The 57,671-nt window shown below is 70.7% G+C and carries 40 protein-coding genes and 1 tRNA gene (1 of these 41 running past the window's edge); 26 read left to right on the plus strand and 15 right to left on the minus strand.

Translation table 11 applies throughout. From position 1 onward, the window contains the following. The 4 genes from D452_RS29275 to D452_RS0115950 form a co-directional block, all read right to left on the minus strand. A partial coding sequence (locus D452_RS29275) for a tetratricopeptide repeat protein (RefSeq protein WP_026129362.1) occupies window positions 1-3,350 on the minus strand: 3,350 nt, incomplete at its 3' end. Next, entirely contained in the window at window positions 3,343-4,710 is a 1,368-nt protein-coding gene (locus D452_RS0115940) for an esterase/lipase family protein (protein WP_026129363.1), read from the minus strand. The genes D452_RS0115940 and D452_RS29275, both read right to left, overlap by 8 nt. Before the next feature lie 656 nt (window positions 4,711-5,366). Next, window positions 5,367-5,442 (minus strand) — tRNA-Arg (locus tag D452_RS0115945). Between the two features lie 543 nt (window positions 5,443-5,985). Then, on the minus strand, window positions 5,986-6,495 hold the full coding sequence (locus D452_RS0115950) for a hypothetical protein (protein ID WP_017545153.1): 510 nt from the start codon (window positions 6,493-6,495) through the stop codon (window positions 5,986-5,988). 276 nt (window positions 6,496-6,771) lie between these two features. On the opposite strand from D452_RS0115950, the gene D452_RS0115955 reads away from it, so the two are divergent. The 3 genes from D452_RS0115955 to D452_RS0115965 all read left to right on the plus strand — a co-directional run bounded on the left by D452_RS0115955 (window position 6,772) and on the right by D452_RS0115965 (window position 11,551). Then, window positions 6,772-9,696 carry a penicillin acylase family protein gene (locus D452_RS0115955; RefSeq protein ID WP_040693983.1) on the plus strand — a complete coding sequence of 975 codons (2,925 nt, stop codon included), beginning with the start codon at window positions 6,772-6,774 and terminating at the stop codon, window positions 9,694-9,696. Between the two features lie 163 nt (window positions 9,697-9,859). Beyond that, window positions 9,860-10,342: an NfeD family protein gene (locus tag D452_RS0115960; protein ID WP_017545155.1), complete on the plus strand. Its 483-nt coding sequence runs from the start codon at window positions 9,860-9,862 to the stop codon at window positions 10,340-10,342. 129 nt (window positions 10,343-10,471) lie between these two features. Further along, window positions 10,472-11,551 carry an SPFH domain-containing protein gene (locus D452_RS0115965; RefSeq protein WP_026129364.1) on the plus strand — a complete coding sequence of 360 codons (1,080 nt, stop codon included), beginning with the start codon at window positions 10,472-10,474 and terminating at the stop codon, window positions 11,549-11,551. Between the two features lie 220 nt (window positions 11,552-11,771). Here D452_RS0115965 and D452_RS0115970 read toward each other — a convergent pair whose 3' ends face one another. Next, a complete protein-coding gene (locus D452_RS0115970) occupies window positions 11,772-12,737 on the minus strand; it encodes a quinone oxidoreductase family protein (RefSeq protein ID WP_017545157.1) in 966 nt (321 codons plus the stop codon). 74 nt (window positions 12,738-12,811) lie between these two features. Continuing rightward, complete coding sequence (locus tag D452_RS0115975; RefSeq protein ID WP_026129365.1) at window positions 12,812-15,262, minus strand: serine/threonine-protein kinase; 2,451 nt, start codon at window positions 15,260-15,262, stop codon at window positions 12,812-12,814. A gap of 531 nt (window positions 15,263-15,793) precedes the next feature. On the opposite strand from D452_RS0115975, the gene D452_RS0115980 reads away from it, so the two are divergent. Beyond that, the gene (locus tag D452_RS0115980; RefSeq protein ID WP_017545158.1) at window positions 15,794-16,081 is read left to right on the plus strand and encodes a DUF6504 family protein; all 288 of its coding nucleotides are present in this window, start codon (window positions 15,794-15,796) and stop codon (window positions 16,079-16,081) included. A gap of 76 nt (window positions 16,082-16,157) precedes the next feature. On the opposite strand, the gene D452_RS0115985 is transcribed toward D452_RS0115980, so the two are convergent. Further along, entirely contained in the window at window positions 16,158-16,775 is a 618-nt protein-coding gene (locus D452_RS0115985) for a GNAT family N-acetyltransferase (protein WP_017545159.1), read from the minus strand. Window positions 16,776-16,926: 151 nt separating this feature from the next. Beyond that, window positions 16,927-18,057 carry a peptidoglycan recognition protein family protein gene (locus D452_RS0115990; RefSeq protein ID WP_017545160.1) on the minus strand — a complete coding sequence of 377 codons (1,131 nt, stop codon included), beginning with the start codon at window positions 18,055-18,057 and terminating at the stop codon, window positions 16,927-16,929. Window positions 18,058-18,751: 694 nt separating this feature from the next. Here D452_RS0115990 and cobT point away from each other — a divergent pair. The 8 genes from cobT (at window position 18,752) to D452_RS0116030 (ending at window position 34,162) form a co-directional block, all read left to right on the plus strand. After that, window positions 18,752-21,256, plus strand: a complete 2,505-nt coding sequence (cobT, locus tag D452_RS0115995) for a nicotinate-nucleotide--dimethylbenzimidazole phosphoribosyltransferase (RefSeq protein WP_026129366.1) — start codon at window positions 18,752-18,754, stop codon at window positions 21,254-21,256. Window positions 21,257-21,782: 526 nt separating this feature from the next. Further along, the gene (gene cobA / locus D452_RS0116000; RefSeq protein ID WP_017545161.1) at window positions 21,783-23,063 is read left to right on the plus strand and encodes a uroporphyrinogen-III C-methyltransferase; all 1,281 of its coding nucleotides are present in this window, start codon (window positions 21,783-21,785) and stop codon (window positions 23,061-23,063) included. 72 nt (window positions 23,064-23,135) lie between these two features. Then, window positions 23,136-25,025: a dynamin family protein gene (locus D452_RS0116005; RefSeq protein WP_017545162.1), complete on the plus strand. Its 1,890-nt coding sequence runs from the start codon at window positions 23,136-23,138 to the stop codon at window positions 25,023-25,025. After that, the gene (locus tag D452_RS0116010; protein ID WP_017545163.1) at window positions 25,022-28,006 is read left to right on the plus strand and encodes a GTPase; all 2,985 of its coding nucleotides are present in this window, start codon (window positions 25,022-25,024) and stop codon (window positions 28,004-28,006) included. The genes D452_RS0116005 and D452_RS0116010 overlap by 4 nt, the downstream gene beginning before the upstream one ends. Before the next feature lie 613 nt (window positions 28,007-28,619). Then, complete coding sequence (locus D452_RS0116015) at window positions 28,620-29,975, plus strand: GGDEF domain-containing protein (RefSeq protein WP_017545164.1); 1,356 nt, start codon at window positions 28,620-28,622, stop codon at window positions 29,973-29,975. 95 nt (window positions 29,976-30,070) lie between these two features. Next, window positions 30,071-31,429, plus strand: a complete 1,359-nt coding sequence (locus tag D452_RS28410) for a DUF4192 domain-containing protein (RefSeq protein ID WP_017545165.1) — start codon at window positions 30,071-30,073, stop codon at window positions 31,427-31,429. A 380-nt stretch (window positions 31,430-31,809) separates the two neighbouring features. Further along, window positions 31,810-33,474 carry an energy-dependent translational throttle protein EttA gene (ettA, locus tag D452_RS0116025; protein ID WP_017545166.1) on the plus strand — a complete coding sequence of 555 codons (1,665 nt, stop codon included), beginning with the start codon at window positions 31,810-31,812 and terminating at the stop codon, window positions 33,472-33,474. 136 nt (window positions 33,475-33,610) lie between these two features. After that, a complete protein-coding gene (locus D452_RS0116030) occupies window positions 33,611-34,162 on the plus strand; it encodes a globin (protein ID WP_239646405.1) in 552 nt (183 codons plus the stop codon). Between the two features lie 9 nt (window positions 34,163-34,171). Here the strand turns inward: D452_RS0116030 and D452_RS0116035 are convergent, their stop codons facing one another. Together D452_RS0116035 and D452_RS0116040 are read right to left on the minus strand one after the other, a co-directional pair. Continuing rightward, a complete protein-coding gene (locus D452_RS0116035) occupies window positions 34,172-34,609 on the minus strand; it encodes an acyl-CoA thioesterase (protein ID WP_026129368.1) in 438 nt (145 codons plus the stop codon). Between the two features lie 159 nt (window positions 34,610-34,768). Further along, window positions 34,769-36,862: a prolyl oligopeptidase family serine peptidase gene (locus D452_RS0116040; protein ID WP_017545169.1), complete on the minus strand. Its 2,094-nt coding sequence runs from the start codon at window positions 36,860-36,862 to the stop codon at window positions 34,769-34,771. A 378-nt stretch (window positions 36,863-37,240) separates the two neighbouring features. Between D452_RS0116040 and D452_RS0116045 the strand changes: the two genes are divergently transcribed. Next, window positions 37,241-37,741 carry an HNH endonuclease gene (locus tag D452_RS0116045; protein ID WP_017545170.1) on the plus strand — a complete coding sequence of 167 codons (501 nt, stop codon included), beginning with the start codon at window positions 37,241-37,243 and terminating at the stop codon, window positions 37,739-37,741. 146 nt (window positions 37,742-37,887) lie between these two features. Continuing rightward, the gene (locus D452_RS0116050) at window positions 37,888-38,094 is read left to right on the plus strand and encodes an FmdB family zinc ribbon protein (protein WP_026129369.1); all 207 of its coding nucleotides are present in this window, start codon (window positions 37,888-37,890) and stop codon (window positions 38,092-38,094) included. Between the two features lie 7 nt (window positions 38,095-38,101). On the opposite strand, the gene ilvD is transcribed toward D452_RS0116050, so the two are convergent. Together ilvD and D452_RS0116060 are read right to left on the minus strand one after the other, a co-directional pair. Beyond that, window positions 38,102-39,964, minus strand: coding sequence for a dihydroxy-acid dehydratase (gene ilvD / locus D452_RS0116055; RefSeq protein ID WP_083927539.1), 1,863 nt, complete (start codon window positions 39,962-39,964; stop codon window positions 38,102-38,104). Between the two features lie 232 nt (window positions 39,965-40,196). Beyond that, entirely contained in the window at window positions 40,197-40,982 is a 786-nt protein-coding gene (locus tag D452_RS0116060; RefSeq protein WP_017545173.1) for a nuclease-related domain-containing protein, read from the minus strand. Window positions 40,983-41,192: 210 nt separating this feature from the next. Here D452_RS0116060 and D452_RS0116065 point away from each other — a divergent pair, with 210 nt between their 5' ends. Continuing rightward, window positions 41,193-42,632, plus strand: coding sequence for an amidase (locus D452_RS0116065; protein WP_026129370.1), 1,440 nt, complete (start codon window positions 41,193-41,195; stop codon window positions 42,630-42,632). Here D452_RS0116065 and D452_RS0116070 read toward each other — a convergent pair. After that, window positions 42,529-44,016 (minus strand): MFS transporter, encoded by a 1,488-nt coding sequence (locus D452_RS0116070; RefSeq protein ID WP_017545175.1) that lies wholly within the window; start codon window positions 44,014-44,016, stop codon window positions 42,529-42,531. The two genes, D452_RS0116065 and D452_RS0116070, sit on opposite strands and share 104 nt — an antisense overlap. Before the next feature lie 199 nt (window positions 44,017-44,215). Here D452_RS0116070 and malQ point away from each other — a divergent pair, with 199 nt between their 5' ends. Beyond that, entirely contained in the window at window positions 44,216-46,249 is a 2,034-nt protein-coding gene (gene malQ / locus D452_RS0116075; protein ID WP_017545176.1) for a 4-alpha-glucanotransferase, read from the plus strand. A gap of 97 nt (window positions 46,250-46,346) precedes the next feature. Here the strand turns inward: malQ and pepN are convergent, their stop codons facing one another. After that, on the minus strand, window positions 46,347-48,890 hold the full coding sequence (gene pepN / locus D452_RS0116080) for an aminopeptidase N (RefSeq protein WP_017545177.1): 2,544 nt from the start codon (window positions 48,888-48,890) through the stop codon (window positions 46,347-46,349). Window positions 48,891-49,149: 259 nt separating this feature from the next. Here pepN and D452_RS0116085 point away from each other — a divergent pair, with 259 nt between their 5' ends. The 10 genes from D452_RS0116085 (at window position 49,150) to D452_RS0116130 (ending at window position 57,456) form a co-directional block, all read left to right on the plus strand. Continuing rightward, window positions 49,150-49,785 carry a mycothiol-dependent nitroreductase Rv2466c family protein gene (locus D452_RS0116085; protein ID WP_017545178.1) on the plus strand — a complete coding sequence of 212 codons (636 nt, stop codon included), beginning with the start codon at window positions 49,150-49,152 and terminating at the stop codon, window positions 49,783-49,785. A gap of 20 nt (window positions 49,786-49,805) precedes the next feature. Continuing rightward, window positions 49,806-49,961: a hypothetical protein gene (locus D452_RS30905; RefSeq protein WP_017545179.1), complete on the plus strand. Its 156-nt coding sequence runs from the start codon at window positions 49,806-49,808 to the stop codon at window positions 49,959-49,961. Window positions 49,962-50,101: 140 nt separating this feature from the next. After that, window positions 50,102-51,523, plus strand: coding sequence for an aldehyde dehydrogenase family protein (locus D452_RS0116095; protein ID WP_017545180.1), 1,422 nt, complete (start codon window positions 50,102-50,104; stop codon window positions 51,521-51,523). Window positions 51,524-51,649: 126 nt separating this feature from the next. After that, window positions 51,650-51,796, plus strand: coding sequence for a hypothetical protein (locus tag D452_RS30910; RefSeq protein ID WP_017545181.1), 147 nt, complete (start codon window positions 51,650-51,652; stop codon window positions 51,794-51,796). 102 nt (window positions 51,797-51,898) lie between these two features. Continuing rightward, window positions 51,899-52,366 (plus strand): ribose-5-phosphate isomerase, encoded by a 468-nt coding sequence (locus D452_RS0116105; RefSeq protein WP_026129371.1) that lies wholly within the window; start codon window positions 51,899-51,901, stop codon window positions 52,364-52,366. Between the two features lie 621 nt (window positions 52,367-52,987). Then, window positions 52,988-54,091, plus strand: a complete 1,104-nt coding sequence (locus D452_RS0116110; RefSeq protein WP_017545183.1) for a PP2C family protein-serine/threonine phosphatase — start codon at window positions 52,988-52,990, stop codon at window positions 54,089-54,091. 272 nt (window positions 54,092-54,363) lie between these two features. After that, entirely contained in the window at window positions 54,364-55,704 is a 1,341-nt protein-coding gene (gene mgtE, locus D452_RS0116115) for a magnesium transporter (protein ID WP_017545184.1), read from the plus strand. 78 nt (window positions 55,705-55,782) lie between these two features. After that, window positions 55,783-55,995: an antitoxin gene (locus D452_RS0116120; RefSeq protein ID WP_017545185.1), complete on the plus strand. Its 213-nt coding sequence runs from the start codon at window positions 55,783-55,785 to the stop codon at window positions 55,993-55,995. A gap of 55 nt (window positions 55,996-56,050) precedes the next feature. Further along, a complete protein-coding gene (locus D452_RS0116125) occupies window positions 56,051-56,917 on the plus strand; it encodes a peptidoglycan DD-metalloendopeptidase family protein (RefSeq protein WP_017545186.1) in 867 nt (288 codons plus the stop codon). Between the two features lie 20 nt (window positions 56,918-56,937). Continuing rightward, entirely contained in the window at window positions 56,938-57,456 is a 519-nt protein-coding gene (locus D452_RS0116130) for a (2Fe-2S) ferredoxin domain-containing protein (RefSeq protein ID WP_017545187.1), read from the plus strand. Between the two features lie 46 nt (window positions 57,457-57,502). Here D452_RS0116130 and D452_RS0116135 read toward each other — a convergent pair whose 3' ends face one another. Next, a protein-coding gene (locus D452_RS0116135) for an ABC transporter ATP-binding protein (protein WP_017545188.1) crosses the window boundary here: on the minus strand, window positions 57,503-57,671 show its final stretch. The gene runs 1,694 nt beyond the window's last position; the window shows 169 of its 1,863 coding nt (coding positions 1,695-1,863); its start codon lies off the right edge, out of view; its stop codon occupies window positions 57,503-57,505.

Consider the following 57,671-nt stretch of genomic DNA (forward strand, 5'->3'; position numbering starts at 1 on the left):
GTGGCGGCTTCTCGGGCGTTGTTAAGCGCTTCCTCGTAATACCCTAGCTCCGCCATCTGGTTGCCGAGGTTGTTCAGCACTGTGGCTAGATTGGGCAGGTAGGCGGCAGGGATCTGCTCGACCAAACTTCGGAATAGTTGAGCAGCTTCTTGGGTGCTTTCGAGTGCTTCTTCGTGCTGTCCTATCTTTGCCCTTACTGTCGCGAGATCGTTGAGTGATCCGGCTAGGTTGGGGAGGTACGCTGCGGGGTTTTTGGTGGCTAGTGAGCGGCGGATGGCAACGGCTTCTTGTGCGGGTTCTAGTGCTTCTTGGTGTCGTCCTATCTCTGCCAGTCTGTTGCCGAGGTTGTTTAGTGATCCGGCTAGGTTGGGGAGGTAGGCTGCGGGGTTTTGTTCGACCAGGTATCGGTAAATTTGGGCGGCTTCTTGTGCGGGTTCTAGTGCTTCTTGGTGTCGTCCTGTCTCTGCCAGTCTGTTGCCGAAGTTGTCCAGCACAGTGGCTAGGTTGGGGAGGTAGGCTGCGGGGTTTTGTTCGACCAGGTATCGGTAAATTTGGGCGGCTTCTTGTGCGGGTTCTAGTGCTTCTTGGTGTCGTCCTATCTCTGCCAGTCTGTTGCCGAGGTTGGTCAACGCCATGGCTAGGTTGGGGAGGTACGCTGCGGGGTTTTTGGTGGCTAGTGAGCGGCGGATGGCAACGGCTTCTTGTGCGGGTTCTAGTGCTTCTTGGTGTCGTCCTATCTCTGCCAGTCTGTTGCCGAAGTTGTTTAGTGATCCGGCTAGGTCGGGGAAGTAGGTTGCGGGGTCTTGTTCGGCTAGGGTTCGGCTGATAGTTACGGCTTGTTGGGCGTTTATGAGTGCTTCCTCGTACCGTCCTAGTTCTGCTAGTTGGTTGCCGAGGTTGTCCAGTGATCCGGCTAGGTCGGGGAAGTAGGTTGCGGGGTCTTGTTCGGCTAGGGTTCGGCTGATAGTTACGGCTTGTTGGGCGTTTATGAGTGCTTCCTCGTACCGTCCTAGTTCTGCTAGTTGGTTGCCGAGGTTGTCCAGTGATCCGGCTAGGTCGGGGAAGTAGGTTGCGGGGTCTTGTTCGGCTAGGGTTCGGCGGATGTTGACAGATTCCTGGGAAGGCGCAAGGGCTTCTTCTCGCTGCCCTTCCTCCGACAGGCGGATAGCAAGGTTGTGAAGTGATCCGGCTAGGCCCGGCAAGAAAGTCTGTGGGTACCGTTCGGCGATCTCACGCAACGCGGATATACCCGCGTAGCCAGCTTCTTGTGCGTGTTCGACTAGATGCACCCACAGATACCGAGGGAGAACATTGGGAGAATCCTCTCCGACCGCATCCAGGATCTCCCGAGCAAGACCAGCCAACTTTACCGCGACGGCCTCTTCCGGCGAAGCATCGTCGGTGGTAGGAGCCAATCCACGTAGATACTGGATGAACTCCTGGTGGAAGAGCCGGTAGATCGGCCGTTCCCCATCGCCGTCCTCAACGATGTAGCGACGGAAGCGGGCCAGGCACCTTTCCACATCTGCGCGCTCATACGAGCGGTGGGGGTGCAGGGCCCCAGTGATCGCGCACCAGATGTCCACGGGCACGCCCCGCCCCCGTCCCCAGGCAAGGGCGCTCAGAAGCTCACGCGGTACCGGGCCACCAGACAGCACCGAGATGTCCGCCTCGAACGCCTCCGTGATCGTGGTCGGCAGGTCGGTCGCCCACTCGGCAGGTGAGCGGTGGGACAGCCAGTCGACCGTGATACGGGCGAACAGGAACCCGCCGTCGTTGTCGTCTGCGGGAACAACCAGGGCACTGGCTGTGGTGTGGGCCCGTTCCTCGGTTGCCGCGTCGACTCGGCTTAGCCGCCGGATGACGTACTTGCGGATGTCATCCCTGGTCGACCGCTGCTCGGCCAGGTCCACGTAAGTGAACGGGCGAGCCGACACCGCCTGTTGGGCAAGCAGGTCCCGCAGGGGCCGGTAGACGCGCTGCGGCTGACCGTCCTCGCCGGTGCTCTGCACGAGGATGCTCCTCGGACGTGAGGCGAGCAGCAGCCGTACTTCCTCGGACAGAGGCTGGATGAGCCTGCTCACCAGTTCCCATCCGAGGTCGTCGGAGACCGCCTCGTCCAGGCCGTCGAGGACGACGATGGGAGAAACCTCCTTCGGCGTCTTCTTGAGCTCGGCGAGGAGGTCGGTGGGGTTGCCGGGCTCTGGAAATCCGAATGCCTTGGCCAACTCCTTAGCGATTCCCGTGGCGTCCAGACCGCGCAGGTGCAGGGTGGTGTACACAATCCCTTCCCCAGGATCTGGGGACTCGTGATCCCATCCGGGGGTTTCCATGACCTGGGTGCGGGTCTGCGGGTTGGACAACGCCGCGATGTGTCCCACCACGGCGGATTTGCCGCTTCCGGCGGGGCCGGTGACCAGGCAGAGCCCCGGCCGGGGATCGGCCATCCACTCAGTGACCTGGGAGAGCACCGTGCGGCGGCCGGTGAAGAACCACTCGTCGGCGTCGATGCTCCCGCCTGAGCGGGCGGCCTCGGCCAGATGCGCGTCGATCAGGCGGGGACGCGCAGGCCCACTCCAGCGGGGGTTGAGGAACATGCGATCTGCTGTCCCCGCCGTGACGGGTATGGGTTTGTTGTCGGAAGAGCCAAGCCAGGCCCGGCCGACCGCGTCCAGCAGGTCATTACCGGTGAGGAACTTGTTGTTCGGGGACCAGACCACGCTGTAGCGGCCCTCTGCCTCCGTTTCTGGGCCGTGTTGGAGCAGGTGGTTGATCGTGTTGATCAGTGCACCCGCACCCTCGGCTCGCTCCCGGGGCCAGCAGCTGGCGATGTAGCCCAGCCACACATGGGGGGCCTCGGGGCTCTGGGAGGTCTCCTTCAGACGCTCCATCTCCTGGTGTATCTGGGCGCTGATCCCGTCGCCGGAATAGCACGTGTCGACGATGACCAGTCTTTGGTAAGGGACGGGGACAATGGTTTCAGTCGCGTCGGTGCGCGCGGTGAGGTACTCGGTGAGCGCGGCCAAAGGGATGTTGCGCGGTGTTCCTGTGGGGCCTGTGCCGGTGAGCACGAGCTGTGGCCCCCTGGCCGCATGCCCCGACCAGACAAGTACGGCAGGTCCGCGGTCGCGTTCACGGCGCCACCGGGCCGCCCACTGTTCACAGGCGTCCTGCACGGCGTCGGCGCTGGTGGGGTCGGCGACCACCACGTCCGTGTAGCCGGAGCCGGAGAACAGCTCGGCGAGTTTTTTCACTTGTGGGATCGCTGTGGGCAGGTCGTTGTACTCACCGGCCTCGTACTTGCCCACCCCGAAGGCCAATAGGGAGCCGGACGGCGTCTTGTCAGACATCGGTGTCCTTCGTGTCGGTGACCAGCAGCAGGTGGGTGACGGCTGACCTGCGGTCGGATCGCAGGTGGGTCCGCACCCGGTAGGCGCCCGGGGCGAGGTTGTTGTAGGTGGCGCCGTAGCGGCCACCTCCCAGGTTGCGGAGTGGGCGCGGGGCGGCATCGTCCTCGTTGGCGTCCACCGGAGTGACGGTCGCGGCCACTCGTAGATCGTCGTCCTCGGCGCACGCTTCCAGGGTGAACGGTTCACTGGGCGCCAGGACGTCGGGGGCGTCCACACCTAGGTTGTTGCGGCCCACGCCCCGGTAGTCCTTGTCCTTCGCTGTCAGGCACGTCCAGATCTGGTCGCGCACCGACTGGCGGTTCTGCAGGGATCCGTGCTTGTCCACATGCCCGATTTCGGCTGCCTGAGACCCGGCGGGCCGGGCCGCGAACCTGGCCACGGTCCCATCGCCGTGGGGAACATCGCCGTCGATCTCGACGGAAGCGGTCAGCTTCTCCCCGTCCAGACCTCCGGTGACCATGGTGGGCTGGCGCTGGCCGACGACGGCATGGTGGGTGTAAAGGGTGTTATCAGTGCGCAGCTCCTCGTGCAGCCGGACGGCGTCCCGTAGCAGGTTCCGGTTCACCCCGGGTAGGTCGGTGGTGTGCGCGGCCACGCGTGCGCCGTCTTGCAGGATGCACCTGTAGTCCGGGGCGAGCTGGTGCAGCGAGGGCAGCGAGCGTGCCACACCGGACAGGTCGAAGCCAAGGACTTTCTTGTCGTTGACCAGGTTGGTGAGTGCGTCGAAGGACCCCTGGAACGGGGTGCCCAGCGTGATGAGCGACCGGGTGGGGACCGGGTCGGGCAGGTTGTTGATGCTGTACCGGGCGATCAGCCCGCCCATCGAGTGGCACAGGAACACCACCCGCGCCTCCTGGTTGCGTGGATGGTGGGCGCGCCAGCGCTCCAGGGCCAGTTGGGCGGTGCGTTTGAGTTCTCGGGCATTGTAACGGACCGACAGCCGCCAGTCGTAGGGGAACGCGACCAGGTTTCCAGGCACCTCGCCCTTGGCGGGGGTGAGGGTGAACTCGCGCTGCAACCACGCGAACAGGTTCTGGTAGCCGTCCACCGCCGCTCCGATGCCGGGCAGGATGTGCAGGTCCTGTATCAGTCCGGTGGCGGTGACCCCGTCGCCGGGGTGGTCGTCGCCGATGTCGTCGGGCAGGGCCAGCTTTCGCACGGATCTGCCGAACGTCGTGATCCCCCGCAGGAGCGCCGTTCCGGACAGGCCCCAGACTTCCGTGTCGTCCTTGTCTGCCAGGAGGCTTCCGGTGATACCGGGGACCACGATCACCACGTCATCGACTTGTTCGCACTGCACGCGCTGTCCCTTCTGGGGCGAGAGAACCGTGCATCCTAGTTGGCTGCTGCACGGTTTCGCGCTCTGGTTCCGTGTTGAGCTTGTTCTGGTCGTAGGTGAAGCCGGTCGGTGATGGTTGTTCCTGCAGGGTGCTGTTTGCCCGTGTGCCATGCTTCTGGGGTAGAGCCTGACGATAGGTAGGAGACTTTGTCGTAGCTACCCGCCACAGCGTGACGGTGATGGCTCCTGCTCAGGAGGTGGCTTTCCACTCGCTGCGGGTGGTGGGGCGCCGTCGAACAACAGCCCGGCTCCCAACGTGGCCAGAACGCGATGGTTTCCGGTGGTACGCAGGTCCAGTCACGCCATCTGATTGTGGCGCGTGAAGGCTGGCGGGGTAAGGGGTTTTGGTAGAAACGGCCGGATACGGCCTATAGGACGGCGCAGTACCCCTGGGCCTAGGGCCCGCGTGTGGGGGCGGCTGTGGGGCGCTGGCGGGCGGACACGGGCTGCCCTGTCCCGGGGCCCACAAGGTCAAGGCCTGGCAAAGTGCTCCGCGAGGTGGACCCCCACCTGCACTCACCTTGTACTGGGGAGCACACCAGGAGCACACTGGCCCCGGAAACGCCGCGAGGACCTCTTTCGAGGTCCTCGTGTACCCCGTATGACCTGGGGTTTTGTGGTGCACCCAGCAGGATTCGAACCTGCGACCGTCGGATTAGAAGTCCGATGCTCTATCCACTGAGCTATGGGTGCTCGGTTCAATTGTGGCGCCTGGTCGCGCTGTGTGGCCGACCTGTGACCTGGGGATGCGGCGTGTGCCGCTGGTCCCTCGGTGAGACATCCTAGGGCATTCGGCGGATGTCGCCCAAGGGAGGGCAAAGTCTGACCAACTACGGTGATTCGTAGTTGCGTCTCGTTACCACGTGTGTTCCACCAAATCGGTCGCTATGGGCTTCGCGCACCACGTTACCGGTGATTAACCCCTGGTGCGCTGCTGTGCGACGGGTGTTTCGTGAACTCCAGGGTGCTCGCCGGCGTCGGGGGTCACTCTGAGGCTCAGAAGATCCACCACTGGCCTATCAGTGACGCCACCGTGAACAGCATGCTCCTGCCTTCCAGGGTCGACTCTAGGCTGCTCTACGTGTATGGGCGAATACATTGCGTGGCAAACGCGGGTTTGCAGGGGTTTGGTGGTGCCCAGGGGCGCTGTTGACCGGCGGAGGGGAGGGGGCTGCTCGAACGCCGGTCAGCGTGGAATCCAGGATCGGCCGCCTTGGCGGCCGATCCTGGGAGGGTTCAGGACGCGAGACTGCGCGCGTAGTTGACCTGCTGGTTGACGTGCTGCACGTAGGACCGGTTGCTCACCATGATCTGCGTGGCGTGGTAGTGACCGCCGCCCTGCACGGTGACCTGGACGTGTCCGGTGGTCTTGTCCTCCTTGACGAGGAGGATGAGCAGGCCCAGGAGGCAGGTCCACCAGAAGATCAGGATGGCGACGATGATCGCCCACACGGGGGTGGTCCGCTCCGTGCGGCTCATGTCGCTGATGGTCCAGACGGTCCCCTGGATGGGGAAGCGGCCGGACGGGGTGATCACGGTGTTCTGCGTGATCGCGATGTCCCCGATGGTGTCGAGGGTGGGTTCGTGCGGCATGCCGCCGTCGTGGGGCTGGTACCCGCCGGTGGGGGCTCCGTAGGGCTCCAGTTGGCCGCCGGTGTGCTGTTCGGGGGGCTGGCCCCAGCCGGGGGTTCCACCGCTGGGCTGCTGCCAGGGCTCGCCCTGAGGGGGGTCGGGGTACTGGTTCATGGGCCGATTGTGTCAAAGGAGTTCTCCGTGACCGGTGCCCGGCGGCGCAACGAATGAGGTTGTGGCCGGTTGTGGCCAGTGCCCACGGTGAGTGTCGGCGGCGGTGCAGGGTGCTCATGCGTGTTTTCGCAGGTGTGTCCCGGGTCACCGCAAACCAGGCTTTTGGGGGACCGGGGTCCACTTTCCGTGGGCAAATGTGAAAGACTTTCGCACTTTGTGTACCGGTGCGTAACATGCGGCTGATCCATCGCCCGAACCCCCTGGTGGTGACCGCACATGCCCCCGAACCTCCGACCCCCGAATCCGTCCCGACGGCTCCGTACGGGAGCCGCGGGAGCGGCCCTCGCGATCTCCGCCTCGTTGGTCGCCGCACTGCCCGCTACCCCCGCCCTGGCAGCGCCGGAGGACTACTGCGCTCCCGGGGCCTGCCTCGACATCCTGCCTCCGGGCCAGAACGGCAGCGCCACGCTGGTGGAGATCCTCGGCCACCAGGTCTTCGGCACCCGGCCCCAGCACTCGTCGAGCCAGCTCGACATGTACGACAACCTCGTCCACCACTACGACGGCCTCACGGACGAGGGTCTCGACGACTTCTTCGTCGACGCCAGCTTCGGCGTCGACGAGGGCGACGTCGACCGCCGGTACCAGCCGCGCGACGACGTCACCATCACCCGGGACCGCCAGCACGGCATCCCGCACGTCCAGGGCACCACCCGCGAGGGCACCATGTTCGGTGCCGGGTACGCCGCCGGTGAGGACCGCCTGTTCCTCATGGACGTCCTGCGCCGGGTCGGCCGGGGTGAACTCACCTCCTTCGCCGGGGGCGCCGAGGGCAACCGGGGCCTGGAACAGGACCTGTGGGGCACCGCGCCCTACACCGAGGAGGACAAGCAGACCCAGGTCGACCGGGTCGCCGACAGCGGCGAGCGGGGCGCCCGGGCGCTGGCCGACGTCGACGCCTATCTGGAGGGCGTCAACGCCTACATCGACGAGGCGGACAGCGGCCGCTACTTCCCTGGCGAGTACGTCCTCACGGGCCACAAGGACGCCATCACCAACAAGGGGGAGATCGAGCCCTTCACCCCCACCGACGTCGTGGGCATCGCCGCGATGGTCGGCGGGATCTTCGGCGGCGGCGGTGGAGGTGAGGTCCAGGCCGCGATCGTCCTGGCCAACTTCCAGGACCGCTACGGCGCCGAGGAGGGCCTGGAGCTCTGGCACGCCTGGCGCATGGAGAACGACCCCGAGGCCGTGGTCAGCGTCGACGGCGAGTTCCCCTACGCCCAGACTCCGGACGACCCGGTCGGCGAGGTCGTCCCGGACGCCGGTTCCGTCGAGCCCTACAGCATCGTGCACGACGAGTACGGGTCCGCCGCCGCCACGGCGCAGCGGGCGGGCTCGGAAAAGAGCGACGACGTGCCCGGTGCGGACGCCCCGACCGTCGAGGAGCTCCCCGAGGAGCAGCGGGCCGAGCTGGAGCAGATGGTCGAGGACGGCGACCTGTCCGCCGCCGAGGGCATCTTCGACGACGGTGTCCTGCCCGAGGGCTTCCTCGACCCGCGCGGCATGTCCAACGCCCTGCTCGTCTCCGGCCAGCACACCGAGAGCGGCAACCCCGTCGCGGTGATGGGCCCGCAGACGGGCTACTTCTCCCCGCAGCTGCTGATGCTCCAGGAACTCCAGGGGCCCGGCATCAGCGCCCGGGGCGCCTCCTTCGCGGGGGTCAGCTTCTACGTCCAGATGGGGCGCGGCGCCGACTACGCCTGGAGCGCCACCTCGGCGGGCCAGGACATCACCGACACCTTCGCGGTGGAGCTGTGCGAGACCGACGGGTCCGACCCGTCGACCTCCTCGCGGGCCTACGTGGACTCCTCCGGCGGCTGCACGGAGTTCGAGGAGCTCAGCGTCAGCAACGACTGGACGCCGACCGTCGCGGACGGCACTCCGGCCGGAGGCTACACCCTGACCTCACTGCGGTCCGAGTTCGGCCTCGTGCGGTCGTTCGCGACCGTGGACGGCTCACCGGTGGCCTTCACCGAACTGCGGTCCACCTACATGCGCGAGGTGGACTCCATCCTCGGCTTCCAGCGGTTCAACGACCCGGGGGAGGTCACCTCCGCGGAGACCTTCACCCAGGCGGCCGAGGACATCGGGTACGCGTTCAACTGGCACTACGTGGACGACACGGACATCGCCTTCATCAACTCCGGGTCCAACCCCGTCCGGCTGGCGGGCACCAACCCGACCCTGCCGATCGACGCCTACTCCGGCTCCGGATGGTCGGGCTGGGACCCGGCCACCAACGAGGCCGACTACCACCCGCAGTCCGACCACCCGCAGGAGATCAACCCGGAGTACATCGTCAACTGGAACAACAAGCCCGCGCAGGGGTACACCTCGGGCTGGTCCACGGGCTCGGTGCACCGCAACGACCTGCTGGACGCCAGGGTGTCCGGGCTGATTGGCGACGGGCACCGGTTCTCGCCCGCCTCGCTCACCGCCACCATGATGGAGGCCGGAGTCGCGGACCTGCGCGCCGAACAGGTCCTCCCGCTGCTCCTGGAGGTCATCGACACCCAGGCCGTGGACGACCCGGACCTGGCCGGAACGGTGGAGTCCCTGCGGGCCTGGACCGGGGCCGGTTCCCTGCGACGCGAACCCCAGCGCGACGCCGGGTACTACGACCACGCGGAGGCCATCCGCGTGCTGGACGCCTGGTGGCCGCTGCTGGTGCGGGCGCAGTTCGAGCCCGGTCTGGGCGAGGACCTGTACACGCAGCTGACCCGCGCCGCGCAGACCGACGAGTCCCCCTCGGGGGCGATCGGCGGAGGGGAGCCCGGCAGCGTCAACCAGAGCCAGGCGCACCGGGGTTCGGCCTTCCAGTACGGCTGGTGGTCCTACGTGGACAAGGACCTGCGTTCGGTCCTGGGCCAGGAGGTGGACGGCAGACTCGGCGACCAGGTCTACTGCGGCGAGGGTGACCTGGACTCCTGCCGCACGGTACTGCTGGACAGCCTCGCCGAGGCCGCCGCGACCCCGGCGGGCGACGTCTACCCCGGGGACGACCACTGCTCGGCAGGGGACCAGCTCTGCGCGGACACTGTGATCCACCAGTCGGTGGGCGGCATCAACATGTGGCCGATCGCCTGGCAGAACCGGCCCACCTACCAGCTGGTCTACCAGTTCTCCGGCGGGAGGTGACCGGCCCGGCCCCCGACGGTGACGGACGCGGCCCGCGGCCCCTCGGCGACGGGGGTGTCGCGGGCCGCGATTCGTGCATCTGTTGCCGGGATCTTGTGGTGCGCGGGGTATGTGTGGGTAGCTTAAGGACTACCCGAAACCACAGCGGGAGGGCCACAGGAAAATGCCTGTCTGGCTGATCTGGATCATTCTCGCGGCCGCCCTCGGGGTCGCCGAGTTCCTCACCCTGACCTTCGTGCTGGGACTCCTGGCGGCGGCCGCGCTGGTCGCCGGGATCCTCGGCGCCATCGGACTCCCGGTGGTCGTGCAGATCATCGGTTTCGCGGCCGCGTCCGCCGCCGGGCTGATCCTCGTCAAACCGATCATGGACCGCCAGCTCAAGCGCGGACCGGACGTCCGTTCCGGCACGGCCGCGCTGGTGGGCCGCTCCGGCGTCGTGCTCCAGAAGGTGGACGCCGACAGCGGAAGGGTCAAGCTCCAAGGAGAGGAGTGGTCGGCGCGCTGCCTCGACGAGGACCTGGTGATCCCGGTGGGGGCGCACGTCGACGTCATGGAGATCGACGGCGCGACCGCCGTCGTCTACCCGCGTGAGGCGCTCCCGGAACCACCCGAACTGCCCGAACGGAACCGTCCGGACCAGGACTGAGCGGCGCCGGAGCGGCACGGAGCCCCTCCGACGAACCCGCCACCGCGGCGGGCGCGTCCGGCGTCAGCTCCCCAACCGAACAACGGAACAGACCCAACACAGCCACATCCACGGACCGAGGTGCGGAACATGGAATCTGCGATACCGCTCATCATCCTCGCCGTCCTGCTGGTAGCCGTCGCCCTGTCGGCGATCCGGATCGTCCCGCAGGCACGCGCCTACAACATCGAGCGCTTCGGGCGCTACATCCGCACCCTGGACCCGGGACTGAACTTCATCATCCCGGGAGTGGACCGGGTCAACACCAAGTTCGACCTGCGTGAACAGGTCTTCAGCTCGCGCCCGCAACCGGTCATCACCGAGGACAACCTCGTCGTCAACATCGACACCGTCCTCTACTACCAGGTGACCCAGCCCCGGGCCGCCGCCTACGAGGTGGCCAACTACATCCAGGCCATAGACCAGCTCACCGTCACCACACTGCGTAACGTCATCGGTTCCATGGACCTGGAGAAGACGCTCACCTCCCGCGAGGAGATCAACACCCGGCTGCGCGGGGTCCTGGACGAGACCACCGGCAAGTGGGGCATCCGCATCAACAGGGTCGAGATCAAGGCGATCGACCCGCCGCCCACCATCAAGGAGGCGATGGAGAAGCAGATGCGGGCCGATCGCGACAAGCGCGCGGCCATCCTGCACGCCGAGGGTGAGCGGCAGTCCCGCATCCTCAAGGCGGAGGGCGCCCGCCAGCAGGCCATCCTGGAGGCCCAGGGTGACCAGCAGGCGGCCATCCTGCGGGCCGACGGTGAGGCCAAGGCGATCGAACGCGTCTTCCAGGCCGTGCACTCCAACAACGCCGACGCCAAGGTGCTCGCCTACAAGTACCTGGAGACGCTGCCGAGCCTGGCCGAGGGCGAGGGCAACACCTTCTGGGTGATCCCGGGCGAGCTGACCGAGGCGGTCAAGAACGTGAGCCACGCCTTCGCCGGGGACGCCGCCCGGAGCGTGCCCTCCACCACCAAGGACGGGGAGGGGGAATCGGGACCGGCGCAGATCACCGGCCCGGACCCGGCCCAGTCGTCCGACGCCGCGCAGGCCGCGCAGGAGGCGGCCCAGGCCGCGGAGCAGGCCGTCGCCGACGCGCGGGACGACGTCCGAAGAGCCGGTGCGCGGATGGGCTCCCCACCGGAGTCCGACGACGAGGGCTGAGCCGGGCGGGGAGACCGGGCGGGTGGGGCGCCCAAGCGTGACGGTGTCACGAGTCGGCGCCCAGCCGGTCCGGGAACCGCCGACCTGCGAGTGACCAGCCGGCCGGAGGCGGGCCCCGAACCGGGCCCCGAACCGGGACCCGCCTCCGTTTCACGGGTGGGGCCGGTGTCCGACCGCTCCTCGCGCGCTCCCCCCCCGGGAGCCCCGGGCGGGACGGTGCTCAGACCAGCAGCAGCTTGCCTGTGGTGCTCCGCGAGGCGAGGTCGGCCTGTGCCTCGCCCGCCTGGCCCAGCTCGTACCGGCCGCCGATACGCACGTCCAGAGCGCCCTTCCCCACCAGCCCGAACAGGTCGCCCGCCCGCCCCAGGAGCTCCTGCCGGTCGGCCACGAAGTAGGCGAGCGACGGCCGGGTCAGGTACACGGCACCCGCGCTGTTGAGCCGCTGCGGGTCCACCGGTTCCACCGCGCCGCTGGACTGCCCGAACAGGGCCAGGACACCGCGCGGACGCAGCGAGTCCAGACTGGCGTCGAAGGTGTCGCGGCCGACCCCGTCGTAGACCGCCGCCACGCCCTCACCGTCGGTGAGCTCGCGGACGGCCGGGGCCACCGGGGTCCGCGTGTACCGGATGACCTCGTCCGCGCCCGCCTCCCGGGCGATCCGCTCCTTCTCGTCGGTGGACACGGTGCCGATCACCCGCGCGCCGCGCGCCTTGGCCAACTGGGTGACGAGCAGCCCCGTACCGCCTGCGGCGGCGTGCACCAGCACGGTCTCGCCCTCGGCCACCGGGTGCACCGAGTGGGTGAGGTAGTGGGCGGTCATGCCCTGGAGCATGAGCGCGGCGGCCTGTTCCGTGCTGACGGCGTCGGGCACCGGGACGAGCAGGGAGGCACTGACGACGGCCTGGTCCGCGTACCCGCCCGGGGCCATCGCCCAGCCGACCCTCTGGCCGACCCGCAGGTCCGTGACGCCCTCGCCCAGGGCGGCGACCGTCCCGGCCGCCTCCATCCCCGGGACGTAGGGGAGCGGGACCTGGTAGGCCCCCGAGCGCTGGTAGACGTCGATGAAGTTGACGCCTCGGGCCTCGACGTCCACGAGCGCCTCACCCGGGCCCGGGGCCGGAGTCTCGGTCGCGGTCAACCGCAGGACCTCGGGCCCGCCGTGCTCCTTGATGACGATCGCGCGCATGGTTCTCCTCGGTGGGTGATGGGGGCCGCCACCGGGGCCGGGGCGCGGCCTAGCGCCTGCCTCGGAGTCCCGGTTCAGTCGTCGACGTTGATCCTGTGCAGAGCGTAGTCCGTGTAGAGCGCGGCGATCGGTTCGGTACCCGGGCCGGGGCGCATGACCACGCCGACCCTCCGCCGCTCCTCGTCGTCGAGTTCGCCGTCGTCGGGCAGCGGCTGCTGGTCGGTGGCGGAGAGCACGAGTTCGTCGTTGACCCACATGCGCAGGTCGATGTACGGGTCCTCGCCCTCCTCGGCCACGTACTCGCAGGCGAACTTGAGGTTGTTGGTGACCAGGTCGTCGACCTCGACGTCGTAGGGCAGCCCCCTGACCTCGGACTCCTCGTCGATGAGGTCGAAGGGCTCGAACCCCCTGACCTCCGTGGTCTCCGCGATCGCGGTGTCCCCGCTCTCCTCCGTCACCCGGCGGATCTGCGCCTGGGCGCCGTCGAAGCGCAGAAGCGCCTCGTACATGGTGCGTTCGTCCTCGCCGGACTGGTCCCAGCAGCGCACGCCGAAACTGGTCTCCGCGGGGCCATCGAGCGGAACCAGGTTGGTGCTGATGAGGACGCGGTCCGGGGTCTCCCTGTCGTAGGGGACGATCGTGCCCCGGGAGTCGTTGAGGGTGGGGTCGAGCTGGAACACCACGGCGTTCTGCTCGGCCCAGTAGCCGTCCGAGTAATCCGGGTCCTCGGGGTAGAAGGTGCGGGCGTCGGACCAGCCGGGGTCGGTGGCGAAGTCCGTGACGTAGATGCTGGTGGTGTCCTCGGGCGGATCGTCCGAACCGGAGAGCAGGACGGTGGCGCCCACCCCCGCGACCAGGACGACGGCGAGCGCGGCGCCGCCGATGAGCATCACCCTGCGACGACCGCCCGGCTTCCCGCCGTTGGGCGGCACCGGAGGCTGCCCGGGCCCTTGGGGGCCGCCGGGGCCGCCGTGGCCGGAGGGGGCGGGCATCCCGTGGGAGGGCGAGCTCCCGGCCGGGGGCTGGTGGTGCTGGTTCTGGCCGAACCCGCCCTGGCCCACCGCGCGGTACCCGGCGTTGGGGTGAGGCTGTTGCGGGCCGCTGGTCGGCGGGTGTCCACCGCCCGGTCCGGAGTGGCCCCCCGCTCCCGACGCGTAGTGGCCGTGGCCGCCCTGCTGCGGACCGGACAGCGGGCTCTGCGGGTGGGGGAGATGACCCTGGGGGTAGTGCCGGGCGTGCTCGGCGGGCGGCGCCGACTGCTGGAACGGGGGCTGCTGGAACTGCGTCTGCTGCTGCGGGGCCTGCTGGAACTGGCCCGGGTGGGGCGGCGTCTGTTGGTTCGGCTGGGGCTGCTGCGGCGTGGAGAACCGCGGGTCCGGAGGGGGCGCCTGCGGCGCCTGGGGTTGATCCTGTGGCGGAGCGGAGCTCGCCGATGGGGCGGAGGGCTGGTCCTCCGGCGGGGTGACGGGCTCCGTCGCATCCGGTGCGTGCGAATCCTGCGGCGCGGAGCCCGCCGAGGGGACCGTGGCCCGACCCTCCGGCGGTCCCTCCAACGGCGTGGTGGCGTCCTCGACCGAAGCCTGATCCCGAAGCCCGGGCTCGGTGGGCTCCGGAGGCCGGCCGGGCACCGGAGTGCTGCTCGGCGGCGCCCATGAGGTGCTGATCGTGCGCCTCACCTCCGCCTCCTCCGGCTCCTGCTGTCCGGTCAGATGGGCCAGCAGTTGCTGGGACGTGGGACGGTTCTCCGGCTTCTTGTCCAGTGCGGTCCCGACCAGGTCCACCAGGCTCGGGTCGAGTCCCTCCAGCCTGGGTGGTGCCGTGGAGATGTTGTGCAGCACCGCGGGGACGGTACCCGCGTCGAAGGGCGCACGGCCGATGCCCGCGAAGGCCACCAGGCAGCCCCACGCGAAGACGTCGGCCGCCGCCGTGGTCTGTTCCCCCAGGATCAGCTCGGGCGCCATGTAGGAGGGGGTGCCCATGAGCTGGCTGGACCGGGTGACCGCACCACTGGAGTCGTCCAGGGCGCGGGCGATCCCGAAGTCGATCACCTTCGGGCCGACCGGAGAAAGCAGGACGTTGGCGGGCTTGAGGTCGCGGTGCACGATCCCCGACCCGTGGATCGCCGTCAACGCGGCCGCCACACCCATGGCCAGGCCGTCCAGGGTCCCGCCGTGCATCGGCCCGCCGCCCCGGACCGCCTGGTCCAGGTTGGGTCCGGGCACGTACTCCGAGACGATGAAGAGGGGTTCGCCCTCCAGCCGGGCGTCGATGACCCCGGCAGTGGAGAAGCGGGCGACCCGGCGCGCGGAGGCGACCTCGCGGGCGAAGCGCAGCCGGAAGGACTCGTCGTCGGCCAGGTCGGGGTGGATCAGTTTGACGGCCACGGAACGGTCGGCGGCGTCCTTGGCCAGGTACACGGTGCCCATGCCACCGCGCCCCAGGCGGCCGACGATCCGGTAGCCGTCGAGTTCGCGCGGATCGCCTGCGCGCAGGGGTTTGCCGCTTTCGTGTCCGTTGGACGTCACAGTTGGGGGTCCCTTGTATGGATCGTGTGATGCGCGCCCATCAGCGTACCGATCTCGACACGCCGGCGCGTTCTGGTGGTTCCGGCCGTTGAAGCGGGCCGGAACTGGGCTGATTCGAGCTGTGGTGGGTGGTCCACCGGGCCGGGGCCGGGGCCGGGGCGGGGGCTCCGGGCGGGAGGTGGCGGTCGGCCCCGCCGAATGCGTCCAGCCGAAGGCTCCCGAAGAGGCGGGCCGACTGTGGGTCGGATCGGCGGTGCGCGGACGGAGGGGACCGGCGGGGTTGTTGACGGACGTTCGATCAAGGACACGGATGAGCGCGCGTGCCGGGCGCCGATCGGGCGGCGGAGCTCGCGGGCACGTGGAGGTGCTACCCGAGGTGATGTCGAGAACGCGGAAACAGTTCCAAGGAAGCACCGCTTTCGATAGGATTCGAATACTTGTTCGAATGCCTGGCCGTACTTCCCCACGGACGGGTCCTTCCGGTGGTGTGCGCTCGTACACGGCCGGACACCAGGCAAGAGGAGTCGGTCGATGGTGGGGGGAACTGTCGTGGGGCGGTACTTCGGGGCGAAGGTCAGGGTCGTCGAGGACGAGGGCCGACCCACCCGCTTCACCTGGGAGGGGCGGGTGTACGGGATACGCAGGATCATCGACCACTGGGTCACGCTGCGCCGCGACTGGACCCCGGGTGCGGGTTCCCAGGTGCCCGAACGCAGACACTGGCGGGTGGAGGCGGGCTCGGCCTACGCGCAGGGCGTGTACGAACTCCGGCACGACGCCTCCACCGGCGAGTGGTCGCTCAGCCGGGTGTGGGGCTGATCAGAGACCGCGGGGCCCGGGGCGGTCGGGGCAGGGAACCGGGGCCGCCGGAGAGCGGGGGTCGGGTCGGCGGGCGTTACGGCCCGACCTGGTCGGGTACGGGAGGCAGCCCCGTACCACGGACGACGTCGCCCGGGACGAGGCCGAACGAGGCCAGGTCCGACCTGCCCTCGTGCAGGGGCATCGCGTTCCGGTCGGTTCCCTCGCGGACGAACCCGGCGGCCTCGGCCACCCGGCACGAACCGGTGTTGCCCGTGGCGGCCTTGAGCTCCACTCGCTGGAAACCCTGCCCGAGGGCCCACCGGGACACGGCCACGACAGCTTCGGTGGCCAACCCGCGGCCACGACCCCACGGCGAGATCCAGTAACCGATCTCGGTGACCATGGCGGCCCACTGCGTGCGCAGCAGCGCGACCGACCCGGTGAACCGGCCCGTCGCCTTGTCCACCACGGCCCAGTGCTGGCCGTCGCCGCCGGTACGGATGGCCGGGGCGACGTTCAGACAGAAGTGCTCGGCTGACTCCCGGGTGTAGGGCAGCCCCGGCGCGGGCAGCGGGATCCACCGCTGGAGCTCGGGGTCCACGCACGAGGTGTACACGTCGTCGATGTCGTGTTCGAGCAGGGATCGCAGGCGCAGGCGCTCGGTCTCCAGGATGACCGCGGGCATGATCGGAGCGCTCTGGACTGTGGCCATGCGTGTGTTCCCCCTGTGCGTACGACCGCCGGGTGGTTCCGGGCACCGATCAAGATACGACGTCCCACGGGCGTGTGGAACCGAGTTCCGTCGACCCGCCCACCCGCACTCTCCGGCGGTGGGGAGTCGGAACGCCCCACCGCCACGGGGTTCAGAGCAGACCGTCGACGACCCTCTGCCGGATGACCGTGTCGAACACCTCGGAGAAGGCGTTGCCCGGGCACTCGGTCTGGAGCCAGTCCCGGTGTCGGGCCACCGCCTCCTGCTCGGTCGCCACGCCGGTGTCCGGGTGCACGTACTCGATCCGCTCCGCCGCGTCCACGCCGGTGAGGGCGCTCAGGACCCGTAGGACGTCCACGAGCGAGTCCTGGGCGGCCCGCGTCGGCAGCTCGTCGGTGAAGTCGCCGAGCAGGCACACGCCGATGTTGCCGTGGTTGAACCCGAACGCGTGGCCGCCCGTCACCGACTCGGCCAGGCCCGGCAGCGGGACCCCTCGGAAGATCGGGAGGCCGCCACCCGAGTGGCGACCCTCGTAGATCCCGCCCTCCGGGTCGATCAGCAGGTGGTAGCCGACGTCGCCCCACTCCTGCTGCACCGCGTGCAGGTGGTAGACGGCGCGCACGTCCGCCGAGTGGTCGTCCGTGGTCGCCATCGCCGTGTGGTGCACGGTCAGCGCCTGAACCCGGTGGAATTGGGCGGCCCACAGGTCGTTGCCGTCCTCGTCGAAGCGCAGCGACTCGTCGGCGCCCCACCCCGCCCGGGTGCGCACCCGCAGGACGGAACCGCCGGTGAGGGTGGTGACCCCCTCGTCCTCGGCGGACAGCGCCACCCGCTCCTGGCCTCCGAGCCGCAGCTCCTCACCGTCGTGCAGGTTCAGGGCGGTCGTGTCGGCGCTGTCCGCGCCGCGCACCTCGTAGCCGGTCGCTCCCTCGGGGGCGCGCGCCATGGCGGAGGCGGAGGGCGACAGGTGCTCGGGTCCGGCCGTGTGGAAGTGCAGGTCCTGCCAGCCGCCCAGCCCCTCGGCGGTCTCGAAGCGCACTGCGGCGTTCTCGGAGACGGAGTCGGGCGCCTGGGTGACGGAGACGAGGTCGAAGCGGCGCTCGGGGCGGACGATGGCGCCGGTGACGTCGGCTGGTTCGCTGAGGATCCTGGGCGCGGTCAGGGAGGCGGAGGAGTCTCCGGTGGTCCGCGCGGAGGCGGCGGAGGAGGCGAGCAGAGCCGGGGCGATCGCGGAGAGTCCGGTCACGGTGGTGGCACCGGCGAGGAAGTGACGCCGTCGCATGGCGAGGTCCGTTCCGATTGGGGGTGAGTACCGGGAGCAGGGGTGTTCGGGTACCGGCAAAGAGTGCCACAGGGCCGTGACGCACGGAATCCGACGCGCTTGCGCCGCGGTCCCCCAGTGGGCCCCGCGCCGGGCCGAAACCACAGACCGTCCCGCCCCCAGCGGTCCCCAGGGCTCGAGGAGAGGGATGGGGAGTGGGTCGGGGTCCGGTCCTGGCCGCAACCCGCTCCCGGGCGAGCCGAAAGCCCTCCCCTGGGCCGATACGTGGATCGGAGAACCAGAAAATGTACGCAGGGTGTTCGAGTGGTCGCACAGTGAGATTGGGTGGTGCGCGTTCCCCTGCGCACGCACCGTTTCCCCTGCTCAGATGGGGTTCTTTGGGTGTTGTCGAGTAGGCCTTACGGGCCCCGTACCGTACTTCGGCGGGGTGACGTAGGGCCGCGAACCGGGCGCGAACCCCCTCCGGTTCCCGTCCGGGACTCCCGTACACAGCCCGGCCCCACGCCTTCTCTGGCACAGTTGATGGTGACTTGAGGACCCCGGCACTTCGGCCGGGGCGAGCCGTTCCGGGTCGGGGGGACCCGTGCGAGCGGCATGACCGCCGCGGACTACGCTGGTCCGAATCCCTAACGGACCAGGTGGAACCGGGCAGCTCACAGACCTCTTCTTCTCTTCTCTTCTTCGGGGAGCGATCATGACCAACGACGACCGCGAGGAATCCCGTCGCGGTGAGCAGGAGGGCGCGTGGCAACGGGGCAGCGGACCCGTGCCCGGCCTCGGCGGCCTCCTGGACGGACTGCCCGAGAGCGGCAAGGGTGCGCAGGCGCGCGACCCCAGACCCCCTGCGCCGCCGTACAACCCCTTCCGGAGTACGTCCCCCGGGGCGGAGCCGCCACCCCCGCCCGGACACCACCCCGCTGCCGAGCCCGCGCCCACGGCCTTCACCACCCGGTCGCAGCAGACCAGGCAGCAGGCCCCTCCGGAACCCCGGGCCCGACACGCGCCCACGGAGATCCAGGAGCCCCCCGTCGCCCCTGAGCGCGATCCCCGGTTCAACGTCATCCCCTTCCGCTCGGGCAGCCGCCACTCCGGTCCCGCGCAACCCGAACACCCTTCCCCCGCCCGAGCCGCCCAGCCCGAACCCGCGACCCCCGAGGCCCCGCGGACAGAGCCCGCGCGGCCCGAGCCCACCACGAACCCCGGCCAAGCGGACGAGAACCGTCCGGCCACCGACCCGAAGCAGAGCGACACCGTGCACGCACACGAAGCAGCGGCACCCCTGGAGGTACCGCAGCACACGGGTCCGCGCCAGCGGACCGAACCGGAGGAACCACAGGGGGCGCCGGCACCGGCTCTGGTCCCCGCCATCCAGGCGGCCCGCGAGGCGCTCAACGCCGAGGCCCAGAGCGCCGAGGCCCAGGGCGCCGCGGGGGCCCGGGAGGTCCCGGGCACACCCGGTGACGACGTCTGGAGCGACGCGGGCCACGCCTTCGACGAGGCCGAGCGCGCCGCCGTCTACCGCGCCATCCGTGACCGCCGGGACGTCCGTGCCGGATTCCTGCCCGAGCCGGTCCCCACCGAAGTCCTCACCCGGGTTCTGGAGGCCGCCCACCAGGCGCCCAGCGTGGGGCACACGCAGCCGTGGGACTTCCTGGTCATCGACGACCCCGAGATCCGGGCCCGGGTGCGCGGCCTCGCCCAGACCCAGCGCGACGCGCAGGGCCACACCCGGCCCGGCACCCGCGCACAGGCGTTCTCCGGGCTGAAGGTCGAGGCGGTGTTGGAGAGCCCGATCAACATCGCGGTCACCGTCGACCCCAGCCGCGGACCGCACAGCCCCGGACGGCACTCCAAACCCGCCTCCTACTCGGCGGCGCTCGCCGTGGAGAACCTGTGGCTGGCGGCCCGGGCGGAGGGGCTCGGCGTCGGCTGGGTCGCCTTCACGGACGAGCGCGACGCGGCCAGCGTCCTCGAACTCCCCTCCCACCTCGAACTCGTCGCGTACCTGTGCGTCGGCTACGTCGAGGACTTCCCCACCGAACCCGAACTCAGCCTCGTCGGCTGGGCCAGGGGACGCCCCCTGTCCTGGGCCGTGCACCGCGACCGCTACGGGCGCCGAGGTCTGCCCGGCCAGGAGCCGACCACCCTGCTGGAGGAGACCATCACCGCCATCGGAGCGCTCAACGCCCGAGCCGTGGAGGAGGCCAAGGACCGACAGGACCGTATGACCAAGCCGCGCGGTTCCCTCGGAGTCCTGGAGGACGTCTCGGTGCGGCTCGCCGGGCTGGCGGGGGAGTGCCCGCCGCCGGTGCCCGAGCCCGCCGCCGTGGCGGTCTTCGCCGGTGACCACGGGGTCTACGCCCAGGGTGTGACCGCGTGGCCGCAGGAGGTCACCGCGCAGATGGTGCGCAACTTCCTGGACGGCGGAGCCGTGGTCAACGCCTTCGCCGAGCAGGTGGGCGCCGAGGTGACCGTCGTGGACGTCGGTGTGGTCGGGGACCTGCCGAGCGGCACCGGCCTGCTGCCGCGCAAGGTCGCTCGGGGGACCGCCGACCTCACCCAGGGCCCGGCGATGACCCGGGACCAGGCGCTCCAGGCACTGGAGGCCGGCATCGAGATCGCCCGGGACCTGGTGTCGGCGGGCAACCGCTGCCTGGTCACCGGCGACATGGGGATCGGGAACACGACCCCGGCCGCCGCTCTGGTCTGCGCGTTCACCGGAGCGGACCCCGCCACGGCGACCGGTCGGGGGACCGGCGCGGACGACGCCACCTACGAGCGCAAGGTGGAGGCCGTGCGCCAGGCGCTGAAGGCCAACCCCGTGGACGAGGCGGACCCGATCGGGACCCTCGCCGCTCTCGGCGGTCTGGAGCACGCCGCACTGGCCGGCTTCATCCTGGGCGGGGCCGCGCTGCGGGTGCCGGTGCTCCTGGACGGCGTGATCGCCGGTTCGGCCGCGCTCGCCGCCGCCGCGATCTCGCCGGACTCCCTGAGCGCCTGCTTCGCCGGGCACCGCTCCACCGAACCCGGCCACGCGATCGCCTTGGAGCACCTCGGCCTCACGCCGCTGGTCGACCTGGAGATGCGCCTGGGTGAGGGCTCCGGTGCGCTGCTCGCGCTGCCGCTGCTCCAGGGTTCGGTGCGCGCGCTGCGCAACGTCGCCACCTTCGACACCGCTGGTGTGACCACCGGCCAGTGAACGCTGACCGGGCACGGGCGGGCAGTGGGAGCTGATCCGCACGGGTCCGGGGAGACGACGGGACCCCGCCACCGAGGAGGTGGTCGGGGTCCCTTGCCGTCGGGGTCATCCGACCCGTTACGCCTGGCTGTGCCAGTGCCAGTGCCAGTGCCCTCGGCCGTGGGGCGGTCGGCGTGGATGATGCCCTCGCAGGGCCATGCGAGGGCATCACGCGTGCCCGGGGCCCGTGCACCTCGCGGTCCCGCAGACCGCCGCGAAGGGGCCCTCACGAGGCCGGTCGATCCCCGGAATCCGGGCCCTCCCGAGAGACCGCGCCCGCCACACACCCCGGGCCGCGGGCTGGGGCGCCAGATGCGGCGCGCGTCACGCAGGTCCGCACCCGCCCCTTTACCTCCACGTGATGCCGCGTTGACAAGCTACTTTGGAGCCAACACCGAACATCGCTGGCGGCGCGCCGGGCCCGTCCGCGCGCGCACCCCGCCGACGGCGCCGGGGGCCGGTGCGGACGACCGAAGGGGTGCGATCCGTGACCTATCTCCTGGGCCTGCGCATGCGGGACCGCGACGTCCTCGTCGTCGGAGGCGGGAGGGTGGCCCAACGTCGGGTCCCCGTCCTGCTGGAGGCCGGTGCCCGTGTCACCCTCGTCGCCCCCGAGGTGTCCGCGGCGCTGGAGGACCTCGCCGACGCCGGGCGCCTCACCTGGATCCGCCGTCCCTGGGAGCCGGGGGACGTCAGCGGCCCCGACGCCCCGGCGTTCTGGCTCGTGCACGCGGCCACGGACTCCCCGGACGCCAACGCGGCGATCGCCGAGGAGGCCGAGGCGTCCCGGATCTGGTGCGTGCGCGCGGACGACCGCCACTCCTCCTCGGCCTGGACCCCGGCCAGCGGCTCCGCCAACGGCGTGACCGTGGGGGTCGTCGCCTCGGGCGACCCCCGCCGCTCCGCCGGGCTGCGTGACGCCGTCGTCGACGGCCTCGCCGACGGCACCCTGGACGCCCGGCGCGGCCGCGAGCGTCTGCGTGGCGTCGCCCTCGTCGGCGGGGGCCCCGGCGACCCCGGGCTCATCACGGTGCGCGGCCAGCAGTTGCTCTCCCAGGCCGACGTCGTGGTGGTGGACCGCCTCGCCCCGACCCCCCTCCTGGACCGCCTCCCCTCGGAGGTCGAGATCGTCGACGCCTCCAAGATCCCCTACGGGCGTTCGATGACACAGGACGACATCAATTCCGTTCTCGTCGAACGGGCCCGCGAAGGCAGGTTCGTGGTCCGGCTCAAGGGCGGCGACCCCTTCCTCTTCGGGCGGGGCGGTGAGGAGGCCGCCGCCTGCGCCGCCGCCGGTGTCCCCGTGATCGCCGTCCCCGGTGTGACCAGCGCCCTCGCCGGACCGGCGAGCGCCGGCATCCCCGCCACCCACCGGGGCGTGGCCCAGGACGTGCACATCGTCTCCGCGCACGTCGCCCCCGACGACGCCCGCTCCACGGTGGACTGGGCCGGGCTGGCCAGGGCGGACGGGACGCTGGTCGTCCTCATGGGCGTTCAGCGCATCGAGGCCATCGCCGACGCCCTCGTCGAGCACGGACGCTCCCCGGACACACCCGTCGCCGTGGTCCAGGAGGCCACGCTGCCGGGTCAGCGAACGGTGACGGGTACGCTGGCGGACATCGCCGCCTCGGTCCGATCGGCCCAAGTGCGGCCCCCCGCCGTGGTGATCATCGGAGAAGTGGTCAAAACTGCGCGGGATCTTGACATACTGCACACGGGAGTCCAGTTCGAGACCGATCGACTGGCAACCGGGCGCGATCTCCAGTGAGACCCCCACGGCGGTGAGCGAGAGCCGCGTCGACGGGGGATTCCCAGTACCGATGAGGAGGGCATACCGATCATGACCCGGCCGTCGGCCGCACCGAACGCCTCGGGCGAGGGTGCCTCGGACCGGTTCGGAACCGGACCGGACGCCGCCTCCGCCCAGCCCGCCGCCCCGGGCCCCGCATCCGCCCCGCTGGCCGGAGTCCCCGACAGCGAACGCCGGGGGCCCACTGTCCCCGTGCCCGTGCGGCCCGCCAAGCACCGCGCCCCCACCAACGAGGACGACCGCTTCGAACAGGTCCTGGAGTCCCTGCGCAAGCAGATCCGGGACCTGGAGTTCGCCGAGGGACTGGCCGGAGCCGAAGACGGACGGGCCCTCCAGGCCGACGTCCTGGCCCAGCTCTCCGACTACGTGCTGCCCCGCGTGCGCCGCCCCGACATCCCCCTGCTCATCGCTGTCGCCGGTTCCACCGGCGCGGGGAAGTCGACCCTGGTCAACAGCCTGGTCGGAGAGCAGGTCACCACCACTGGCGTACGCAGGCCCACGACCAACAGCCCGGTGCTGGCCTGCAACCCGGCCGACGTCGACTGGTTCAGCGAGGCGTCCTTCATCCCGTCCCTGCCCCGTGTGCGTCAGCAGGGTCTGGCCATGCCCGGCAAGGACGGCATGCTGGTACTCGCCGCCACCGAGGCCATGCCCCCGGGTGTGGCCCTGCTCGACACACCCGACGTCGACTCCGCCGTCGCCGCCCACCACGAGTTCGCCGCCAAGTTCCTGGACGCCGCCGACCTGTGGGTGTTCGTCACCACGTCCGGCCGGTACGCGGACGCGCGCGTGTGGGAGTTCCTCCAGGTGGCCCGGGACCGCGACACCTCGTTGGCCGTCGTGCTCTCCCGGGTGCCCCGCAAGGGACGCCGCCAGCTCCTGGACCACTTCGGCGCCATGCTGGAGGCCAACGGTCTGGGCGCCGCCGCCCGCTTCGCCATCCCCGAGACCGACCAGATCGAGGGTGAGCGCTTCACCTCCAACGTCGCCGACCACATCCGCGAGTACCTGGCGGACGTGGCCGGTGAGGCGGACCAGCGCGACCGGGTGTCCCGGCGCACCTTCATCGGGGTCATCGACAGCTTCCGCTCCCGTGTCCCCGAGCTCGCCCGCCGCGTCGAAGCGCAGATCGAGACCGGGCGTTCGCTGGGCGCCTCCGTCGACGACACCTACGCCGGCGCGATCGACCGGATCGACACCGCCCTGGGAGACGGCTCCCTGCTGCGCGGCTCCCTCCTCGCCCGGTGGCAGGAGGTCGCGGCCAGCGGAGAGCTCGCCAGGAGCCTGCGCCTGCGCGGTAAGAAGTCCCGCAAGGGCCGTGATCAGGCCGAGCGCGGTCAGCGCGTCGGCGCTCTGGAACGCGCCGTCCGCGACTCCTTGGAGGCCCTGGTGGTCTCCGCCAACGACCGCGCCTGGGACCGGATCGAGGAGCAGTGGCGGGACGTCCCCGGCGGCGGTGAGCTGGCTGATCACGCCCTCGACCAGCCCGGCCGGGGAATGCTCGCCAAACAGGTCCGCCAGGAGATCGCCGAGTGGCAGCGCGGGATCGCGGAGATGACCGCGGCCAACGGCGCCACCAAGCGGTCGGTGGCCCGCTTCGTCACCTTCGACCACGACGTCGTCGCTCTGGTCCTGATCATCGACCTGCTCGGCTACGAACGATCCCACTCCGGAGGTGGCGCCCACGTGGCCGACACCTCCGGCCCGTCCCCACAGCGCCTGCTCAAGGGGCTGTTCGGCGCCCAGTCGTTGCGCAGCATCGGCCGGTCCGCGCGGGAGGACCTGCGCCAGCGGGTCCTCGGGCTGCTCTCCCACGAGCGCGTGCCCTTCGACCACGCCCTGTCCAAGGCGGGTATCCCGTCCGACGACACCGCCGTCCAGCTCTATCAGGCCACGTACAACCTTGAGATCGCACGATGACAACTCAGTGGAACCCCGCGCACGCGGGTGACACCGGTCCGGACCGGAACCGAGCCGAGGGCGGGGAGCGCGAGTCCGCGCCCGCCGGGCGGGGTTCGGACGAGCGCGGCGCCGCCGCACGGGGTTCCGCCGCGAGCCCCTGGAACGACGGCCCCGCGCCGGCGTCGCCGGACCCGGACCGGTCCGTGCGAGCCGAGGAGTCCGCTCCCTACCAGAGCGGCCCGTGGCGCGGCTACACGATGCCGGTGCCCGAGCACCCCGAGCACGCCGAGGAGCGTGAACGGGCGGCAGAGGAGAACTCCGTCTACGACCCGCCCGCCTACGACGGGATCACCGGCTATCCGGACCCGTCCGGAGCCGGGGCGGCTCAGGGCGCGTCCCAGAGGGCGGTGCCCGCCGAGGGCGGGGACGAGAGCGGGGCGGGGGCCGACGACGGCGCCGGGCACACCGACTCGCGCCCCGAGTCCGCCGAGTCGGCAGGGGCCCGCCAGCGCAGGTTCGGACGCCACGCCCGCTCCTCCGCCCAGGTGGCCGAGGAGACGGAGGCGAACGGGACCGCGCAGCGACGTCGTCAGGGCGACGCGGACCACGACGACGACCCGGACGGCCTCGCGGGCTGGGTCGGCAGCCTCACTGAGGCGGCCGACGACACCCGCATCGCCGGGCGCCACACGGGGAGCTTCCCGGTGGTCACTCCGGAGACCGAGCGCCCCGAGGACCAGGGGGAGCGGAGCCGCGGCGAGGGCGGGCGCGACGACAGCACGCGCGGCGGGCGCGATCGGGCCGAGGGTGGTCAGGGCGAGCGCGGGCGCAACAGACGCGACCGGGTCGACAGCGATCGCGACGGTCACGACCAGGACGAACGTGAGCGGGACGAGCCGGACCAGCCTGACGCGCAGGAGGGGGCGCGAGAGCGCCACACCTCCCGTCCGGCACCCGGTGTGGCCCGGCCCGCCACCGCCACCTGGGTCCCCGGACCCGAGGAGGACGAGGGCGTCACCGACGGTGCCGAGGAGCGAGGGGAACCGGACGGGGCAGCCACGCCTGGCACAGCCGACGCGGGTTTCGACCTCCTGGATGACGAGGGCGCCGCCCGCGCGGCCGCCGCCTCGGAGGCCCCGGCGAAGCCCACCGGCGATGAGTCCGCCGACGTTCCGGAGGGGGAGGAGGCGGCCGACGACGGCCCCGAGCCCCTGCCCCGTCGGGTTCCCGGACCCTCAGCGGTCTCCGGTGCCTTCCGGGCGATCGGTGCAGACACCGTCGTGCCCGAACCCGTGTCCGGTTCCGCGTCCCGCACCGAGGGCACCGCCCCGGAGGAGGACGACGAGGAGTACCGTCCCACGAGCGGTGACCACTGGCAGCCCACCAGTACCACCAGCCGCGCCGAGCTCATCGAGCGCCTGGACGCGTTGAGCACCCTGACCGAACTCGGCCAGGGCGACCTCCCCGAGAAGGTCCTCGGCCAGGCCGGTCAGCTACTGGACCACGCCGGGGCCCGCCTGCGCCTGTCCGGGGACCACACCGTCGTGGCCCTGGCCGGTGGCACCGGAAGCGGCAAGTCCTCGCTGTTCAACGCCCTGTGCGGACTCGAACTCTCCCAGACCGGCGTCACCCGCCCCACCACCTCCAAGGCGCACGCCTGCGTGTGGGGCCACGAGGGCGCGGACGCGCTCCTGAGCTGGCTGGGCGTGCCCACGCGCTACCGCCACTCGCGCACCGGGGTCCTGGACACCAACAACTCCGAGCTCACCGGCCTGGTCCTGCTCGACCTGCCCGACCACGACTCGGTCCGCAGCATGCACACCGCCGAGGCGGACCGGCTCATCGGCTCGGTGGACCTGCTCGTGTGGGTGCTCGACCCGCAGAAGTACGCCGACGCCGCCGTCCACCACCGTTACCTGGCCAAGATGGCCGGGCACGGGGCGGTCACCGTCGCCGTCCTCAACCAGGTGGACCGGGTCGCCCCGGACGAGCTGGAGGAGCTCCTCACCGACCTGCGCCGTCTCCTGGAGACGGAGTCCGGGGTGCACCCGAGAGTGATCACCACCTCCACCGTCACCGGGCAGGGCATCCGCGAGGTACGGGAGTTCCTGGGCGAGACGGTCGTCGAGCGCCGGGCCCTGGTCGACCGCCTGGTCGCGGACCTGGACCAGGTGATCGTTCCCTTCGAGGAGTTCTACGGCGAGGGCGAGGTCCCCGCGACGGTCTCCGCCGAGGTGCGGTCCCAGGTGCACGAAGGGCTGGCCAAGGCGGCCGGGGTCACGGCTGTCGCGGACGTCGTGGAGACCAATGACGTGCGTCGGGGCAAGCGCAGGGTCGGCTGGCCGGTGGCCCGCCGCGCCGCCAAGCTCCGCAAGGACCCGCTCGCCGCGGTCCAGCTGGACTTCCTTCGCCGGGACGAGCCGGGCGTGGGCGGGTCGGTGGACGCGCACGAGGCCGAACTCGAGACGGCGCTGGGCGAGGCTGCCGACCAGGTGTCCAAGGGGATGCCCGGGCCCTGGCGCCGCCGGATGCGCGCGGCAGCCCGCAGCGGGGTGTCCGAGCTGCCGACCGAACTCGGTGAGGCGGTCGCCGGTGCGGTCGGTGACCCCGATCGCAGTCCGTCATGGTGGCGGATGGCCCGGACATTGCAGTACGTGCTGCTCGCGGTGGCCGGGGCGGGGTTCGCCTGGGCCGTGGTGTCCCTGCTGAGCTGGCTCGGCGGCGGCATCACCGGGCTGCGGATGTTCGACGCACCCGTCTTCGTCGCCTACGCGGGCGCCGTGCTCGTGGCCGGTCTGTTGGTGGGCTGGCTGACCGGGGTGGGTTGCGGGAACCTCGTGGAGGTGGCCGCCGTCCAGCGCCGCGAGGAGGTGGAGCGCACGGCCCAGACACGGGTCCGGGAGATCGCCGGACGTCGGGTCGTGGCGCCGATGGAGGAGGAGCTCGCCCGCTACCGGGCCTTCCGGGCCGCCTACGAGGTGGCGCGGATCCAGGACTGAGCACCGGCCCCGTGGGACCGACCGGCCCCTGAGGGGCACGGATCGCGGCGGCTGGAGAAGAGGAGGGCCGGTCGGGGGCGAACCCCGAGCGGCCCACTGAGAACGGGGACGGGCGGTATGGACCGCTCGTCCCCGTCGTGTGTCATGGAGGGGGACTTACAGCCAGTGAACGACCTTCTTGGCCATGTGATGCTCCTTCGATTCGAGTGAGTTGCTGGATCATCGGGCGGTCGGCACGGCGGACAGACAGCGACAGAGACGGACCGGCCAGCTTCTGGCCGAAACCGGCGATGCCCTCTGGCAGGATGCCCTAAATCGTGACGCTAACCAACCCCCCTGGAACACAGGGTGACCACTAAGGTAGCCTCAACCTGCGGGTCACATACAATCGGCGATTAAGTTATTACCCAAAGTAATGTAAAGTGGTAGGGGTGTACTCCCCAGTCACCTACCAGGGAGGACGTGGGACCCACCTGGTCACCGAGTGGCACCGTGAGGGAACGCGGGGCGAGTCCGGTTCGTCGAAGGGAGAACCGTGAGAGGCGGTGGGCGCATCAGAGTCGGGTGCGGGGGGCCGGAGACAGAAGGTGACACGGGGAGGGAGGAGGGAGCGGTGAGCATCTCGGAGAAACCGATGGCAACCGAGGGCGCCCCCCTTGAGGAGCGCCGGTCCTGGCCGATCTTCCAGCAGCCCCTGGGGCTGGTCGTCTACCTGATCCTGCTGGTCTTCGTCGCGTTGTTCCTGTTCGGGGTGGCGGCCGCGCAGACGGTTCCCACCGTTTCCGACCTCTCGCTGCTGCTCGCCCTGGTGATCTCCGCGGTGGTGTGCGTCGAGGCGATCCGCCGCATCGACCTGCCCGCCGGAATCACCCGCGACCTCCTGGGGGCCTGGTGGTTCCCCGCGATGCTCCTCCTGCCCCCGGTGTACTCGCTCCTCATCCCCGTCCCCGTCTACCTGCTGCTCCAGCGCCGCAGCAGGCGCACCCTGCCGCACCGGCGCGTTTTCAACGCCGCCGCCATCGGCGTCTCCGGCTTCCTCGCCTCGGTGGTCTGGCACGGCGCCCAGGGCGGCCTGCTCGCCGGGATCAGCGGCTCCTCGAACGCGCACGAGTCCCTGCTCTCCCTCAGCGGCGTGATCCTGGCCCTGGCCTGCTGCGCCGGGTTCACCGTCATGAACACGTTCCTGGTCTTCCTGGGCACCAGGCTCAGCGGTGGATCGGGCAGCGTGCGGACCATGTGGGACCGGGAGGCCCTCCTGGTGGACTCCGCCGAGTTATGTGTCGGCGTGACCGTCGCGATCCTCGCCCAGTTGTCGATGTTCCTCCTCGTCATCGCGGTTCCGCCGGTCCTCCTGCTCCAGCGCAGCCTCGTCTACCAGCAGCTCCAGACCGCGGCGCGGACCGACCCCAAGACCGGTCTGCTCAACGCCCCCACCTGGGAGCAGGAGGCGGCCACCGAGATCAACCGGGCCCGCACCACGCGCGGCCGGGCGGCCGTGCTCATCGTGGACATCGACCACTTCAAGCGGGTGAACGACAGTTACGGTCACCTTTTCGGCGACCAGGTCCTGCTGGGCGTCGCGACGACCATCGCCCAACAGCTGCGCCAGTCGGACCTGCTGGGCCGGTTCGGCGGCGAGGAGTTCGTCGTGCTGCTGCCCGGGGCCGACGCCACCGAGGCCTGGCAGGCGGCCGAGCGGCTGCGCTCCCAGGTGGGGCGCATGGAGATCGCGGTGGAGGACGTCCAGGTCTCCATCACCATCTCCATCGGGGTGGCCGTCGCCGGTGACCACGGCAACGACCTCGTCGAACTGCTCACCGCGGCCGACCTCGCGCTCTACCGGGCGAAGGAGACCGGCCGCGACCGCGTGTGCCTGCCCGCCGGGCGCCCCGAGGTGACGGGGCAGATCCCCGGCCCCCGGGAGGGGCAGATCACCGATCCGGCCAACAGCCAGGGCGAGCCTTCCTGACCCGCTGACCAGCGGCAGGGAAGGCACCCGGGGAGTTGTCCACAGATCAGAGCCGACCGGTTGCGCCGTCACCCCCGGTGACCGAACGTTGAACCATGCCCGGTGAACAGCACGACCCCTCCTCCGGATCCGACGACCCCGCCCCCACCTCATCTCCCACCCCCGATCCCACTCCCGCACCCCTGCGCCTGCGTACCCCGACGGACCTGCTCGCCGCCCTGCCCTACCTGGTGGACCGACCGCTGGACGACGCGGTGGTCGCGCTGGTTCTCAGGCAGGACAGCGTCCTCGGGGTCCTGTACGGCGGACTCGACCACCTGGACCACGTCCTCACCCCGGACCGCAGCGGTCGGGCGGCGGTGGACGCCGCCCTCGCAGAGGACGGCAGCGCCCTGCTGGTGGCCGGTTTCGGTCACTCGGCGCGGGTCACGCCCCACGTGCGCGCGCTCCTGAGTGAGGCCCGAGCCCGGGGACTCCCCGTCCTGGAGGCCCTCCGGGTGACCGGCGACCGCTTCTGGTCCTACCTGTGCCACGACCCCGGCTGCTGCCCCGCCGAGGGGAGGCGCTTCGACGCGGACGCGTCCCCGGTCCCGGCCGGGGCGGTGGTGCGGGGGCTGGTGCCGCTCGGCCGGACCCCCTCCACGCGGACCGGGTTCCTGCTGGAGCCCGCGCACGGTCCGGCGAGGGCAGAGGCGGCAGAGGCGGCCGCCGCAGAGGAGGCCGCGCCCCACGAGGAGGCCGGTCACGTGGAACGCCGCACCGCCGAGGTGCTGGAGGCCCTGGCGGAGGAGGCGCTGCGGCGGGTCACCGACCCTGCGGTCCTCGCCCGGCTGGGCGTCCACCTGACCCGCGTCCGGGTGCGGGACGCGGTGTGGACCCGCATCACACCGGAGTCCGCGCGCGTCCACGTCCGGCTCTGGTCCCGCCTGGTCCGCCACCTGCCGGACCACCTCCTCCCGGCACCGGCCGCCCTGCTGGCCGTGGCCGCCTGGCAGCACGACGACCTCGACCTGGCTCGCGCCGCGGTCGACGTGGCCCTGGAAACGGAGCCGGGGTACGCGATGGCGGTGCTCATGGCCCGCGCCCTGAAGGTGGGCCTGCCCGCGGATCGCTGGCGCGGTTTCCTGGCCGCCCGCGTCACGGACGGGGACGGCGGGGAACCGGACCCCGAGAGAGCGCATGTGCGGCTACGGAGGCGACCGGGGTGGCTCCGTTCGGCTCAGCCACCCACTCCTGCACCATGCGTGATCACGTTTCACCGGGGTGGTCGCCGGGACGCCGCCGCGCGACCCCTGGGCCGGAATGTGCCTCTTCCGTGGTGTTGCGCGCCGAGGTCGGCTCCGCCTCCGGACCGAGGGTGTCGGGGTGGACGACACGACCAGCGATGCCATGCCCTACGGATCAGTAACCGGCCCCGGTGCCAGACTGCGGCGACCGGATTCGCCACCGGCTGACTCTGCCTCGGCGTCCCGGGCCTCCTGCTCGTGCTCGCCGGAGCGCTGAACATCCGCATGACCTTCCGGCGCGGGGTGGGACCGCGGCAATGACGGCTTCCGGCGAAGCGCGCCCGATGACGAGCGCCCCGGCATCCGAGAGCCTTCCGGCCGGTCCGACTCCGCCCTCCGCACCCTGCGCACCGTCCGGTCCGGTGATCCTGTGCGGAGTGATCGCCCTGAGCGGCGCGGCTCCGGGGGCGAAGGAACGAGGGGTGGCCCCAGCTGCCGCGCCGACCCGGGGAACGGCCCTGCCGGCGGCCTCCGCGCGGTACGTTCCTTCGCTCCCTGATCCCCCGCGATGGCGGGGGCACCGGCCGGGACGCCCTAGGCTTGGAGGCATGCCGGAGTACATCTACACCATGCAAAACGTGCGCAAGGCGCACGGCGACAAGGTCGTCCTTGACAACGTTTCGGGGTCGTTCCTGCCCGGAGCCAAGATCGGTGTCGTTGGCCCGAACGGTTCGGGTAAGTCAACGCTGTTGAAGATCATGGCCGGCATCGAGCAGCCGTCCAACGGTGAGGCGCGGCTCATGCCCGGGTTCACCGTGGGTCTGCTCGCCCAGGAACCGCGCCTCGACGAGAGCAAGACGGTCCTGGAGAACGTCGAGGACGGCGTCGCCGAGACCAAGGCGATGCTGAACCGCTTCAACGAGATCGCCGAGCAGATGGCGACGGACTACTCCGACGACCTGCTCGAGGAGATGGGCAAGCTCCAGGAGCAGCTCGACCACCGCAACGCCTGGGACCTGGACAGCCAGCTCGCGCAGGCCATGGACGCCTTGCGCTGCCCGCCCGGTGACGCCTCCGTCACCCAACTGTCCGGTGGCGAGAAGCGCCGCGTGGCGCTCTGCAAGCTGCTGCTCGAGGCCCCCGACCTCCTGCTGCTGGACGAGCCCACCAACCACCTGGACGCCGAGAGCGTGAACTGGTTGGAGCAGCACCTGTCCAAGTACGCGGGCACCGTCATCGCGATCACACACGACAGGTACTTCCTCGACCACGTCGCCACGTGGATCCTGGAGCTGGACCGCGGGAAGTTGTTCCCCTACGAGGGCAACTACAGCACCTACCTCGAGACCAAGCAGGCCCGTCTCAAGGTCGAGGGGCAAAAGGACGTCAAGAAGGCCAAGCGCCTCAAGGACGAGCTGGAGTGGGTCCGCTCCAACGCCAAGGCCCGCCAGACCAAGAGCAAGTCCCGTCTGGCACGCTACGAGGAGATGGCCGCCGAGGCCGACAAGACCCGCAAGCTGGACTTCGAGGAGATCCAGATCCCGCCGGGTCCGCGTCTGGGCAACACCGTGGTCGAGGTCAAGAACCTCACCAAGGGCTTCGAGGACCGGGTGCTCATCGAGGACCTCAGCTTCTCGCTCCCGCCCAACGGCATCGTGGGCATCATCGGTCCGAACGGTGTCGGCAAGACGACGCTGTTCAAGATGATCGTCGGCGAGGAGGCCCCCGACGAGGGCAAGATCACCGTCGGTGACACGGTCGAGACCTCCTACGTCGACCAGTACCGGGGTCGGATCGACGACTCCAAGAACGTCTGGGAGACCATCTCCGACGGCGAGTCCTTCATCACCGTGGGCAAGGTCGAGATCCCCAGCCGCGCCTACGTCGCCGCCTTCGGTTTCAAGGGCTCGGACCAGCAGAAGTCCTCCGGTGTGCTCTCCGGTGGTGAGCGCAACCGGGTCAACCTGGCGCTCACTCTCAAGCAGGGCGGCAACCTGCTGCTCCTGGACGAGCCCACCAACGACCTGGACGTCGAGACCCTCGGTTCGCTGGAGAACGCCATCCTGGACTTCCCGGGCTGCGCCGTGATCACCTCCCACGACAGGTGGTTCCTGGACCGCGTCGCCACGCACATCCTGGCCTGGGAGGGCGGCTCCTCCTGGTACTGGTTCGAGGGCAACTTCGAGTCCTACGAGAAGAACAAGGTCGAGCGCCTCGGCCCGGAGGCCGCGCGCCCCCACGCGGTCACCCACCGCAAGCTCACCCGCGACTAGTCACGGGTTCGCCGTCAGGCCCCGCCGTCCGGAGACCTCCGGGGGCGGGGCCTTCCGCGTGCCCCGGAGGGGCCGGGTTGTTCCCCTTGTGGACGGTCTCGGGGAGGGAGCGTGAACGTGGCATACCCTGGGGGCGATGACTTCCGCGCGTGATGACCACCAGAGCGCGGGCGAAGAGCCCGCGCGAATGACGTTCTACGAGGCCGTGGGCGGTGAGGAGACCTTCACCCGCCTGGTCCGCCGTTTCTACGAGGGCGTCGCCGACGACCCCGTGCTGCGGCCCATGTACCCCGAGGAGGATCTGGGCCCCGCCGAGGAGCGGCTGCGTCTGTTCCTCATCCAGTACTGGGGCGGCCCCCGCACCTACAACGAGCAGCGGGGCCACCCGCGCCTGCGCATGCGCCACGTGCCGTTCCGGATCGGCGCCGCCGAGCGGGACCTGTGGCTCAAGCACATGCGTGACGCCGTGGACTCCCTGGACCTGCACGAGGTCCTCGAGCGCCAGCTCTGGGAGTACATGGTGATGGCCGCGCACAGCATGGTGAACGTCGCCGAGGACGCCACCCCGCCGGCGGTGGTCGAGCCGACCTCACTGCGCGTGGGCGGCGACGGCAAGGTGCGGCGTGACACCGGGGGCGCAGGTGAGGATGACGACGGCGAGGCCGTCACCATCTCCCTGAAGCGGTGACCCGCCCCCTCAGGAGAACCTGTGCAGGAGCGAGCGCTCGGCGTCGTTGAGGCGCCGGGCGCTCTGCGTTGCCACGTCGAAGCCGACCAGGACGGTCCTGGCGCGGAGGTACACGCGGTCCTCGTCGAGGATCTCGTAGTCCATGGTGAAGCTGGCGTTGCGCACCCCGGACACCCACAGCTCCACGCGCACCGGCTCGATCCTGGGCAGTAGCGGGGCGACGTAGTCGGCCTCCTGGCGGGCCACCACCGTCGCGCCGAACGCCTCGGGGGCGTCCCCGCCCGCCCCGAAGTGGAGGAAACCGACGCGGGCGTCCTCAAGGTAGGTCAGCATCCGGACGTTGTTCACGTGCTGCTGCGGGTCAAGGTCGGCGTAGCGCACCTGGGCCAGGTGAACGTACCGCTGGGGTCCGGTGGTCGCGGCGTTCTCGGCCTCGGTCTGTGTCACGTCCTGCATCCTCTCCGCGGGGTGGGCGCGCCCCGCACCATGTGGTGCGGGACGCGCCCCGACTCCGACGATTCTCCCAAAGACCACCTGGGTGAACCCCGGCGCGGGAGGCCCTCCCTCTGTGTCCTTGCTCTCCTCACCCGCAGGAGGGCGCCGAGGTCAGGGCGTCGAGAGCCCCAAGTGGTGGGCGAGGAAGGCGAGCTGGTCGGCGGTCAGGGCCGTGCTCCGGCTCACCGACCGGGAGCTGTGCCCGACCTCGGCCTCACGGCGGACGAGGATCGGCTTCTCCTCGACCGGCGCCGAGGTGGCCGACTGCATCTCCGCGCACAGTTTGCGCGCGTGCAGCGGGTCCACCCGGGTGTCGTTGTCGAACACCGTGAACAGGGTGGCCGGGTACCGGGTGCCCTCACGCACGTTGTGGTACGGCGAGTAGCCCAGCAGCCAGCCCAGCTGCTCGGGGTCCTCCGCGCTGCCGTACTCCACGTTCCACAGCTGGCCCAGGCCGAACCTCTCGTAGCGCACCATGTCCAGCAGCGGCGCCGAGCACACGGCGGCCGAGAACAGGTCCGGGCGCTGGGTGACCATCGATCCCACCAGCAGCCCGCCGTTGCTGCCGCCCATGACGGCGAGCCGCTCCGGCGTGGTGATCCCGCTGCTGATCAGGTGTTCGGCGGCCGCCGCGCAGTCGTCGAACACGTTCTGCTTGTTGGCGAGCATGCCACCCCGGTGCCACTCCTCACCCTCCTCCAGACCGCCGCGCAGGTTGGCGACGGCGTACACGCCCCCGGCGCGCACCCACGCCAGGATCGCGGCGGAGTAGCCCGGGGTGAGGGAGATCTGGAAGCCGCCGTACCCGTAGAGGATGGTCGGCCTCGGACCGTCGGCGGGCTCCGCGGGGGAGACCACCAGCATGCGGACGGTGGTGCCGTCCTTGGAGGTGAACGCGACCTGTTCGGTCCGGACCTCGGGCAGGTCGATCTCGCCCGGGAAACCGGCCCACGGGGTCACCTCCCCGCTCCGCGCGTCGTAGTGGTACACCGACGAGGGGTGGGTGTTGTCGGTGTACCCGAACCACGCCTCGTGCCCGCCCTCGGGCCTGGTGCTCAGCCCGGCGAGGCTGCCCAGACCGGGCATGGGGAGCGCGCCGAGGCGCTCCCCGGTCTCCGGGTCGTGCCGGGTGATCTCGCTGACGGCGTGCCGGCTCCACACGGCCAGGAGCTCGGGGGTGCCGTTGCCGTCCCAACCCAGGAGGGAGTGGCCCTCCAGGACCGCCTCCCGGTCCTCGGGGATCAGCGTGGTCCAGTTCTCGTACCCGGGCGCGGCCGGGTCGGCGACGCACAGGCGCCCGCGCGGGGCCTCACGGTCCGTGAACAGGTACAGGCGGCCGTCCCGGCCCATCGTGGGGTGCAGGTCGGAGTCGACGCCCTCCTGGACCGTGGCCAGGCGGGGGCTCTCCAGGGGGCCCTCCTCCAGGTCCGCGACCCAGGCGTTGGTCGCGGACGAGGTGCCCCGGACGGAGGTCAGGACCAGCCAGCGACCGTCCTGGCTCACCTCGACCCCGAAGTACTCGGTCTTCTCCCGGCCCTGGCCGAAGACCAGGGCGTCCTGGTCGTCGGGGGTGCCCAGCCGGTGCAGGTAGACGCGGCGGTGGTAGGAGGTCTCCTCCTCGGGCACGTCCTCCGGGGGAAGGCGGCGCACGTAGTAGAAGGCCGACGCGTCCGGCAGCCAGGCCACCGGGCTGTAGCGGGTGCGGTCGATGGGGCCGTCGACGAGCTCGCCGGAGTCGACGTCGATGACGCGCAGCGACGACTCCTCGTTGCCGCCCTCGGAGAGCTGGTAGGCGAGGAGTCGGCCGTCGGGAGAGGGGCGCCACGCGTCGAGGGTGGTCAGGCCGGAGGGGTCGAGGGCGCCGGGGTCGATCAGGACGCGTTCGGGATCGTCACCGTCCCGCACGTGCAGCACCGCGTGCTCCTGGCCGGGGGCACGCCGGGTGACGAAGCGCCGGTCGCCGCGCCAGAGCGGTGTGCCCTCGTGCCCCGCGCCCATGAGTGAGCGCACCTGATCCGCGAACCAGTCGCGGGTCACGTAGTCGCTCGACAGCTTCTGGTACAGGTCGTCCTGGGCGTCGGACCACGCCTTGGTGTCCGTGGAGTCGGCGTCCTCCAGCCACCTGTAGGGGTCGCGGACAGTGTGTCCGTGGAGGGTCTCGTTGATGTCCAGCCGAGTGGCCGGGGGATAGCGGAGTTCGCGCATACTTCGCACCCTATCCACCGTTATCTCACTGTGTGTGTTCGGCGCGGCGGGAGGATGAATCCGGGGCGCCGGGACGCAGAATGGGTTCCAGAAAGCGACAACGGGTGTTTTCTGGGCGGCCCGACGTAAATTGGGGTGGCGCCGGAGCGGTCCGAACAAGCAAACTGAATGCGGGACGCAACTCGGCGGGAACCACCGGGAGGTCCGTGTGGCAAGGCGTACGGAGACACCGATCCTCGGGTCGGTGCACAGGGAGGTCACCTGGCTGGCTGATCGGCTGGCCGGGGAAGAGACACGGCGGTCGCACGCGGCCGTCGGGGCGACGCGATGAGCGCCCGACGCAGCCGGGAGGGTGGTCCAGGTACCGCCCGCCGCCACGTGCTGCTGCTCAACGCCAGCTTTGAACCACTGACGACGCTGCCCCTGCGCAGAGCGATCCTGCTCGTGCTGCGCGAGAAGGCGGAGGTCGTTCACGATGACGGCGCGGGGGCGGTGCTGCACTCGGCGACGCGCTCCTACGACGTACCGTCGGTGATCAGGCTTCGGCGCTACATCAGCGTCCCCTACAGCCGGAGAGTGCCCCTCACCCGGGTGGCGCTCATGCGGCGGGACCGGCACATCTGCGGTTACTGCGGGAAGAAGGCGGAGACGATCGACCACGTCATCCCCCGGAGCCGCGGTGGCGCGCACGTGTGGGAGAACGTGGTGGCGGCATGCAAGCCGTGCAACCACCGGAAGGCGGACAAGTTCCTGGACGAGATCGGCTGGGAACTGCACATCACCCCCAAGGTGCCCAAGGGCCCCCACTGGCGGTTGATCAACGGTGACCTGCACGGTGACCCCCAGTGGGAACCGTACATGGCGCATCTGGCCGCCTAGGCGGCAGCAAGGGTCGGAACCGGGCGTCCCACCCGGCCCGGACGGCGCCCCCGGTGAGTCGACCCCGTCGACTCGCCGGGGGCGCCCCCGTGCACCGGGTCGGGGAGGGGCTGGAGACCGACCCCGTCCCGGCCTATCCTTGGGTCATGCCCCGATACGACTTCCGCTGCCGCGAGTGCGGCGACACCTTCGAGCTCTCCCGTCCCATGGCCGAGTCCGACGCCCCCGCCGACTGTCCCCGGGGCCACGACGACACCGTTCGCCTGCTGTCCACCGTGGCGGTGGGCGGACGCGCCGCCGCCCCCGCGTCCTCCGGTGGGGGAGGCTGCTGCGGGGGCGGCTGCTGCGGCTGAGGCCGCCCTACCTCTCGATCTGGGTGACGTCGCGCGCCGCGCCGGTGGAGGCCGAGGTGGCCATCGCCGCGTAGGCGCGCAGCGCGGCGGTCACCGGGCGCTGGCGGTCGCGCGGCTGGAACCGGCCCAGCTCCTTGAGCAGGCGCTCCCTGCGTGTGTTCAGCTCCTCCTCGCCGACCTCCAGCACGATGCCCCGGTTCGGGATGTCGATGCTGATGGTGTCGCCGTCCTCGACCAGGGCGATGTCGCCGCCCGCGGCCGCCTCGGGGGAGGCGTGGCCGATGGACAGCCCCGAGGTGCCGCCGGAGAAGCGGCCGTCGGTGATGAGCGCGCAGGCCTTGCCCAGGCCGCGGCCCTTGAGGAAGCTCGTCGGGTACAGCATCTCCTGCATCCCGGGGCCGCCCTTGGGGCCCTCGTAGCGGATGACCACCACGTCACCGGGTTCGATCTGCTTGTTGAGGATGCCGTCCACGGCGTCCTCCTGCGACTCGAACACCTTCGCGGGCCCGGAGAAGGTCCACAGCTCCTCCTCCACACCGGCGGTCTTGACGATCGCGCCGTCCGGGGCGAGGTTGCCGAACAGCACGGCCAGGCCGCCGTCCTTGGTGTAGGCGTGCTCCACGGAGCGGATGCAGCCCTTCTCGCGGTCGGCGTCCAGCGTGTCCCAGCGGACGCTCTGGGAGTAGGCCTTGGTGGTGCGCACACCGCCGGGGGCGGCGTGGAACAGCTCCACGGCCTCGGGCAGCACCGCATCCGAGGCGATGTCCCACTCGGCGAGGAACTCGCCCACGGTCTTTCCGTGCACGGTGGGCAGCGAGGTGTCGAGCAGGCCGCCCCGGGCCAGCTCGCCCAGGATGGCGGGGATGCCGCCCGCCCGGTGGACGTCCTCGATGTGGTACTTCTCGGTGTTCGGCGCGACCTTGCACAGGCAGGGGACGCGGCGGGAGACGGCGTCGATCTCGGGCAGCCCGAAGTCCACTCCGGCCTCGGTGGCGGTGGCCAGCAGGTGCAGGATCGTGTTGGTGGAGCCGCCCATGGCCACGTCCAGCGCCATGGCGTTGCCGAAGGCCGCGGGGGTGGCGATGGACAGCGGCAGCACGGAGGCGTCGTCGTCGCGGTAGTAGCGCTGGGCGGCCTCCACCACCAGGCGCCCGGCGTCCTCGTAGAGGGCCTTGCGCGCGGTGTGGGTGGCCAGGACCGTGCCGTTGCCGGGCAGGGCCAGCCCCATGGCTTCGGTGAGGCAGTTCATCGAGTTGGCGGTGAACATGCCCGAGCAGGAGCCGCAGGTGGGGCAGGCGTTCTCCTCCATCTCGTCCAGCTCGGCCTGGGAGACGCTCTCGTCCGCCGCCGCGATCATGGGGTTGATCAGGTCGAGCTTGCGGACCGTGGTGGCGGTGCCGTCGACCACCGTGACCTTCCCGGCCTCCATGGGGCCGCCGGAAACGAACACGGTGGGGATGTTCAGGCGCATCGCGGCGAGCAGCATGCCCGGGGTGATCTTGTCGCAGTTGGACACGCACACCAGGGCGTCGGCGCAGTGCGCGTTGACCATGTACTCGAGCGAGTCGGCGATCAGCTCGCGGCTGGGCAGCGAGTAGAGCATGCCGCCGTGGCCCATCGCGATACCGTCGTCGACGGCGATGGAGTTGAACTCGCGGGGCACGCCGCCCGCCTGGCGGATGGCGTTCGCGACGACCTCGGCGACCTCGCGCAGGTGCACGTGTCCGGGCACGAACTCCGTGAAGCTGTTGGCCACGGCCACGATGGGCTTGCCGAAGTCCTCGCGCTCCACGCCGGTGGCGCGCATGAGGGCGCGGGCACCTGCCATGTTCCTGCCGTGGGTGACCGTGCGTGAGCGTAGGGCTGGCATGGGGTGGACTCCCATCGATACGGGTGTTTCCCCACGATGGTAGTCCCCTTCAGGGGCAGGTTCGGTCTCGCCGGAGGAGACGCCCGTTCCGGATGTTGAGATAGGTCGAGGTGGAGGCCCCCGTTCGCCGTGTCTTCGGGGGGTGTTCGGGCCGGTCCCGGAAACGCGGGAGGCCCGGAGGCCACGACGGTGTGGCTGGTTCCGGGCCTTGGTGCGATGGAGGGGGACGGGGTCAGTAGCGCGGCGGCAGGGCCTTGCTGGCGGCCTGGTAGATCTCCTCGATCTCGGTCTCACTCAGGCGGTCGCGTCCGCTGCGCAGCCACTTGCGGACCTTGGTGCCGGTGATGATGTCCACGCCCCGCAGCCGGTGACTGTCCCAGGGCATGCCCGGGCCGTAGATGGCCAGGGAGGCGCGCACCGAGATGTCGCGGCCGAGCTCCTTGCTGATGAGCTCCTCCGCGCGCTTGGCCTCCTCCAGGGCCTCGTCGATGCGCTCGTTCTTGCTGAACCGGCCGTGGTAGAGCTTCTCCAGCTTGTTGCGCAGCGGGAGACGCTTGTCCCAGGACTCCGAGTCGATGGCGAACGCGCCGCGCCGACCCACGATGAAGTGGTCGATCTGCCCGTTGCCGCCGGGGACGGCGCGCGCGTGGAGGACGCGGTAGCCGAGCTGCTTCATGAGTTTGAGCTGGACCTCGGTACGGCGTTGGGCCGCCGAGGGCTTGCGCCAGCGGGGGATCTCCGACTCCCGGCGGGCGCTCCAGACCATCACCCCGACCAGGACGATGAGACCGAGGGTGACGCCGATCCTCCAGTCTCCGGTGAGCATGCCGAAGGCACCCGCCACCGCCCCGGCCGGAACGCTCCGGAAGATCCAGCGGCGGACGGCGTCGTTCGACTTCAGAGCCCCGTACAGGGCCCTGGTGTTCGCCGCCCCGCCTTCCTTGCGTTGGTTGGGGAAGAAGAGGGCCTCGGGTCGTTCGTGCTCCGACCCGTCGGAGGATGAGCTACGACCGTTCACTCTGGTTGCCGATTCCACGACGGACAGGTTAGTTCCATCCATATCCGAGTCCTAGTGCATTACTTCTCACACTTTTCTTCCCTGATGTCCTGGCGCCCAAGCGTGTCCGGGGCGTCGGAACGGGGAAGGATTGCTCTTTCGTCACCTCTCTGGAGAAGTACCGTTCTTCGGCGTGGTGCCCGTTGCCCTACCCGGTTAACCTCGGGTGGCATGACCAGAATTCATGAACTTCCCGCGCACCGACTCGCCGCGTTGGTCCGCAGTCGTGAACTGTCGCCTGTTGAGATCGCTGAGCACTATCTCGAGCGAATTCGGAGGTTGGACGACCGGTACGGCGCCTACGTTACGGTCGCTGAAGAATTGGCTCTGGAACAGGCCCGAAATGCACAGAAACGCGTTCTGAGCGACACGCCGGACGATCTGCCCCCGCTCCTCGGTGTCCCGTTGCCCATCAAGGACCTGGACACCCTCGCCGGAGTCCGCGTCACCTTCGGCTCACGCCTGTACGCCGACCTCGTGGCACCCACCGACTCGGCGGCGGTCGCCCAGCTGCGCGAGGCGGGCGCGGTCTTCCTCGGCAAGACCAACACCCCCGAGTTCGGCGCCACCTGCCACACCGAGAACGCCGTCGCCCCACCCAGCCGCAACCCCTGGGACACCACCCGATCGCCGGGCGGTTCCAGCGGGGGCGCCGCCGCGGCCGTGGCCGCCGGGCTCGCACCCGTGGCCCAGGGCAGCGACGGCGGCGGGTCCATCCGCATTCCGGCGAGTGTCTGCGGCCTCTTCGGGCTCAAGCCCACCCGGGGGCGGGTCTCCCTTGGACCCGACCGCGCCGACCTCAACGGACTGTCCACGGCGGGACCGATCACCCGCACGGTCCTGGACGCCGCCCTGATGCTGGACGCCATGGCGGTCAACCTCCCCGGCGACCTGTTCACCGCTCCGCCCCTGCCCCCCGGCGAGACCTTCGCCGACCACGCCCGGCGCGAACCCGGACGGCTGCGCCTCGCCCGCTACTCCGACACCGGGTCCACGGGCATCTCCGTCCACCCCGACGTGCTCGCCGCCCACGAGGAGACCACCCGGCTGCTCCTGGAGCTGGGCCACGAGGTCGAGGAGATCGACAACCCCTTCGAGTCCGCCTTCGGAGGGACCTTCGCCGACGACTTCCCGTACCTGTGGGCGGCCATCGCCTCGGCCACGCCCGTCGACCCGGCCCGCGAGGGCGAGCTCACACCGATCTACCAGTGGCTCCGCGAACGCGCCCGCCGGACCACCGTCCCCGAACACGTGCAGGCCACCGCCCGCCTCCAGCGCGGCACCCGCGCGATGCTCACGGCCACGGAACGCTTCGACGCCGTCCTGAGCCCCACCCTGGCCCGGCCGCCGGTGCCGATCGGGCACTTCACCTCGGGCGGACCGGAGGAGGAGTTCCGGCTCATGACCGAGTTCACCCCGTTCACCTCGATCTACAACGTGACCGGGCAGCCCTCGGTGAGCGTCCCGCTGCACTGGTCGCCGAGCGGTCTGCCGATCGGCTCCATGCTCACGGGGCGGATGGGCGGTGAGGGGACCCTTCTGTCCTTGTCGGCGCAGCTGGAGCGGGCCCGTCCATGGGCACACCGGGTTCCCGGGGGCTGGACGGACTGACCCCCTCGAAGCCGACGGCGTCTCCCTCGGCCGTGGTGGAGGCGGCCGAGACCAGCGACGCGCCGGACCCTGGTGCTGCCGGGCTCGCGTCGAGGACGGCGGACACCTCCGCCGGGTCGGTGGCTTCCGCCGCGGCGTCCTCGCGGTCCGTGGACCCCGAAGCGCGGCCCAGGAACAGGCTGAGGACGGCGGACACCAGTACCAGTGCGGCCGCGCCCAGCGCGCCGCCCGCGATCCCGTTGGTGTCCACCAGTGCACCGGTCAGCGGCCCCGCCACCGCCGCGCCGATGCTCATGGCCGTGGCCATCCAGCCGAACGCCTCCGCCCTGCGATGGGCGGGGGCGGTGTCGCCCAGGCGCCCCATCGCGGCGGCCAGGGTGGGCGCCAGCGCCAGACCCGAGACGAAGAGCAGCGGGGTGATCAGCAGCGGGGTCGGCAGGTGGCTGACCGGCGGCAGGAACGGGACCAACACCGCGATGCCCAGTGCCGCCCCGAAGGCCCGCAGCGGCAGCCGCGGGGCGCCCCGGAGCGCCCCGGCCACCGCGCCGCCCACCAGGGAGCCCAGCGCCCAGACCGAGGCCAGCACCATCACGTAGTGCGGCGCGCCCAGCTCGTTGGCCCAGGCCACGATCACCAGGTCCATGCCGACCACACCGGAGACGATCATCCCGCACATCGCGAAGAGCAGGCAGAGCGCCGGGTGGAAGAGCAGACTGCGGTTCACCCGGGTGGAGGCGCGGTCCTGCCTGCCAGCGGGGTCCTGCGGGACCGTGACGGCGCGGTCCGGTTCGGCGGGGCCGGTCACGTCCGCGCGGCGCAGGGCCAGAGCGAACCCCACCGCGCCCATCAGTCCCAGAATCCCTAGGAGCAACAGCGCCCAGCGTGGACCGGCGAACGCCACCACACCGGCGGTGAGGATCGGGGAGAAGACGAAGATCAGTTCCTGGGTGGTGGCCTCGGCCGCGTAGATCGCCTGCCGCTCCGAACCCGTGGTCAGCCGGGGCCAGAGCGCGCGCACGATCTGGTTGGCCGGGGTGCCGAAGAGGCCGGTGCCCAGGGCCAGGGGGATGGAGACCCACCACAGCGACGCGGGCAGCAGCGCCAGGGTCGCCAGACCGACCGTGAACACCACGCCGCACACCAGCACCAGACGGTCGCTGTTGCCCCGGTCGGCCATGCGCCCGCGCAACGGTCCGACCAGCGCCATGCCCAGGGTGAACGCGCCCGCCACCAGGCCCGCGAGGGTGTAGGACCCCGTCCAGCCCTGCACGAGGAAGGTGACCGCGATCATCAACCCCGGTGTGTAGAACCGGGCCGCGAGGGACCAGATCAACAGGGACAGGACGTGGGGCACGGCGAAGAGCCGTCGGTAGTTGGCGAGCACGTGTTCGATTATGCCGCTCCCACCGGGCGCTTCGCCAAGGGATTCTCCCCACCGTCCCCGGTGCGAGCGGGGCCAGGGAAAGCCAGGGGAAAGGGGAGGTCGAGCCGGGGCCCAGGAACGTCGAGGGGAAGCATCTTCTGTCCCCACGCCGGGTCGTCCTGCGGTGTACGCGCGCCACCGTGGGGCATGATCGGTGTCTGTGAGGGACGTTCAGCTGACCCGGGTCGCCGAGCGCTACGGGGTCGCGACCGCATACGAGGACTGGCGGGGCCGGCAGGTGCCCGTCAGTCCGGACACGATCCGCCATGTCCTGTCCGCCCTGGGGGTGGACCCGACCGATCCCGACGCGGGACCGGGGCACGGCCTGCTGCCACCCGCCGTGGTGGTTCGGGAGGGCAAGGCACCGGACCTGGCGCTGCCCGAAGGCGCCCGAGCCTCCGTGGAGACCGCGGACGGCGGCCTGCTTCCGTTCGACCCGGGGCTGCCCTTGGGCGTGCACACCCTGCGGGTCACCGACAGGGGGACCGAACACGACGCCCCGATCCTGGTCGTCCCCGACCGGATCGAATCCACCGCGCTGCGTGACAACCCCCGTCTCTGGGGACTGATGGCGCAGGTCTACAGCGTGCGCTCCCGGGCCTCCTGGGGCACGGGGGACCTGCGTGACCTCTCCGAACTCGCGGAGTGGAGCGCCCGGGACCTCGGCGCCGACTTCACCCTGATCAACCCGGTACACGCCACCGAACCCGTCACACCTCTGGAACCCTCCCCGTACCTGCCGGTCAGCCGCCGCTACGCCAGCCCGCTGTACGTCCGTGTGGAGGACGTCCCCGAGTACGCGCGGCTGGACCCCGCCCAGCGCGAGGGCATCCAGCGCCTGGCGCGGCCGCTGCGCGAACGCGGCCGTACCGCCGACCTCCTCGACCGCGACGCCGTCTGGGAGGCCAAGCTCACCGCCCTGGAGATCCTCTTCCAGGTTCCGCGGGCACCGGGCCGTGAGGAGGCGCTGCGCCACTACCTGGAGCGCGAGGGCCAGCCCCTGGTGGAGTTCGCGACGTGGTCGGCGCTCGCGGAGGAGCACGGCTCCGACTTCCGTACCTGGCCCTCGGAGCTGCGCGACGTCGGCTCGCTCACCGTGGGCAGACGGGCCCTGGACCTGTGGCCGCGCGTGGAGTTCCACCGCTGGCTCCAGTGGATCCTGGACGAACAGCTGGCCCAGGCGCAGGGAAGCGCCCTCGACAGCGGCATGGACGTGGGCATCGTCCACGACCTCGCCATCGGCGTGCAGGCGGGCGGGGCGGACGCGTGGATGTACGGCGACGCCCTCGTCCACGGACTGCACGTGGGCGCCCCGCCGGACGAGTTCAACCGGCGCGGGCAGGACTGGGGGCAGCCGCCCTGGAACCCCACCCGCCTCGCTCAGCTGGGCTACGGGCCGTTCCGCCAGATCCTCTCCCAGGGCCTGCGGCACGCGGGCGGCCTGCGGATGGACCACGTCATGGGCCTGTTCCGGCTGTGGTGCGTGCCCGAGGGCGCCTCGGCCGACCAGGGCACCTACCTGCGCTTCGACCACGAGGGCACGGTCGGCGCGCTGGTGCTGGAGGCCCGGCGCGCGGACGCGGTGATCGTCGGCGAGGACCTGGGCACCGTCGAGCCCTGGGTCCGCGACCACCTCTCCGATCGCGGGGTCCTCGGCACCTCCGTGCTGTGGTTCGAGAACGACGCGGACGGCGAACCGCTCGCGCCCGACAGGTGGCGCCGGGACTGTCTGGCCACCGTGGCAACCCACGACCTCCCACCCGTCTCCTCGTACCTGTCGGCCGAGCACGTGGAGTTGCGCGACCGCCTCGGCCTGCTCGACCGGCCCGTGGCAGAGGAACGGGCCGACTCCGAGGCCCGGGTGGCCCAGTGGTGCGCCCTGCTGGTGTACCTGGGGCTCCTGGAGGAGGACGCCGACCCGGTGGGGGACCCGGCCTCCGTGGTCGCCGCGATGCACGCCTACCTGGCCGCGACCCCGGCACGGATGCTCGGGGTCGCGCTCACCGACGTGGTGGGGGAGCGGCGCATGCAGAACCAACCGGGGACCAGCACCGAATACCCGAACTGGCGGATACCGCTCACCAGCGGCGAGGGCGAACCGGTCCTGGTCGACGAGCTGCTGGCCGACCCCAGGATGGTCGCCCGGGTGCGCCGCACCCTGGGTCCCCTCGGCCACCAGGGCCGCGGCCTCTAGGGCGGGCCGACCACCGGGCACACGATCCACCGAAGACGGGACGGCCCCGGGGAACACTGTCCCCGGGGCCGTCCCCTGTGCGCTCAGACCCTGGACGTCAGCCGTTCTGACCGGCGGCGATGTCCTTGGCGCGGGCACGCAGGGCACGCTCCACCCCGGCCCGCCCCTCGATCAGCAGGCGGTACAGCGCCGGAGCCGGGGAGTGCTCGGCGACATAGGCGTCGGTGCGCTCCAAGGTCGCCTCCTCCACCAGCTGACTCGGGTACACGATCTCGGCGAAGGACTGCGCGAACTCACCGGTCCACTTCTCCCACGCCGGGGCGAGCTGGGCGAAGTACCGCTCCACGTAGGGGCGGAACAGCTCCGCCTGGCGCGGCTCGGTGAAGCCCAGCAGGGTGGCGCGGAACTCGGCGTTGGCCAGGTCCCCGCCCACGATCCGCTCCCAGGCGGTCTCCTTGGCCTCGGCGGTGGGGATCGCGGCCCGGGCGCCGGCGGCGTTGCGCTGACCGGCGGCGGTCGGGTCGGCCACCAGCTCGGCGGCGATCTCCGCCTCACCCGCCGCACCTGCGGCGACCAGGCGGCGCAGCAGGGTCCAGCGCAGGTCGGTGTCGACCTCCAGGCCCTCCACCGTGATCGCGCCGTCCAGCAGCCCCCGCAGAAGGGACAGGTGGGCGTCGGTCACGGCCGCGTCCGCCAGGGCGTTGACGTAGGCCAGCTGGAGGTCGCCGCCGGGCTCGGCGGACGACAGCAGCTCGCTGAGACGGTCGGCCAGCAGCGCGAACCCGAACGGGCGCCACGCCGGGTCCGCGTAGTTGATGAGCGCTCCCGAGGCCTGTCGGAGCAGGGTCTGGGCCACTGTGACGTCGTTGACGCCGCTGATGCCGGAGGTCACCAGCGCCACGTAGTCCCGGGCGGCCATCTCACCGTCGCGGGTCATGTCCCATGCGGCGCCGAAGGCCAGCGCGCGCGGCAGCGACTCGCGGATCTCGCCCGCGCCCTCCACCACGGTGCGCAGGGAGCGCTCGTCCAGACGGATCTTGGTGAAGGTGAGGTCGTCGTCGTTGATGAGCACCAGGTCCGGCTGGGCCCTGCCGACCAGATCGGCGACCTCGGTACGGGCCCCGCTGACGTCCAGCTCCACGCGCTCACGGCGCACGATGCCGTCGGCGGTGCGGTCGTACAGGCCCACGGCCAGCCGGTGCGAGCGCAGCGTGGGGTGCTCGGAGGCGGCCTCCTGGAGGATCGTGAACGACGTGAAGTCGCCGTTCGCGTCGACCTCGAACTCCGGGCGCATGGTGTTGACGCCCGTGGTCTCCAGCCACTCCTTCGACCAGCTGGACAGGTCACGGCCGGACGCGGCCTCCAGGTGCTTGAGGAGGTCGTGCAGCTCGGTGTTGCCGAACGCGTTCTCCTTGAAGTAGGCGCGCACGCCCGCGAAGAACGCGTCCACGCCCACGTAGGCGGCCAGCTGCTTGAGGACGGAGGCACCCTTGGCGTAGGTGATGCCGTCGAAGTTGACCTCGACCGCCTGGATGTCGACCATGTCGGCGGCGATCGGGTGCGTGGAGGGCAGCTGGTCCTGGCGCAGCGCCCACGCCTTCTCCACGTTGGCGAAGGTCGTCCAGGCGTCCGACCACTGGGTGGCGTTGACCTGGCAGTACACGCTCGCGTAGGTCGCGAACGACTCGTTCAGCCACAGGTCGTCCCACCAGCGCATGGTGACGAGGTCACCGAACCACATGTGCGCCATCTCGTGCAGGATCGTCTCGGCGCGGCGCTCGTAGCGGGCGTCGGTGACGCGGGAGCGGAAGACGTAGTCCTCCAGGAACGTCACCGCGCCCGCGTTCTCCATCGCGCCCGCGTTGAACTCGGGCACGAACAGCTGGTCGTACTTGCCGAACGGGTAGCGCAGGTCGAACAGGCCGTGGAAGAAGTCGAAGCCCTGCTTGGTGACCTCGAACAACGCCTCGGAGTCCAGGTGCTCGGCGAGCGAGGCGCGGCAGTACAGGCCCAGCGGGATGCCGTCGTGCTCGTCGCGGACCACGTGGTACGGACCGGCGATCAGCGCGGTGATGTAGGTGGACATCACCTGGGTGGCGGGGAAGTGCCAGCGCACCCGCTCCTCACCCGCGGCCTCGCGTTCCACGTCGGGGGCGCTGTTGGAGACGACCTCCCACGACGGCGGCGCGTACACGGTCAGCTCGAACGTGGACTTGAGGTCGGGCTGGTCGAAGCACGTGAACATGCGGTGCGCGTCGGCCGTCTCGAACTGGCTGTACAGGTACACCGAGTCGTCGACGGGGTCCACGAACCGGTGCAGGCCCTCGCCGGTGCGCATGTACGCGGCGTCGGCGACGACGGTCAGCTCGTTCTCGGCGGCCAGGTCCGGGAGGGTGAGCCGCTCGCCGTCGAACAGTTCGGCCACGTCCAGCTCGCGCCCGTTGAGCACGGCGCTGCTGACTCTCGGCGCGGCCAGGTCGACGAAGGTCCGCGCGCCCGGCTCCGAGCTGGAGAAGCGCACGACGGTGGTGGACCGGAAGGTCTCGTCACCCGTGGTCAGGTCCAGCTCCACGGCGTAGGAGTCCACGCCGAGAATGCGGGCCCGCTCCTTGGCCTCGTCCCGTGTCAGGTTCCCTGCCACGCCACGCTCCCTTCACGGCCGTCTTCGTCGTCGGCCGGAAATCGGTTGTCGACCGCGTCGGGCCCGCCGACTGGGGGTGGGCGCCGTCGGGCCTGAGGTCGTTGTCGTCGGTTCGATCCTGTCACGCGGCGGGGCGGAATGCGCAACCGATCACCGTGGTTGACGATCCATGGCGGCGGTGCGTCCTCGGCGGACCGCGGCCATCGGAACCCGAACTTCCCCCAGGCCCGAGACCTCAGGCCCCGGACGAGGAGCAGCGATGACCCAGACCCCCGCACAGCCAGGCGAGCCGGAGACCGTGTTCGCGGACATGTGGTTCGACCCGGCCTGCCCGTGGGCCTGGATCACCTCCCGCTGGCTGCTGGAGGTGGAGAAGGTCCGCCCCGTGACCGTGCGCTGGCACGTGATGAGCCTGAGCGTGCTCAACGAGGGACGCGACCTGCCCGCGGACTACCGGCACTTCCTGGACCGCGCCTGGGGTGCGGTGCGCGTGTGCGTCGCCGCCGAGGAGCGCTTCGGCCCCGAGGTGCTCGGCGCCCTCTACACGGCCCTGGGCACCCGCTACCACGACCGTGGCGAGGCGAAGGAAACGGACACCGTCCGGGCGGCCCTGGCCGACGCCGGGCTGCCCGAGGACCTGGCGGAGGCCGCCGACTCCACCGCGTACGATGAGGCCCTGCGCGCCTCGCACGGCGAGGCGATGAGGCTGGTGGGGGAGGACGTCGGTACGCCCGTCATCCAGGTGGAGGACGTGGCCTTCTTCGGGCCGGTCGTCTCCCCGATCCCGCGCGGCGAGGCCGCCGGGAAGCTGTGGGACGGTGTGCGCCTGGTCGCCGGGACCGACGGGTTCTTCGAGCTCAAGCGCACCCGCACGCGCTCGCCCATCTTCGACTGACCACCTCACCGGGAGCACCCATGCCAGGGCCTGACGACGACCGCCGCGCCACCTTCCTCGACGACCTCGACCTGCTGCCCGACACCACGAGCGACGAGCGCTCGGAGGGGTGGGGCGACAGCGACGAGGACTCCACCGCGCGGCTGATCGCCGACCGTCCCCCGCACTGGGGCTGACCTCCGGCGCCGAACCGGGCCCGGCCCCTCGGCGCCCGGCCGGGGCGGGTATCCGTGGAACCACGGGTGCCCGCCCCGCCGTCGCTTCCGCGGCCCCCTCGCTCTGGCCAACCCGAATCGCGTTCTGCGAAAGTGGGGCCATGCGATCCCTCTACATCGACGGCGCCTGGCGTGACTCCGCCTCAGACGAGGCCCTTGACGTGGTCAACCCGGCGACCGAGAAGGTCATCGACACCGTTCCGGCGGGTGCCGCCGCCGACGTCGACGCCGCGGTCGAGGCCGCCGCGTCCGCTCTCCCCGCCTGGTCCGCGCTCACCCCGGGCCAGCGCGTCACCCACCTGTCCCGCGCGCGGGAGCTGTTCGACACCCGCCTCGACGACGTCGCCCGGCTGCTGACCACCGACATGGGCGCGCCCGCCACCTTCGCCACCAAGGTGCAGGCCGGTCTGCCCTCGCGCATGTTCGGCACCTACATCGACCTGGTCGAGGAGCACGGAGAGCGCTACTTCGGCGGCGAGGAGGTCGGCAACTCCCTGGTGGTGCACGAGCCGGTCGGCGTGGTCGGCGCCATCACCCCGTGGAACTACCCGCTGCACCAGATCGTCCTGAAGGTGGTCCCCGCGCTCCTCGCGGGCAACACCGTGGTCCTCAAGCCGAGCGAGGTCGCCCCGCTGAGCGCCTACTGGCTGACGGAGATCCTCCACGAGGCCGGTCTGCCCGCGGGCGTGTTCAACCTCGTCTCCGGTACCGGGCCGGTGGTGGGCGAGGCGATCGCCGCCCATCCGAGGGTGGACATGGTCTCCTTCACCGGCTCCACCCGCGCCGGGACCCGGGTGTCCCAGGTCGCCGCCGAGACGATCAAGCGAGTCGCCCTGGAACTGGGCGGCAAGTCGCCCAACGTCATCCTGCCCGGAGCCGACCTCACCAAGGCGGTCAAGCGCGGCGTCGCCGACGTCATGCGCAACACCGGCCAGAGCTGCAATGCCCTCACCCGCATGCTCGTGCACCGCGACTCCTATGAGGAGGCAGTGGAGCTGGCCGCCGCGTCCGCGGCCAAGTACGTGCCGGGCGACCCCGAGGACGAGGCCACCCGGCTGGGTCCGCTGGTCTCGGCCGCGCAGCGGGACAAGGTCCGCGCCTACGTCGACCTCGGAGTGGAGGAGGGCGCGCGCCTGGTCACCGGGGGGTCCGAACCCGTCGAGGAGCGGGCCGTCGGCTACTACGTCCGCCCGACCGTCTTCGCGGACGTGCGCAACGACATGCGCGTCGCCCAGGAGGAGATCTTCGGCCCGGTACTCGTCCTCATCCCCTACGACACGGTGGAGGAGGCGGTGGGGATCGCCAACGACACCGTCTACGGGCTCAACGCCGCCGTGTGGGCCGGGGACCCCGACGAGGGCCTGGCCGTCGCCCGTCGCCTCCGGGCGGGGCAGGTGGAGCTCAACGGCGGGGCCCTGAACCCGCGTGCCCCCTTCGGCGGGTACAAGCGCTCCGGCAACGGACGCGAGTGGGGCCTTCCCGGACTGGTGGAGTTCTGCGAGGTCAAGGCCGTGCAGAGGTGACCCCTGTGTCCGGTCTCACCACCCCCCACCAGGTACTCCCGGAATCGGACCCGGTGACGCGCGCGTTGTGCGGTGTGGAAAGATTCCGACTGGTCATCCCCTGGTCGAACCCAATCGAGGTGTGAGTTGAGCAGCAAGCCCGCGGTCTCCAAGGCAGGTCCTCTCGGTAAGGACCTCAAGTCGATCCTCGTCTACAACCTGATCGCCATCCTGTCGATGGCCGGCTTCGCCGTCCTCGGTCTGAGCGTGGCGGCGGCCGCCGCCGGGGCCTGATCCCCCGCGCGACCCACACGACGCGCGCCGCGCCCCTCGCCGGTCACACCGACCGGGTGGGGTGCGGCGTCGTTTGTTCCCGGGAGCTGTCACACTGGTGACGTGCGTGTTTACCTTGGATCAGATCATGCGGGCTTCGAGCTCAAAGAACACCTCGTCTCCTGGTTGAAGGAGAACGGCCACGAGGTCGTGGACGCCGGACCGGCCGTCTACGACGCGGTCGACGACTACCCTCCCTTCGTCCTGCGCGCCGCCGAGGGCGTCGCCAAGGACCCGGGTTCCCTGGGCGTCGTGATCGGCGGCTCCGGCAACGGTGAGCAGATCGCGGCCAACAAGGTCACCGGCGTCCGCGCCGCCCTGGCCTGGAGCGAGGACACCGCCAAGCTGGCGCGCGAGCACAACGACGCCAACGTGCTCGGCATCGGCGGCCGGATGCACTCCCTGGAGGAGGCCACCCGGTTCGTGGAGCTCTTCCTCGCCACGCCGTACAGCGACGAGGAGCGACACACCCGCCGTATCGCCATGCTGAGCGACTACGAGCGCACCGGCGAGCTGCCCCCGCTTCCGTAACCCGTCTCTCCGGCCCCGCTCCGAGCGGGACCGACCGTTCGTCCCCGCGTGCCCGGCACGCGGGGACGAACGCGTTCCGGGCGCCGTGGGTCCGTGTCCGGTTCGGGACCGGGGGTCCTGTCGCCCTCGGGGGTCGTTGTGGGATCCTTGCCCGGGAGTGGCCCGCGCCGTCCGGTGTGGGTTCTTCGCGAAACGCGCGAGCGCGCCCGGGACACACCCGGCCGGCCTGCCGTGTCCGGGAGAGGGGAGGGGTCCCGAAATCACCGGGAAGTTCCCCTACGGGTACGTGAGTCCGACCCCGCGAACACGGGTTTAGGCGGAACCCAAACCCGGGGTTATGGGGCGGATCGCCGCTGGTAGTACGTGCCAGGCCAGCACCCCAAGCGCTACAGTTCGTGCACAGCGGCGGGCCATCGTAGTCCGAGACACCGTGTTGTCCGCGTCCATCGGTGCCCGCCCCTCGGCGGAACCAGCCTCCGCGATCCGGGCCGTGCCCCCACACGACTCCCCCTCCGCCGACCCAGACACAGGCCCCGACGCGACCATGAGCGCACCGGTGTGCCGTACCCCGACCAGGAGTGACCCCCGCGGGTGAGCGGGCGTGCCGAGCCTAGAGGATCAATGAACCCCACACCGACCGCCAGGACCACCCGACTGCTGCGATCCACCGTGCAGCGCATCGTCGCGGTGCTCCGGCGCAAGGTGCTCTTCCGCTATCGTCTCGTACTCATCACCCTGGTCGCCATCGCCGTGGGCATCGGGGTCGGCGCCGTGTGGGGTCCCACCGGCTGGTTCCCGCCCAGCTCCACCATCCTCACCGTCCTCGCGGGCGGGCTGTTGCTCAAGCGCAAGAGCCTCGCCTTCCTGCTCGGTGTGGTCGTCGCCGTGCTGCTGTTCGTGGCCTTCATGCTCGACTTCGGCCAGGTCGGCCCCGGCCTGGTGGTCACCATCGGAGTCACCGGGGTCCTGTCCTACCTGCTGTCCGGTGTACGCGAACGCCTCGGCGTCCAGGGCCTGAGCGGCGAGATGATGCTGCTGGACCTGCGCGACCGGCTGCGCGACCAGGGCAAGCTCCCCCCGGTCCCCGCGGGCTGGGGGCGCACCGCCGTCCTGCGCCAGGCGGGCGGCTCCTCGTTCGGCGGCGACTTCGTCGTCTCCATCCGCCGCGAACACCGGCTCGACATCGCGGTCGTCGACGTCTCCGGCAAGGGCGTGGACGCCGGGACCCGGGCCCTGATGCTCTCGGGCGCCTTCAGCGGCCTCATAGGAGCCGTCCCCGCCAGCGACTTCCTCGCCCACTGCAACGACTACCTCATGCGCAACAGCGGCGGCGAGGGCTTCGTGACCGCCGTCCACCTGAGCGTGGACACCGAGACCGGCGAGTACCAGGTCGCCTCGGCCGGGCACCCGCCCGCCCTGCACTTCGACGGCGGCGGCGGGGTGTGGAGCACCACCGAGGCCAAGGGCGTGGTGCTGGGCGTCATCCCCGAGATGACCTACACCTCAGTCCAGGGCAAGCTGCGGCCCGGCGACGCCATCATGCTGTGCACCGACGGCCTCATCGAGACGCCCGGCGAGGACCTCGACGCCGGTATCGACCGTCTCCTCGGAGCCGCCGAATCGCTGGTCACCCAGGGGTTCGCCACCGGCGCCAGCGAGGTCGTGGACACCCTCAGCAAGGACAAGAACGACGACTGCGCGCTCGTGGTCCTCTGGAGAACCTGACCCCCGGCCGCCTCGGCACCGGCAGGGGGTGAGTCGCCCCAGCCGTTCCTGGCGGTAGGGTCGACATGTTCCCCGACCCCGGTACGAGGTCTTCGTACCCGTTCACGGACCACCGTGCCCGCCCCTCTCCGCCCCCTGGGCGCCGACGCCCGCACGGACCAGCACACCAGTGACCAGGGGCCGGACCGGGTCCCCAGGACCCGGACCTACCGGATTTTCGCGGCCCCGCGGGCGTGCCCGCCGGGCGATGGAGACGCAAGGGGGTGCTTCGCATGGACGGCGAGCGCGCTGAAGAACTCACGGACCTGGTCGAGATCAACGACCTGACCGGGATCAGGCTCTGGTTGGCCGAACACAGGCCCCACGAGATCGCGGACGAACTGGCCCGCATGTCCAGCGGCGAGGCGATCATCCCCTTCCGCCTCCTGGACAAGGACCGTGAGCTGGAGGTCTTCGAGGAGCTGGATCCCGGCCAGCAGCAGGCCATCCTCCTCGGCCTGCGCGGCACCGACTTCCACGACATCCTGGAGGAGATGGACCCGGACGACCGGGCCCGCCTCATCGGGGAGGCCCCGGCCAAGATCGCCACCCGGGCGCTGGCCGGGCTGAGCCCCGCCGAACGCAAGATGACCGCCGCGCTCCTGGGCTACCCCGAGGACTCGGTCGGCCGGTACATGACGCCGGAGACCGTCATCCTGCACCGGGACCTCACCGTGGGCCGCGCTCTGGAGGTGGTGCGCGCCAAAGGAGCCGACGCCGAGACCATCTACACCCTCCCGGTGGTCAGCGACGGCCGTCGGCTGCTCGGCACCATCACCCTGAGCGACCTCGTGGTCAGCGACGACGACCGCGTCCTCAAGGACCTGGTCGACGTCCTCGCGCCCCGGGTGGGCGTGAGCGAACCGGTCGAGGACGCCGCCCGACTCATCCAGGAGGCCAACCTGGTCTCCCTCCCGGTGGTGGACTCCGAGGACCGCTTCGTCGGTCTGTTCACCTTCGACGACGCCCTCGAGGTCATCGAGGCGGCCGACTCCGAGGACATGGCCCGTCAGTCCGGTGCCAGCCCGATCGACGACCACTACGTGTCCGTCGGGGTGCTGCGCCTGGTCGGCGCGCGTTCGGTGTGGCTGATGCTGCTCATCGTCGCGGCGACCCTGACCGTCAACGTCATGCAGGTCTACGAGGCCACCCTGGAGGAGGTCACGGCGCTGGCGATGTTCGTCCCGATGCTCATCGGCACCGGCGGGAACGTGGGCGCGCAGTCGGCCACGGCGATTGTGCGCGCCCTCGCGGTCGGTGAGGTTCGGGTACGCGACCTCCCCTCGGTGATCTGGAAGGAGAGCCGGGTCGGTCTGCTCCTGGGCGTCATGCTCGCGGGGATCGCCCTGGTCATCGGGTCGGTGCTGGTCGGCTTCGACATCGCCGTGGTGGTCGCCCTCTCGGTGATCGCCATCTGCACCTGGGCGGCGATCATCGGCTCCGCGATGCCCCTGCTCGCCCGCAAGGTGGGGGTGGACCCCGCCGTGGTCTCCTCACCCATGGTCGCGACGCTCGTGGACGCCACCGGTCTGCTCATCTACTTCTCGGTGGCGCGCATGGTGCTGGGGTTGTGACCCGAGGCTGACGTTTCGCTTGAAGTGGGTGGAAACGGGTATCGCACCAACAGGCAGGACGCGTCTGAGGGGGATTCGATGTCCGATACCGGAGATACGTTCAACCGGCTCAAGAAGGCCGTCAACGACCACGCCGACAAGGCCGAGGGGGTCGTCGGCAAGGTGGCCGACGCCGCCAAGAAGGCGACCGGCGGGTCTCACGACGACAAGATCGACAAGGGGGCCGGGGCCGCCACCGACTATCTGCGCAAGCGCGCGCAGGAGAACAAGAAGGACAAGGGGCAGGAGTAGACGCGGGGGTTCGGGCCCGTGGAACGGAACGGATGGGGCTGGCCCACAATGGGGCATGGCCTCATCCGTTCCTCGTCCCGTGCCCGTCCTCCTCGCCCGGCTGCGCATGCCCCTCATGTGGGTGGCGATGGCCGCGCTCCTGGCCGGCTACCTCGGTCTGTCCTGGTGGGTCGGCGGGACGCTGCTGGGGGTGGCGCTCGCGGTGCACCTGCGACTGGGCACTCCGAGGTGCGCGCCGCGCGTACTGGCCCCGCCGGTGCGGGGCCGCTGGATGCCGCTGACGAGCCCCGAGGACCACGTCCCCAGCCAGGGCACGCACGCCTACGGGCAGACGTACGCGCTGGGTCTGGTCGCCGAGGACGGTACCCGCCCGGACATCGGCTGGCGGCCGCTCAGCCGCCCGCCGGAGGACTTCCCGGCCTACGGAGCCCCCGTGTACGCACCCGCTGCGGGAACCGTGGTCCGGGTGAACGACCGCCAGCGCGACCACCGCAGCCGCAACTCCTGGCCGTGGCTGTTCGGCACCGTCGTGGAGAACACCCTCCGCGAACTGCGCGGACCCTCGGGGCTGATCGGCAACCACGTGGTCATCGACGTCGGCGGCGCCCACGTGCTCCTCGGACACCTGCGCAGGGGTTCCGTCACGGTGGCCCCGGGAGACACCGTGGTGCTCGGCCAACGCGTCGCCGCGTGCGGGAGTTCCGGCGCCTGCACCGAACCCCAGGTCCGGGTGCAGCTCATGGACCTGGCCCACCCGCTGTTCGCCGCGGGCCTGCCCATGGTCTGGGGGAGGGGCTGGAAGGCCGGTGACCCGGAGAACGAGGGGCTTCCCGAAACCTGGCGGCCGGTGGAGGTGGTCGGAACCGACCACGTCAGTGCTGGTCAGGGCGGTGTCCCGGAGGAATATCCTGAACTGAGGTAAGGCAAGCCTCATGAGGGGGTGTGGTGAGCGCGATCGACGGTACGCCCTGCAAGCTCACGGTCTGTCGGGGCTGCTGCTGCGGCACACGCAAGAAGGTGCCCGGGGTCGACCACAAGGCGCAGCTCGCCCGTCTCAGCGCCATCGACGACCACGCCGCCCGCCGCGTCCCGGTCCGCACCAGCAAGTGCCTGGGCATCTGCTTCCAGGCCAACGTCGTCGTGGTCCAGCCCTCCCGTCAGGGCCGTGCTGCCGGAGGGAACCCCGTCTGGCTGGGCCGGATGACCGAGGACCGTCTCCTGGAAGCGCTCGACGACTGGATCTTCGACGGCGGTCCGGGTATCGCCCCGCTCCCCGTCCTGTTGGAGGAGCACGTGACCTCCAAGGACGCCAAGAAGCCGAAGAAGCCCAAGAAGTCGAAGAAGAAGTCGGAGCAGCTCGGGGGCACCGAGCCCGGCAAGAAGGACAAGAAGAGCAAGAAGGACAAGAAGCGGGCCAAGAAGGCCGAAAAGAAAAAGAAGGAGAAGGCTGGGAGGGCGTGAGGGGGCGACCCCGCCGAGCACTCCGACGGAGCCGCCCCCGAACCCGCTACCCCGACTGGGACGCGAACTGGGTGCGGTACAGGGCCGTGTACAGCCCGCCCGCCTCCAACAGCTCCTCGTGCGTGCCGCGTTCCAGGACGCGCCCGTCCTCCAGCACCAGGATCTGGTCCGCCTCGCGGACCGTGGCCAGCCGGTGCGCGATCACGAGTGAGGTC

Source organism: Nocardiopsis prasina DSM 43845 (assembly GCF_000341265.1).
Taxonomy (GTDB): domain Bacteria; phylum Actinomycetota; class Actinomycetes; order Streptosporangiales; family Streptosporangiaceae; genus Nocardiopsis; species Nocardiopsis prasina.

Bases quoted from the DNA above. Each gene is read 5' to 3' on its own strand.
- cobT (WP_026129366.1), top strand. From the start codon at position 18,752: ATGACCAACGACGACCGCGAGGAATCCCGTCGCGGTGAGCAGGAGGGC.
- D452_RS0116085 (WP_017545178.1), top strand. From the start codon at position 49,150: ATGACCCAGACCCCCGCACAGCCAGGCGAGCCGGAGACCGTGTTCGCG.
- D452_RS0116095 (WP_017545180.1), top strand. From the start codon at position 50,102: ATGCGATCCCTCTACATCGACGGCGCCTGGCGTGACTCCGCCTCAGAC.
- D452_RS0115970 (WP_017545157.1), bottom strand. From the start codon at position 12,737: ATGCGCGCGATCGTCATCAAGGAGCACGGCGGGCCCGAGGTCCTGCGG.
- D452_RS0115990 (WP_017545160.1), bottom strand. From the start codon at position 18,057: ATGCGACGGCGTCACTTCCTCGCCGGTGCCACCACCGTGACCGGACTC.
- D452_RS0116050 (WP_026129369.1), top strand. From the start codon at position 37,888: ATGCCCCGATACGACTTCCGCTGCCGCGAGTGCGGCGACACCTTCGAG.
- D452_RS0115950 (WP_017545153.1), bottom strand. From the start codon at position 6,495: ATGAACCAGTACCCCGACCCCCCTCAGGGCGAGCCCTGGCAGCAGCCC.
- D452_RS0116110 (WP_017545183.1), top strand. From the start codon at position 52,988: ATGAACCCCACACCGACCGCCAGGACCACCCGACTGCTGCGATCCACC.
- D452_RS0116040 (WP_017545169.1), bottom strand. From the start codon at position 36,862: ATGCGCGAACTCCGCTATCCCCCGGCCACTCGGCTGGACATCAACGAG.
- D452_RS0115955 (WP_040693983.1), top strand. From the start codon at position 6,772: ATGCCCCCGAACCTCCGACCCCCGAATCCGTCCCGACGGCTCCGTACG.
- D452_RS30905 (WP_017545179.1), top strand. From the start codon at position 49,806: ATGCCAGGGCCTGACGACGACCGCCGCGCCACCTTCCTCGACGACCTC.
- D452_RS0115985 (WP_017545159.1), bottom strand. From the start codon at position 16,775: ATGGCCACAGTCCAGAGCGCTCCGATCATGCCCGCGGTCATCCTGGAG.
- D452_RS0115965 (WP_026129364.1), top strand. From the start codon at position 10,472: ATGGAATCTGCGATACCGCTCATCATCCTCGCCGTCCTGCTGGTAGCC.
- ettA (WP_017545166.1), top strand. From the start codon at position 31,810: ATGCCGGAGTACATCTACACCATGCAAAACGTGCGCAAGGCGCACGGC.
- D452_RS0116125 (WP_017545186.1), top strand. From the start codon at position 56,051: ATGGCCTCATCCGTTCCTCGTCCCGTGCCCGTCCTCCTCGCCCGGCTG.
- D452_RS0115960 (WP_017545155.1), top strand. From the start codon at position 9,860: ATGCCTGTCTGGCTGATCTGGATCATTCTCGCGGCCGCCCTCGGGGTC.
- D452_RS0116030 (WP_239646405.1), top strand. From the start codon at position 33,611: ATGACTTCCGCGCGTGATGACCACCAGAGCGCGGGCGAAGAGCCCGCG.
- D452_RS28410 (WP_017545165.1), top strand. From the start codon at position 30,071: ATGCCCGGTGAACAGCACGACCCCTCCTCCGGATCCGACGACCCCGCC.
- D452_RS0116120 (WP_017545185.1), top strand. From the start codon at position 55,783: ATGTCCGATACCGGAGATACGTTCAACCGGCTCAAGAAGGCCGTCAAC.
- D452_RS0116005 (WP_017545162.1), top strand. From the start codon at position 23,136: ATGACCCGGCCGTCGGCCGCACCGAACGCCTCGGGCGAGGGTGCCTCG.
- ilvD (WP_083927539.1), bottom strand. From the start codon at position 39,964: ATGCCAGCCCTACGCTCACGCACGGTCACCCACGGCAGGAACATGGCA.
- mgtE (WP_017545184.1), top strand. From the start codon at position 54,364: ATGGACGGCGAGCGCGCTGAAGAACTCACGGACCTGGTCGAGATCAAC.
- D452_RS0116065 (WP_026129370.1), top strand. From the start codon at position 41,193: ATGACCAGAATTCATGAACTTCCCGCGCACCGACTCGCCGCGTTGGTC.
- D452_RS0116010 (WP_017545163.1), top strand. From the start codon at position 25,022: ATGACAACTCAGTGGAACCCCGCGCACGCGGGTGACACCGGTCCGGAC.
- D452_RS0115980 (WP_017545158.1), top strand. From the start codon at position 15,794: ATGGTGGGGGGAACTGTCGTGGGGCGGTACTTCGGGGCGAAGGTCAGG.